This window comes from Inquilinus ginsengisoli (genome assembly GCF_031453975.1).
Lineage (GTDB): Bacteria > Pseudomonadota > Alphaproteobacteria > DSM-16000 > Inquilinaceae > Inquilinus > Inquilinus ginsengisoli_A.
In genome coordinates, this window is record NZ_JAVDPW010000005.1 from 509568 (window position 1) to 567238 (window position 57671).

A 57671-nucleotide genomic window follows, 5' to 3' on the forward strand; every position below is an offset into this window, starting at 1 on the left:
CCGGCCAGCCGGGCCTGCTCTCCGCCATGGTCCGCGTCACGCACGCCGTGGACTGCCCGTCCAACTCGCCACCCTGCGCGCCGCCGGGCTAGCGCGATGACGACGCAGCCAAGCCGGGATGCCAGTTTCACCCTCCTTGAGGTAATGATCGCGCTGGTGCTGACGGGGCTGGTCGTCTCGGCCGGGTTTGGCCTACCGAAGCTGTTCGCCCGGTTCGACCCGCAGTCGCAGAAGGTCGCAGAACTGCGTGTCGGTACGGCAGTGGCCGGCCGGCGACGGCGCGCCGTGGCCGAAGGCGCGGTGCCAGACCTGTCTTCCCCGGAAGAACTGGTGCAGACCAGCGAGACGGATTGACGCCGCTGTCCCTGGGGCCGCCGATCCTGAGTCTCGACCGGCCGGCACCGCTGACCTTGCGGGTGGCGCGGGGCGATGGGCAGGCCGCGTTGCGTCTGGCCTGAACGGACCCTGAGACCCGCTCCGCGCACGAGGAGACGGTGCTGGCAGGCGCTCGCTCGATCCGGCTGAGCTACTTGAATCCCGGCTGTCCAAGTGCTCCCGGAGGCGGTCGGCTCCGATGGGGTTGGCGTTGGGCGCCGGCGGTGGTCCTGCTACGAGCAAAAAAATCAGCAGCGGGCGATGACAACATCTGCGATTTCGCATAGCCTAGGAAGATGCTCAGTCTCGGTGATACTTCATGGGTAGCATCGATCCGGGCGGACCGAGCGATTTTCGGGTGGAACTGCCCCTCGGCCAGCGAAATATCTCGGTTTAGGAGATGTCTTCGTGACCCTACTGCTCACCCGCATTGTTTGACGGCCTGAGAAAATGAATGGCCTTTGGCTGGGCCCGACTGCGGTCGATCTCATTTTCGAACGCATGCAGCTCCGTGGCATGCTGCCGACCAGGGCGGGCTCGGCCCTGTGCTATGGCGGCAATGCCGAGGATCGCCGATTGCAGTTGGCTGGTCTGTTCGACGAGATTGCCGCATCGCTCACGCTGCCCGAGCAACCTGGCGCTTTCGACTTCGTAACCGCGGAGATGGAGTTAGACCTGCCGGTCCTTGAAAAAATGCTGAAGCTGCTCCGACCTGGAGGAGCCTTCGCATTGCACTTCAGCCATCTCAGCCTGCTGCGCCGCCGCCGCTCCAACGACATGAAGAAGGTGGGAGTCATCCTGTGCCGGAATGACATCTGGGAACGCGAGCAGGTCCGGCCTGATCTCTTGATCGGTAAAAAGATGATGCGGAATGTCGAGATCCCGCAGCCTCCACGTCTTCGGTTGGTGGCAAGCCGCTGAGTGATTGCATCGGCTGGGTGCGTTGCTCATTGGTAACGGCACGACAGCCAATACACTATATTGCCCAGAATCGGCGAAGTCCGGCGCAGGCTTCGGCGAGAAGAGCGCGGATCGGTTGGCGCAGCGCAACGGCTACCGCGAGCGCGACCGGGAGTCTCGGGCCGGGACGGTGGAGCTGCGCATCCCGAAGCTGCGGACGGGCAGCTACTTCCCCAGCTTCCTGGAGCCGCGGCGTCTGGCGGAGAAGGCGTGACGGCGGCGATCCCGGCGCAAACGCGAAGCGTGCGTCGCGAGGAGGCCTACGTCCAAGGGATCTCGACCCGCTCCGTGGACGAGCTGGTCCGTGCCATCGGCAGCCCGGGCCGTCGAATAGCCGAGTTAGCCGGCTATGCGAAGAGATCGACGAGAAGGTCCAGACCTTCCTCGCCAGGCCGATTGAGGGCGACTGGCCAAACCTGTGGATAGACGCGACATATGTGGAGGTCCGCCAGGCCGGCGGCGTGGTCTCGGTCGCCGTGACCGTGGCGGTGGGCGGCAACACCGACGGGCGGCGTGAGGTTCTGGGACGAGGCGTGGGCCTCTCGGAAGTCGAGACCTCCTGGACCGAGTTCCTGCGTAGGCTCGCCCGCCACGGTCTCAGAGGCGTTAAGCTGGTGATCTCCGACGCCCACGAGGGACTGAAGACCGCCGACGCCCGGGTACCGGCAGCCACTTAGCAGCGCTGCCGGGTGCACGTCATGAGGAATGTCCTGGCGCATGCCGGCAAGAGCGGCCGTCGGGTGGTCTCGGCCTTCATCGCCACCGCGTTCGCCAAGAGGATGCCGCCGCCGGCGAGGCTCAGCGGCGCCGTGCCGCCGGCCAACTCCGGCCCAAACTGCCCAAGCTGGCCGCCTTCATGGATGCAGCCGAAACCGACGTCCTGGCCTACATAGACGTCCTCAAGGACCACTGGAGCAAGCTCCATTTCACCAACCCGCTGGAGCGGCTGAATGGCGAGAGCAATCGCAGGACCACGTCGTCGGCATCTTGCCCGAAGAGGCCGCCATCCTCCGCCTCGTCGGCGCCCTGCTGCTCGAGCAGAACGACGAATGGGCCGTTCAGCGCTGTCGCTACATGACACTGGAAAGCGTCGCCGCCATCGGCGATGATCCCTCGTCAGCCGGCCTATCATGGCACCCTGACCGACCCGGCCCAGGTCGGAGTCATTACCTCGTCGCTCCTACGCCATTCCCGGGGACACGATCTTTGCATTGCCCCCCAACCGCATGTCACTATGGGCCGCAGATCGAATTTCCATGGCTCATTAGATGATCCCAATAAGCGTCGCCAAACTCCAGGGCGTCCAGATTCTTCGCGGCGTCGCCGCGAGCATGATCGTCGTCCTTCACTGCATCTATGTCGTTTACAGCAGGGCCGCGCCTCCGGATGAAGTGGCGGCGCGGTTCGGCTTGTTCCTTGGTATTGGGGTCGACATCTTCTTCGTCATCAGCGGCTTCATCATGATGATGATCAGCGATCAGCGGAAGACCGGCGCAGGCAAATTCTTTGTCAGCCGGGTCTGCAGGATCGTGCCCAACTATTGGTTTTATACGCTGCTGCTGGCAGGCGTCGGGGTGATGGTTCCGTCGTTGCTGCGGGCCATCGATGTGAACGCGGCGACCCTTCTGAAGTCGCTGTTCTTCATCCCGTTCCTGCGGCCCAACGGCGAGGCGCAGCCAATCCTCGGCGTAGGCTGGACGCTGAACTACGAAATGTTTTTCTACCTGATCTTTGCAGGACTCATCAGCATTGGCGCCTGGCAGCGCACCGTCGCAATGGCCGGCATATTCGCTGTACTCTTCGCGATAGGATTGATGAGTGATGAGGCGTCGCTAATGCGGTGGTTCTTCGGCAACACCATCGTGTTCACGTTCGTCGGTGGAATGGTTCTCTATCTGATCTTCCGCACGTGGGGCAGGCCTGGGCCGATGCTCTCGATGGTTGCCTTCGGCACCGCCATCGTCATCCTTGCTCCTATGGTCGGCGTTTGGAATCCGTCAAGGGAGGCGAGATTCCTGCTATGGGGCATCCCCTCGATGCTCATCGTCTACGCTGCGCTCGGTCTGCCTCTGATGAAGCAAGCTGCGGCCCGTTTCCTTGAGGCGGTCGGCGATGCCTCGTATTCGCTCTATCTGTGCCACTCCCTCGTCATCACCGCGGTGTTTTTTGCTTGGCGCGCGCTGGGTGTTGTCCCGCCATGGGCGTTCATTCCAGCTGCCTTTGTGGCATCCCTCTTAGCCGCGTTCGTCGCTTACCGCTTCGTTGAGATCCCGCTGACTGAAGCGGCCAGATGGATGCTCGAAGGGCGTCGTCGCCGGGCGGCGTGAGCCGCCGACACTCGAGACGTCGAAGCGAGCTCGACGACGATGGCCCACAGGAACCCCAATCGAGTCTCATCCGCAGCCGCCTCCGGGCGGCTTTTTCATGTCTGCGGTTGGCGGATCAATCCACATCGGCGACCGGAACGGTAGATCCGAGTGTTCCCGATCCGGGCCCGTTCGCCTACGCCGCTCGATCAGACGTAGGCCAGTTAACGCATTGATCTTGATGCACGATATTGGCGATTATCGGTCGTTGGGGCGTGGCGCCCCGCCATTTCCCGCGCTAGACTCGTTGCCGGAGGCCGACCATCCGGCCGCAGGGCAGCTGGAAGGGCAGGGGAGGGGGCATGACGGACATCCTGGCGATCGCGGTGGCATCCGCGTCCATGGCGCCTGTGGCCGACGACGCCAGGCCCCAGGCTCTGACCGAGGCGCAGATCGCCGAGATCCGCGCGCTCGCCGAGAAGGCGGACGAGCTGGTGAGCGCCGCATCCTCGGCCAACACCAAGCTCGCCTACGGCAAGGCCTGGCGGGCCTGGAGCGACTGGTGCCTGCGCTTCGGCCTCGACCCTGTTTCCGCCGACAGCCGCTGGCTGGTGCTGCATCTGACCGCCCTGGCCGAGACCCGGTCGTTGTCCACCATCGAGTTGCGGCGCTCCGCGGTGGTGACCATCCGGAAGCGCCTCGGCCACCCCGTCAACCTCGATCTCGCCGGCTTCGACGACTTCATCAAGGGCCTGCGCCGGACCAAGGGCGCCCGGCCGACCCGAAAAGCCGCCCTGCTCGAGGAGAATCTGCGCGCCGCCATGCTGCTGATCCCGGCGGATTCCGGCCCGGATCCCGAACGGGCCCGGCGGCTGCGCGACCGCGCCCTGCTGCTGACCGGCTTCGCCGGCGGCTTCCGCCGCTCCGAACTCGCCGGCTTCGACCTGCGCCATGCCATCCTGTCGGCCGAAGGCCTGGTGCTGTTCGTGGCCGGATCGAAGACCGACCAGGAGCGCGACGGGGCCGAGGTCGGCATCCGCGCCGTTCCCGGCTCGCCGCTCTGCGCCGTGACCGCCCTGCGCGCCTGGCTTGCGGTACGCGGCGATTTGCCCGGGGCGCTGTTCTGCCGGATCGATCGCGGCGGCCACCTGGTGACCGGAAGCGACGGCCGCCACCCCGCCATCGCCGGCCGCACCGTCGCCCTGCTGGTCAAGCGGGTGATCCGCCAGGCTGGGCTGGATGCCGCCGAGTTCTCGGCCCACAGCCTGCGCGCCGGCATGATGACCGCGGCCGACCGCAAGAGCGTGCCCCTGGAGCGCGCGATGGAGCATGGCCGCTGGAAGAGCCTGGCGACCGCGCGGGGCTACCGGCGGCACTCCAGCCTGTGGGTGGGGAATTTCACCGAAGCGCTGTTGCGCGACGAATAGGGCCGCGTGCTCGGCGTGCGGAAAACGTCCCTCCCGCGACTCTGCTGTTGGTGCCGCGTCCGTAGGGGTAGGTCTTCACCGGACCCGACAGCGAACAGGACAGGAAAGGTTGTTGTCTGCAGGGGCAACGATTCCGTCCTTCTGCCGCCCCGCTCCGAGAGGCTCTTGTGCGCGGTTGGGAATTCTGTCGTGCTGGAATGGCGTGCGGTGTCGAGTCGTGACGTGCGGTCCGAGCCCGAATGGGCGGGGCCGGTTGCGGTGGGCCCGTAGACGCGCGATCGGGGGAGAGCGTGACGATGCGGGTCGGAATTCGGCAGCGGGCGGGCGCAGCTATGCGTCCGGCGTGGCGGGTGATGCGTGCAACAGCGGCATCGGCCCTGGTGCTGGCGGCACTGTCGGGAAGCCCTGGAGCCTGGGGCCAGGACGAAGCGCCGCCGCCAACGGATTCATCCGGTCCCGAGATTCTGATCCCGTCGACAGAGCCGAGCGTGATCGAGCCGGGCGTTTCGGCTGAGACACCCCCCGTCGAGCCCTCGACGGAGGTGGAGACGCCGTCCACGGAGGACGTGGCCCAGCCGGAAGGTGAGGCGACACCCGACTCCGCGGCGATGACGGCGGCTGCATCGGCGTCGTCGGACGATCCGGTGACGCAGCAGTTGACCCTGCCGGTGCTGGCAAACGAGCCGCCGGCGGCATCGTTCAACGGCAGCTACACCACCTCGGTGCCGATTGACGTGCCGCCATTCCATGGCATCGAGCCGAAGCTGTCGCTAGTCTACGATTCGAGCCAGGGGCAGAAGGCGGGCGGACTCTATGCCGGCTTCGTCGGCGCCGGCTGGCGCCTGTCGGGCATTCCGGACATCGTGCGGGCGTCGCGCGTCAAGGGCGCGCCTTCCTTCGACGGCAATCTTACGGACACAACGGACGTTTTCCTGCTCGATGGGCAGGAGTTGGTTCCATGCACCGCTTCCGCAGTTGCCGCTGCGTCGGCGAGTTGCCGGGCGGGCGGCACGCACACGACGCGAAGCGAGAGCTACCGCAAGATCGTGTCAGCAGGCGGAGGCTGGCAGGTCTACACGCCGGACGGGACCCGATTGACCTTCGTCGCCGTCGGAAAAAACGAGTGGGCGGCGCCGAACTATCAGGCGTCGTCCAACATGAAGAGCGGGTATCGCTGGTTGCTGTCTCAGGTCCTCGATCCGCACGGCAACGTCGTCACCTATAACTATACCTGCGCGGCACCCACCTGCTATCCGACCTTGATCTCGTATAACGGAGTTGGGGTCTATTTCTGGTGGCCGGCGATTCCGGGCGGCGCGAGCCAGACGCGGGCGACTGGTGAGGGCCTGATGGCGCTCGGGTCCCAGTTGCGGGGCAACCAGATTTATGTAAATGAGCGGCCAAATACCGACCATCTACGGCTGCGAGCCTATGATCTGAAGTATCAGACAAGTCCATCAACCGGACTTCAGCAGCTGGTGTCCGTGCAGCAGTTCGGCAACGACTTCGTCTGGAATGGTACTTCCTACGATGCCCCTACAAAGTTGCCGCCCTGGCGGTTTGGTTACACCAACGCGCCGGTAGGGTTTGAAGCCAAGACCTACAATTTCGCGGACGCGGACGATTCGACGCTGAGCTACGCCGATGTGAACGGCGATGCCCGGCAGGATGTGGTCGTGATGCAGGTGGAGCACAGGGACGTCGACCCGTCACGGGAGACCGAGACGATCGTCGACTACTGCTCGATCAGGGTGTGGCAGTCGGTGCCGGGGAACAACCTTCAAGCATCGGCGGCACCTTTGGACGGGGAAGCGTTCCAATGCGATTCCGGGAAAGAGCATCCGAACTACAGCATGCGGACGGCGGATTTCGACGGCGACGGCCGGGCGGACATCGCCTTGGTGTCGAGCCAGAGGATCGCGGTTTGGCTGTCGCGCGGTAATGGAACATCCTTCCAGGGAGCGCCGTCGATCCAAATGGCGGCCCCCCCGGTCTGTTCCGGCCCGCACGATGATCAGTCGTGCACCTACGACTCCGTCGACGGCGGGGAGATTATCCTGGGCGACTTCGACGGCAACGGCAAAGTCGACATCATCAACAAGCAAAAGGGGCGGGTCTACAGTTGGGCCGCCAACGCCAACGCCTTCGCCAATGCCGATCTCGGCATCGACCTGCCCAATTACGGCACCGTCAATGTGGGTCTCGACCTCAATGGCAATGGCCGCGAGGACCTGATGGTCCGGACCTGCAATCCCAGCGGCAATTTCTGCATCCCGGATGGCCACTACCGGCTGTACGTGGACGACGCGGCGAACGGCTTCAACCTTCAACAGAGGCCCTCGGGCAACTGGCCGGATCAATTTAGCGGATCCGTCACCGGCGATTTCAACGGTGACGGTGCGACGGACTTCGCCGGGCTGAAGGAACCCAGGAATTCGCGGATCAGGATCGCGCTGTCGGGCGGCAATCAGGTCATTGAGCAACAGGGACTGGAACCCGGTGGGGACTGCCCCGAAGGCGGTTGCCACCTGTTCGCCGGCGACTTCGATGGGGATGGTCGCAGCGATCTTCTGATCTCGGGGCTGAGCGAGGCGGACGGTACGGTCCGGTTGATGTACTCGCGTGACAACAACCAGTGGGCGCCGTCCGGGTGGTTCAGTCGCAACGACATCCGTTCCGTCGGAGACTTCAACGGCGACGGCAAGGCCGACATCGTCCTGGACCTGGGGAACGGGTTTCAGATCATGTACTCGCTCGCACCCGATCCCAACAAACCGACAACTGATCTGGTTTCCGACCTGCTGAAACTGGTGATCAATCCGATCGGCGGCACCACGGAAATCCACTACACGCCGTCGTCAGCATGGGGTGCCACCGCCGGTACCAACCTGCCCTTCATTCTCCAGACGGTCACATCGGTGACGCAGAACAGCGGCGCGGGAGCTGTCGGCACCACGGGCTTCACTTACTCCGGCGGGAGATGGGACGCGACTGAGCGTCGGTTCCTCGGTTTCGCCTCAGCCACGGTGACCAAGCCCTGCAGCGACGGCGTGTGTCCGTCGGAAGTCCACGACTTCATGCAAAGCCTGGCCTCGGCCGGCAAGCCCTGGCGGGTCCGGCATTTCGCAGGCCCTTCGGACCAGACATCTCTGCTGCTAGAGGAGCGGGAACACTACGACGAGCAAAACGCGCCGCCCTATTTCTCGAAGAACGACCGAAGCGACCGATTGATTTGGTACGGGGGAACTGCGCATCAGGCCGCCACGGAACGCGATATCGACTACTTCGGCAATGTCCTGAACCTGCGCGAATTCGGCAATGTGAATGGCAGCGGCGAAGACCGTGTCACCACCACCACTTATAATTACAATTTGGGCCTGTATATCGTCAATTTGCCGTCGCAGCAGAAGCTATACGATGGCCCTATCACCGGAACCCAGACGCTCCTACGACACACCGTCAATCTCTATGACGGAGCCACGGGCAGCGGCACTTTGCCGACCGAAGGCGACCTGACCATGGAGCGGCGGCTGATCGGCTCGGGCTGGGCAACCCGCAGCTTTGTCTATGATACCCACGGCAATCGGGTCCTGGAGCTGCAGACTGTCGGATCGCAAACGATCCAGACCCAGACCGAATACGACGAGACCTACCAGCTGTATCCGGTGAGGGTGACGAGGTCACTCTCCACCGGAAATCATATCACATCCGCCACGATTGACCCGGTCTGCCTGAAACCCAAGACCACGACTGACGTCAACGGTCAAGTCTCGACCTGGGGTTATGATGCGCTGTGTCGGCCGACAGCTGTCGTCAAGCCAGGCGGCGACTTTGTGAAGTGGAGATATCTATCCACGGGAGATATCAATCAACAGAGGGTGGATGTCATCAGGCCAGGTCCAAATCCCACCACGGATTTGTGGTCTTCACACCGCTACGACGGTTTCGGGCGAAACTTTTTTACTGCGTCCGCATCGTACGACGGGACTGAGGCGAATGTGATTCGGGTCGAGCGCGAGTATGATGCTCGCGGCAACCTGACGGCTGAGTCGGAGCCAGCCTATGATGGCGAGTTCCATACCTGGGGTACTGCACCTCGGACCGTCTATCGATACGACGCGCTCGACCGTGAGGCGTCGCGGACCTTACCTCACGATCCCAATGAGAGCGGCCAGAGCTATTCGACTTACTATGGCCTCAATGACAACCTGGAGTCCTTCGACTGGGTGGCGACGTTCGACCCGCTGGTTCGCAAGAAGTCGGCGATCCGGCGCGACGCCTTCGGCAACACCGTGGCGACCGAGCAGTACCTCGGCGCCAACCTCCGCGGCGATACGACCTATCGCTGGAACGCAGCCGACCAACTGGTCGGGATCACAGATCCAATCGGGGCGGTCTGGACTTACCAGTACGACACTCTCGGCCGCCGGACGGCGGCGTTCGACCCGGACCTCGGCCGTATTCTGTTCGAATACGACGACGCCAGCCGGCTGGTGAAGCAGACGGATGCGCGGAATTCGATCATCACCTTCGATTACGACACGCTGAGCCGGGTCACCCGCAAGACGGTGACCCGGGGCAGCCAGGCCGATGTCACGGACTACGTCTATGACGAGGCGGTGCCGGGGTATCTCAACAAGGGACAATTGGTCCGCCAGGTGAACAACGTCGGGCGGTTGTGCACCGACTTCGATGTCGCCGGGCGAGTGGCACGGCAGCGCTGGACGCTCTGGCCGCAGGGCACGCCGGCGGATCGAACCGCAACCTGCGCCGGGGATCCGCCGGATCCAGCGCTGACGGTCACCACCTGGACGGCCTATGACACCGGCGGGCGGGTGGTGGGCCGGATGTATTCAAAAGAGGGGGCGTCGAGCCGCGAGTTGATCGGCGGGATCGGCGGGCAGGGCAGCCCCTTCACCTATGATGGGGCAGGTCGGTTGGCCTCAATCCCGGACCTGATCCCGAAGGTCACCTACAATGCGGCAGGGGCTCCGCTGCGGACGGACTATGCCAACGGGGCGAACACGACCAACACCTACGACAAGTACCGGGGCTGGCTGCGAACGCGCTTCACCAGCGTGGGGCCTGGTCCCACCGAAGGTCGCTTCTATGCCGGATACTCCTATGACCCGGTGACGGGCCTGATTTCGGCGGCTGAGATCTCGAATTCGGCGCTGAATGAATACTGGACCTACAGCTACGACCTGATGGACCGCCTGACGAAGGCGAACAACACCCCCGACAGCACCCAGGCCCAGACTTTCGCCTACGACCTGGCGGGCAACCTCACGACGATGCGCTTTGTCGGGGAGTACGACTATCCGGCCCCGGGGACGGCTGGGCAGCCGGCGCATGCGCCGAACTGCATTCGGGGGAACAGCACGGCGTCATGCCAGCCGGCGAATGAGCTGCACTACGACTTCGCGGGCAACATGGTCACCGGCCGCAACCGGACGATCGAATGGGACGGCGAGAACCGGCCGACAAAGGTGACGGTGGGCGCGGGGGTGACCAAGTTCGCCTATGGGCCGGATGGCTCCCGTTGGATGAAGACGATGCCGACGCCAGCGAACGCTGCCTGTCAGGGGGCGCCTCCGAACACTCAAATCTTCTCCTTCGGGCCGGAGATGGAGCGGAAGGTCGAGCCATTGTGCGTGTCCGGGCAATGGACGATACCTGAGACCACGCCGGTGGTGTGGACCAAGTACCCGCATCCGGATGTGAAGCGGGTGAGCGTCGGCACAGGCGGCACGCCGGTGAGTTATTTCATCCATCGCGATGGGTTACAAACCATCCGCCTGGTGACGAACAACGCGGGCGGGTTCGAGGAGTTCTCGACCTACACCCCCTTGGCAGGCGCACCCAGACACCGAACACGGGAGCGACCACGGAAGAGACCAAGGGTTTCATCGGCGAGCGCGAGGACCCGGAGGTGGGTCTGGTCTACCTTAACGCCCGCTACTACGACCCGGCGATCGGACGGTTTATTTCGCCGGATTGGTGGGATCCGACCGAACCCGGCGTTGGGACCAATCGCTACGCGTATTCGTTCAATGATCCGATCAACAAAAGCGATTCAAGTGGGCATTTTTCTGACGAATTGAACCAATTAAGGGATGCATCACTAATTTCGCAGAGGGCCGATTGGTTTTCGAGATTCTTCGGCGCTGGGGCGGGAGTGGCGGCCTCTACACAAATGCAGCCGGGCTTCGCCGGTTCGGCACGGATGTTGGCCGACATTGATGCCTGGACAAAGGCAGGAATACCCAGAAATATAGCAGTAATGCAAGCACTAAACAATACGGCTGCAATTGCTAGTGGTCGCGCCCCTCCTTATCCAAGTCCTCCAACTATTGAATCGCCAACCGAGACGATTTCAGGATTTACTTCTAATGAGCTTGGGAGTATCGCCGAGGCGGCAGTTCGGGAGGTTTACGATATTGGGCCCGTACAAAAGGTGAATTTTATGATCGACGGGCGACTGCGGTATCCTGACGGCATCACCCGGAACGCCGTATCCGAAATTAAGAACGTTGGATATCAAGCACTGGACCAGCAGCTTCGCGATGACATAGATTTTGCGCGGAAAACAGGTCGCCGCTTTGATCTATATACAAGACCGAACGGTGGAACTGTGCTTTCGGGTCCGTTACAACAGGCGATCGATAGCGGCGAAATTAATCGGCACGACATTCCTGGTATCGACAGAAATGGAGCCCCGCTCTCTGGGTCAAATTTGGTATCCGGCGATGGCTCGTCATTCCCGGCAACCGAGCACTGATGATTTACCAAAGACGTGGGAAGGCATAGAATGAAGAATCCAAGCAAATCGACTAGTTCTCCAGAAGAGCTGGCTGCGCGAAAAGCTGTGCGTGACGAAGAATTGCGCAATAGAAATGAATATCTGGACATTGCCGAAAGACCAATAATCGTAGATCTTTCTCGCATGGGATTTAATGTTAATTCTGTTTGGGATTTGAAAGCAAAATACGCCAATTACGATGGAGCTATAAGTATTCTGCTGAAGCACATTGTGTTGGATTATCCGGATATTATCAAGGAAGGTATTGCGCGTGCTCTGGCTGTGCCGGCTGGGAAATCACAATTTGGGTTCTTAATATCTTTATTTGAATCGTCGAAAAAATCAAATCAACCGCAATTTAGAGAAGGGTTAGCTTCTGCGATTTCTGAATTGGCGGGCGATGAGGATATCGATCAGATAATTCGATTGATTACCGATGAAAGTCATGGAGAAGTCAGATTATATTTTGTGGTGCCACTGATGCGCTCAAAGCTTGATAAAGCTCGTGTTTTGGTGGATCATCTGTCGTCGGATCCGACTTTTGCAAAGGAAATTAAAGCTAGGAGAAGACGCCGAAAAGGTTGGACTGGAAGTGAAGGAACCAAACATTGAATCTTCCAAACACTACGAATATCCTTTCATGCTAAATTGAAGTTCGATTGAGAAAGACATGAGCACGCCGCAGCGTTTGCGGATGGAGGTACTCGGTGCGCTGTGCCACATCCCGGTGCGCTCCAACGCCCGGAAATTCCTCCTGTCGTTGCTGATCTCAGAGATCGGTCCATGTTGGCTTTCTATAGTTGTGTGATGGGCAACGCTATCACTTGGTGATCGAGACCTCATGCACCGGATTCGGCCGCTTTATGCGGATACTTGACGGGATCACCACCAGCGGTTTAAATCTCGGCATGCTCGCGTCGGTAGTCTGTTGCAGGGCCACTACATGGCACTATTGGTCGAAAGGGCGACCTACCCTCTCATTGGAGCGTTACGTCGTGCTCAATCCGATTGCCGCACATTTCGTCCGTCCCGGAGGATTGCGCCTGGAGCAGCAGGCGGCGCCGCCGCAGGTCTGATGCGCCTGCTCGGCTGGTTCATGGTTGGGAGGCTGAGAGACGAGTTCGGGCAAGGCGGAGGATATCTGTGAAACCTGTCGGCGCTTCCTCCGAGACGAGGCGGAGCGGCTAGCCGTGACGGGAGGGTGGCGACGGGCGCAACGTGGCAGAGGCTCTGGCGCCTCCTTGGTTCCGACGCCTGCGTTGCAGTTGGCGGTAGCTCCGGTGGCAAACTCACTCTCGCCCGAAGTGCAGCGGCGCCAGCGCGCTCTGGCCCTGCCGATTGCGGCGGATCGCGACACGGGGCGGGCGGGCGATGTAGCGATGGCCGCGGCCTACGAGTCCGACTCCCGTATCAGGCGCCGACCGATCAGCCTTCGAGGTCCAATATCGCACCCTTAGCCACATCTTCGGCGGATCGGCACGATGTCGAACCGGCCGGTTGAGCGCGATCCGGGAGCGGGTCTCTCCCTCGCCCTGCAGAGGCCGGCTGTGACGAGGCGACCTGTGGCGGTCCGCGGTTTCACCCTGATCGAAATGCTGATCGTGCTGGTGATCCTGGGGCTGACGATGGCCGTGGTAGGGTTGGCCGTGCCGGAATGGCGCACCCGCTCGGCGCTGCGTGAGACGGCTGCCGGCCTGGAGCGTCTCCTGACACAAGCCCATGACGCCGCGCTGCGCCAGCAGGCTCCGCTGCTGGTGCACTTCGACCCCGAGGCCCGGCGCATCGGCATCCCGGCGCTCGGCCGCTGGCAGGCGGTGCCCGATGGGTTCGACCTGACCCTGACCGGTGCCGCCATCGGGCGCGACGGTGACGTTCCCGCCTTGTTGTTCCTCGGCGACGGGTCGAGCAGCGGCGGTATCCTGACCCTCGGCCGCGGCGACCGCCGCCTGTCGTTGCGCATCGCCTGGCTGACCGGGACCATCAGCCAGGAGAGCCCGCCATGAGCCGGGCGCGCCGAGAGAGCGGCTTCACCCTGGTCGAGGTGCTGGTGGCGCTGGCCGTGCTCGGCAGCATTGCCTCCGCGGCGCTGGTGCTGCTGGTGTCGAGCCGCGACCGCGATGCACGCGCCACGGCGCAGATGCGTGCCGGCCTGGCCGCCGAGGCCATCCTAGAGCGTGTCGGGCTCGATTTGCCGCTCGCGCCGCGCAGCGTGACGGGCCGCCTGGGCGACGGCAGCGCCTGGTCGCTCGCCATCGCCCCGTATCACGAAGATGCATTGCCTGAGGTCGCGGGCCAGCCGGGCCTGCTCTCCGTCGTGGTCCGCATCACGCCGCGCCGAGGGCCGCCGGTCCAGCTCGCCACCCTTCGCGCAGCCGGGTTGCCGCCGTGACCGTCCGGCCAAGCCGGGACGCCGGTTTCACCCTCCTTGAGGTGCTGGTCGCGTTGGTGCTGACCGGGCTGGTCGTCTCGGCCGGGTTGGGCCTCCCGAAGCTGTTCGCCCGGTTCGACCAGCAGTCGCAGACGGTCGCGGAACTGCGCGACGGTACGGCAGCGGCCGGTCGGCTGCTGCGCGCCCTGGCGGAAGGCGCGGTGCCGGACTTGTCGACCACCGAAGAGCCGGTGCAGGCCAGCGAGACGGCGTTGACGCTGCTGTCGCTGGGGCCGCCGATCCTGAGCCTCGACCGGCCGGCACCGCTGACCTTGCGGGTGGTGCAGGGCGATGGCCACGCCGCCCTGCGCCTGGCCTGGGCCGATCCGGAGACAGGCGCCACACGCGAGGAGACGGTGCTGGCGGGCGCCCGCTCGATCCGCCTGAGCTACTTCAATCCCGGGCGTCCGGGAACTGCCGGAGGCTGGCGACCAGATTGGGGCCGGCGCTGGGCACTTCCAGCCGCGATCCTGCTACGGGTCGACGCACCGGAACTCGGCCCCCCGATCGACCTCATCGCCCACACCCGGGCCCGGTTGCCGGAAGCCTGCCTGCTGCTGCCGCAGGAACCCGCCTGCCGGCCGGGATAGGATCAATCGCAGGCGATCGCCGCCGGTTCCGCTAGGTCGCGCTGCGACAGGATCCGGATGATCGGGGCCCGAGCCGAGAGCAGAATCACGGCTTCCCGTGTGATCCGGGCACCGCGAGGCGTCATCGCCTCGGCCCGCAACCGGTAGATTGGCTCCTCATCCGCCAGGAACCGCTGCAGATGTGCAAGCCGGGGATCGTCAGCCGGGGAGGGGCCGCCATCGTTCCGACTACGCAAGGCCTCCACGTCCGCACTGGTGAGACCGGGGATGCGGCGCAGCTGCTCGTCGGCCATCCCCGCTGCTGAAATCCCCCGGCTGCCGGTCAGGACCGTGAACCGCTCCTCGAACAACCGCGCCACCGGCGTCAGCCGGACGCAGGCGGGCAGCAGAGCGAGCACGCTCGGCAGGCGCGTCGATTCCCGGCGTGCCGCCTCGACCTGCTGCATCGCGCGCTGCCGCAGGCTTGGCGAGACCGCCATCCAGTCAAGCAGGGTTTCGATCAACTCGGCATTGCCGGCGTTGAGATCGGCCTTGCCGCTCTCGCGTAGGAAGGACAACCGGATCTCCGACCCGGCGAACCGCCACGGCACGGGAGTGCCCGAGGCGAGGATGCTCTTGAGCAGCGGGTCGTCCTGGACGCGGAGCGCCTGCACCAGGCGGGCGATCCCGGCATCGGCCAGGGCGCGGGCCTGGGACACCTCGACCGCCGCGGCAGTGCTGCCGGCAGCGGTGCGCGTCCGCTCCAGCAGGATCAGGGCGCTGGTCGCGATCACCCCGGTGATCACCAGCACCAAGAGCAGCACGAAGCCCCGCTGGCGGTGATGGCGGGCGGTCATCTTACCAGCTGACGACATCCTGGTCGTCGCCGGATCCGCCCTCCGCGCCGTCTGCGCCAAGCGAGGACAGGTCGTAGCTGCCGTGCTGGCCGGGCGCCCGATAGAGGTATGGCCGTCTCCAGGGGTCGTCAGGCACGTCGTTGGAGCGCAGGTAGGGACCCTTCCAGCCGCGCATGCCACCGGGATCGGCCGTCAGCGCCTTCAGTCCCTGACTCGTGGTCGGATAGCTGCCGACATCGATGGAGTAGAGATCGAGCGCGGATTTGAGGTTCTCGATCTGCAGCCGCGCCGTGTCGGACCGGGCGCCGCCGAGGTAGTTCAGCACCCGCGGCGCCACCAGGCCGGCGAGCAGGCCGAGGATCACCAGCACGACCAGCAGCTCGATCAGGGTGAAGCCCGCGTCATGGCGTACCCCGCGACGGCTCGCGGCGCAGGACCGGGAAGGGGGCAGGGGGCGGCGCATGCGGGATCAGACGGCCAGGTCGTTGATGCTGAGAATGGCCATCAGAATGGACATGACGATGCCCCCGACGGCAAGGCCCAGGACGATGATCAGTGTCGGCTCGAGCAGGCCGACCAGGCGCTTGATCGCGGTCTCCAGCTGCTGCTCATAGGCATCGGCGACATGGCCGGCGGTAAGATCGATCCGGCCGGTCTCCTCGCCCACCTTGAGCATCTGCACCGCAAAGGGTGGGAACAGCCGGGTCTCGGCCAGAGGGACCGACAGGCCACGCCCTTGCCGGACCCCGGTGACGACAGTGTCGAGAGCTGCCGACACCGCCATGTTCGGCACGACATCGCGCGACAGCAGCAGGGCGTTCGGCAGGTCGACGCCGTTGCCGACCAGTGTCGACAGGGTGCGGCAGAAGCGGGCCGTCACCAGGATCCGCAGCAGGGGCGCCACCAGCGGCAGGCGCAACAGCATGCCGTCCCAGGCCAGGCGCGGCCGGGGCAGGGCCAAAGTCCGCCGCAGGATGAGGACACCGACCAAGGCCGCGAGCAACACCATCCAGCCATAGACCTGCAGGAAGCGGCCGAGCCCGATGACGATGGCGGTCGGGGTCGGCAGCGCGGCGCCGGCGTCGTGGAACACCGTCTCGAATTGCGGGACGACATAGGCGAGCAGGAGATAGATCGAGCCAAGGGCGACCACGACCAGCAGGGTCGGGTACAGCATCGCCGAAGTGACGGTTTCGCGGATCTTGTCCGAACGCTCGCGCAGATCCGCCAGCCGGTCGAGCACCACGGCCAGCATGCCGGAGCTCTCGCCGGCCCGGATCATGTTGATGCAGATCCGCGGGAAGACGGGGCCCTGGGCCTCGACCGCGGCGCTCAGGCTGCTGCCGGACCGGACGGCGTCGAGGATGCGCTGCGCCAGGCGGCCGATCGCGCCGGTTTCCTCCCCGCCCGCCATCGTCATCAGCGCCCGCTCCAGCGGCTGGCCGGCTGTCAGCAGGATGGCGAGCTGGCGGGTGAAGGTGGTGATGTCCTTCGGCCGGATTCGGCCGCGGCCGAAGGACGGGTTCCGGTGTGTCCGGGATGCCGAGCCGCGGACCGGCGCGGCCTCCAACGGAAACTGCCCGAGCTGCTGCAGGTGGCGGATCACCGCCGCCTCGTCGGCCGCCTCGATCTGGCCCTCGACGAGATTGCCAGCGGGGTCCGACGCCTTGAAGGCGAAGAGCGTCATGCCCTACCCCTCCTCGGTGACGCGGCGGACTTCCTCCAGCGTCGTCAGCCCGGCCAGGCATTTGGCGACGCCGTCCTGAAACATCGTGCGCATGCCGGCGGCGCTCGCCGCGCGGGTCAGCTCCGATGTCGAGATCCGCTGGTGCAGCGTCTCGCGGACCTCGTCGGTCAGTTCGAAGAACTCGAAGATGCCGATCCGACTGGTGTAGCCCAGCCCGTCGCAGGCCGGGCAACCGATCGCGCGGTGGAGGGTGACGTCTCGGTCCTCGGCCAGGCCGAGCTGTGCCAGCTCCTCCAGCGTCGCCCGGTACGGGCTGCGGCAGACGGTGCAGAGCTGGCGCACCAGCCGCTGGCCGATGACGCCGCGGATGGTGGAGGTCAGCAGGTAGCCGTCCACCCCCATGTCGAGCAGCCGGTTGATCGACCCGGTGGCGCTGTTGGTGTGCAGCGTCGACAGCACGAGGTGGCCGGTCAGGGCGGCATGCACCGCGATGTTGGCGGTCTCGCCGTCGCGGATCTCGCCGACCATGATCACATCGGGGTCGTGCCGCATGCTCGAGCGCAGCACCCGCGCAAAATCCAGCCCGATCTGCGGCTGGACGTTGGTCTGGTTGATGCCGTTGATCTGGTACTCGATCGGGTCCTCGACGGTCAGGATCTTGCGGCTCGGTTGATTGAGGATGCGCAGCGCGGAATAGAGCGTCGTGGTCTTGCCGCTGCCGGTCGGCCCCGTCACAAGCAGGATCCCGTGCGGGTGGGCCAGATGGCGCCGGATGGCCGCCTCGACCGCGGGGGTGAGGCCGAGCTCGCCCATGTCGAGCGCCATGCCCTTGGTGTCCAGCAGGCGGATGACGACGTTCTCGCCATGCATGGTCGGCATCGTCGCCACCCGCATGTCGATGCGCTGGCCGCCGGCGGTGAACCGCGCCCGGCCGTCTTGCGGCAGGCGGCGCTCGGCGATGTCGAGGCGGGCCAGGATCTTGATCCGGCTGATCAGCGCCGGCGCCAGCTTCGCCGGCGGTGCCTTCATGTCCTTAAGGATGCCGTGGATGCGGTAGCGGAGCTTGAGCTCCTCGCGATAGGATTCGAGGTGGATGTCTGAGGCCTGCAGCCGCACCGCGTCGGCGATCACCTGGTTGACCAGCCGGATGACCGGCGCCTCCTGGGCGAGGTCCTTGAGCTGCTCGACATCTGGGTCGCCGACTATGTCGCTCTCGATTTCGATGCCGTCGGAAATCCGCTCGAGGCTGGAGCGGCCGCTCTCGTACCAGCGGGCAAAGACCTCGGCGAGGTCTTCCTCGGCCGCCACCACCGGCGCCACCGGCTTGCCCATCGCCATTTCGACCGCACGCAGCGCGAAGCCGTCGCCGGGATCGGCCATGGCCAGGGTCACGGCGCCATCGGAGTCCGCGATCGGCAGCATCCGGGAGTCCTTGAGGAACCGCGCCGGCAACCGGTCGGCAACGACCGGCGCCTCTGGAAAGTCGGTGCGGCGCGCCAATGGCAGGCCGTATTGGATCGAAAGGGCCTGGGCGTGGTCCTGGCTGGACACGAGACCCAGCCGTGTCACCAGCACGGCGACCGGCTCCGACGAACTCGCCTCCAGCCGGGACAACCGGGCGATGTCGTCCGGCCCCAGCTTGCCGAGTTCGACCAGGATCTCGACCAAGGACCTGACGTGATCCATCACCGCACCGCCCCCACGACGCTTCCGATTGTCCGGTCTCGCCGATCCGGGCCGGTCGTGCATCATCGACCTGGATGGGCGTCGGGTAAACGCTCGCGTGAAGAGAGGGCGGTCATCTGCTGTGCCGATCACTGATACGGCATGGCCCCGGCCGGACCACCTTGGTCGCCGGCCGGGCGCGGGGCAAACAGCACGTGCTTGGCATCGCCGGCCGGGCTGGTCAGGCGAACCGCGGTCGGCGTGATCGCCTCGACATGCCAGCCGCCGGCGTCGTCACCCTCATGCGCGGTGACGACTGCGCCGCCGGCCCGCGGCTTCAGCATGACGAAGGCCCCCTCCGGCTTCTGGACGATGCCGACCAGCACGAAATCTGTCCGCTCGACGGGCGCCGGTGCCGGGGCTGGCTCCGGAACCATCTCCATGACCGGGGCCGCCGCCTGCTCGGCTACCGGCTCCGGAGGCGCCGGGCGCCGCGTCGCGGCGAAAAGCGGCCGGGTGGTGGTCTCGGTCAGGGCCTCGAACGGGGCCAGCGTTGCGGGCCCGCTCGTCTGCACCGGGGCGGTCGGTGCTGGCGCGTCCGCGGCCAGCGGCGTCTGCGCCAGAGCACTCGGACGCTCGACAGCGCGGACGGGCACTGCGGCATCGTCCGGCAGCAGCAGCAATACGACGATCGCAAGCAAGCCGACGGCCAGCACCACCCAGGTCAGCGGATGCCACGACCTCACGCCGGCCTCCCGGAACCCGGCCGGTAGCCGTAGATGTCGAAGGTGACGGACAACGCCGGGTCGGGCGCTTGCCGGTCCTCCGCACGGATCTGCAGCGCGTCGATGAACAGGCTCGGCTGTCCGGCCTCGAGATCGTACAGGATGTGCTGCAGAGGCCCGATCCGGGTCGACAGCGTTACCCGGAGGCCGATACGCAGATAGGCGCCTTCCTCGCGGGCCGGCAGCACCAGCGTGTTGTCGATTTGCGCGTCGGATCGGGCGACGATGGTGCCGACCAGACGCTGCAGGTCGGCGCCACTGATCGCGGCATTGGTGCCGCCGAGGAACCGGGCGCCCTGCCCCAGCCCGGCCTTCAGCGCGTCGCGCTGGGCCGCCAGTTCAGGTCGTGAGGCCTCGACGCCGGCGAAGCGCGCCGCGTCCTGCGACAACGCGGCATAGCGAGCGTCGGCCCGCCACAGCGCGCCCAGCGCGACGCCGAGCCCGGCGAGCGGCGCGGCAATCAACGCCACCAGCAGGGCCAGGGCGAGCCAGCGCAAGGGCAAGGTAACCGGCTTCACCTTCAGGGTTCCAGCCGCGGTTCGATGCGGGCGCCGACGCTGAAACGGTCACGGCCGCTCTCGCGATCGCGGGCGCTCGGGGCCAGGAAGCGGGTGTCGGCGAAGCGGCCGGATCCCTCAAAAGCGCCGATCAGGGAAGACGCATCGGCGGCATAGCCGCCGGCCCGCAGCGCCGTCTCGGCGATCGACAGGTCGGTCAGCCAGACATCGTCGGGCAGGATGCGGCTGACGGTCTCGATCACGATCGACGCTGCCGGTGTGGAGCGGCGCTTGTTGTCGATGAAGCGCTGGGCGTCGGACAGGTCGGCAATCTCCTGCCGCAGGTGCCGCACCTCCTCCAAAGCCGGCCGCACCGCGGCCAAGCGCGCCTCGACGGCGCCGATGTCACGGCCACGTTGCCAGATCTGCCAACCGATCACGCCGCCAGCGGCGAACACCGCCAGCCCGAACACGGCGGCGGCCGCCAGTGCGGCCCGACGCAGCCCATGTCCGCCGCCGGCGGCTTTGTCCGCGCCCGGCGGCAGAAGGATCAACCTGCCCTCCGGCCCGTCCAGTTCGACCGCCGCGATCGGCACGCCGAAATCGGCGAGGGCCCGACGGGCGGATTCGACCGCAGCCCGGGGCACGATCGTCATTTCGACATCGATCTTGCGGCCGCCTTCGGTCCGGCGCAGCACCCGGGCGGCGAGATAGACATCGTCACCCGACCACGGCATCAGCCGGTCCATTTCACGGCGCAGCAACTGCGGAAGTGAGGCCGCGGCCGCCCCCGGCAGGGTGATCTGGCGCGACAGGCCGGTCTCGGTTGGCAGCCGTACCACCACCGGGCGCCGCCGAGCCTTCGCGGCCCAGGCCGCCACGCTGTGCGCTACTGCCCCATCAGTGATCACGAAACCGCGATCGGTGTCCTCCGCAACCGGCAGGCGGTGGCGAGGCCCGACTGTTCCAGTCAGCCGCTCAGGTAGGAATGTGGCCAGCTCGCTGCCCCACCAAGCAAGAAAGCGGCGGAGGGCCTGGTCAATTATTCGAAGTGGCGGTGATTGCGGCATCGATCGGGCTTCGACAATTTGATTCGGATTTAGTTTGCTCAAATAAGCTCGAGAACTCTAGCGGTGACCGCGGTCGATTGGTAGAGACCAAGCATCGATACGCGAACGTGTTGGGCGACAATCGGCTTGCTTGTAGGGTTTCTTGCAATGGCGGATTTCTTCCAGAATTGGGCGCGTTCAGCGGGAGACCCTATTTTTTGGGGGACGGGGCTCCGAACAGCTGCATCCGAGACCGGAATTCTTCAGCCACGGCCTTCGCATCCACGGCATTTCGGATCACCTTCGGGGTGATCAGGATGACCAGTTCGGTCCGCTGATCGCTATTGTTGACACCGCTGAACAGATTCCCCACCAGCGGTATGTCGCGCAGTACGGGGATGCCGGAATTGCCCCTGCTCTGCCTGTCCGAAATCAGACCACCGAGGATGACGGTCTGGCCGCTGGCCACCGACACCGAGGTCCCGACCTCCCGCTGTGAAATCGTCGGATTGCCGCCGCGGTCCTCCGTACCTTCCACGACATTGCTGACCTCCTGCCGGATGTCGAGATTGACCTGACCGTCGGGGTTGATGCGCGGGGTCACCTGCAGGATGACACCGGTGTCCCGGTACTCGACGTTGTTCACGATCGGCGCGTCGGGATTGTCGGTCGACTGTTGCTGACGAGTGATGACCGGGACCTGATCGCCGACCTTCAGCTGGGCCGTCTGATTGTCGAGCACGGCAAGGGAGGGGGAGGAAACCACCTTGACGTTGGTGACGGCGGCCAGCGCATCGAGGATGACCCGGAAATTCCCGCTGCTAATGATGAAGTTGAACCCGGGAACCTGCGGGTTGACGCCGAAAATGCTGTTCTGGGTGAAAGCCGACGAAAAATTGCCACTCTCGAGCCAATAGTGGACGCCGTAGCGCAGCGTATCGGTCAGCGTCACCTCGGCGATCGTCGCCTCGATCAGGACCTGGTACTGCGGGGTGTCCATTAGGCGGATCGCAGCCTCGATCTTGCGCCAGGCCTCGGGCGTTGCCATCACCATGAGCGAGTTTCGCTCCTTGTTGGCGACGATACGGGCCCCGTCGAACGGGTCGGGCCCACGGCCGATTCCGCCACCGGTGCCCCCACCGGCTCCACCCCCGACCATGTCTGTGAGGTCGTTGGACAGGATGCCGAGCTTGTCGCCGGCGGACATGATGGCTCCGGTGTCCATTGCCGATCCGTCGTTCCGGGAGGGCAGGGCGGTTCCTGTCGATGCCGTCTGGGCCTGCAGTCCTGGCGCAACGGTGCTGCTGTCGCCGCTCGACGACGTGCCGCCTCGGCCTCCGCCCATGAACTGGCTCATTATGGATGCCAGGTTCTCAGCCGTGCCGTTCTCGACCCGGTAGACGTAGAGCTGGGTGCCCTGCTTGTCTCCCTGGTCCAGACGATTGATCCAGGTCTCGGCTTGCCGCAGGCGCGCCGGCTGCCTCGCCACCACCATCACCGCGTTCAGGCGGCGCACCGGTATGAAGTCGATTCCACCCTGCATTGGGGTGCCTTCGGCCCCGAGCTTGAAGACTGATCTCAGCTCGACAATTATCGACGCTGGATCGGAGCGATGAAGTGGGAACAGTCCCGCTGACACCCCGCGCATCGCGTCGACGTCGAACGATGCGATCATCTCCGCGACCGCAGCGCGATCGCTGCTGGGTCCGGACACCACCACGAGATTCCGCGTGGGATCCGTTCGAACCATGTTGCTGTTCGCGATCGGGCTGATCAAGGGGCCGATCGTGGCCGCCTGGACAAATCGCAGAGGGATGATCGAGACACCGTAGCCAGCCGGCAACGGCGTCGGGTCACCACCCAACTGAACCATCACCCGCCCACCAGCGGCTTCGTTGGCGGGCACAATCCGATAGCCGGCCCCCTCGGAGATCATCGCGGCGCCGTTCATCCGCAAAACCGTCTCAACCGTGGCGAGCAAATCCTGCCGGGTGATTGCGGAACTGCTAGAGACCGTAGCCGTGCCTTGGACCTTTGGATCGACCGAATAGGACGATCCGAGCGTGTCGGCCAGCACAGCCTTCAGGAAGTCGCGGATATCCGCGTTCTCAAAATTGATCTGTGCGCCCTGACCGCTGATGACGATGGGCGACGTTGTGGCCGCGGGGGAGGGCACGCCGTCCGTGCCGAAATACAGCTGTGGTGCGCGGAGATCAGTCGGCGAGGACGTTACCGCCACAGACCCGGAGGGTTGGCGAGGGAGTTTCGAGGGAACGTTGAAATTCGCGCCGGCGACCGCATCGACGGTCGACGGCGTCCGGTTTTTCTCGGTTTGCTGGCAACCAACGATGCCAAGCGCGATCACCACCGCCAGGGCGCATCGAGCCCCTGGCAGCCGACATCTGCCTCCCCCCTGGAACATCCGACGGCCCGCCCCCAAAAAATCCGAATTTACGCCTATTTCGGATCGGCATCACCATGCCGGGCGGCTGCTTGCTGTGCAAGCCGTCCCGTGATGATGATCTTATGCTTTCCCTTGGTCGTGGCGCAGATAGGGGTTGAGGAAATAACCCCTCTTGTCCATCGCTGTGACACGCTCGCTTGAACATGACTTCTGTTCTAACTCGTTGATTTTATTGCGCGATAATGGCGCTTATCGGTCGTAGCGAGGTGGCGCCGGGCCGTCCGGCGCGCTAGACTCGCCGCCGCCGCCGCCGGCCGCTGTCGCGGCCGCGACGTGTCTGAATAGGGCAGGGGAGGCGGCATGCCGGATATCCCGACGATCGCAGAGGCATCCGCGCCCGCGGTTTCTGTGGCCGAGGCTGCGGAGCCTATGGCCCTGACCGATATCCAGATCGCCGAGATCCGCGCGCTCGCCGAGAAGGCGGACGTATTGGTGAGCGCCGCATCCTCGGCCAACACCAAGCTCGCCTACGCCAAGGCCTGGCGCGCCTGGAGCGAATGGTGCCTCCGCTTCGGCCTCGACCCGACCGGAGCCGGTCCCGCGGCTGCCGCCGACGGCCACTGGCTGGTGCTGCACCTGACCGCCCTGGCCGAGACCCGGTCTCTGTCCACCATCGAGTTGCGGCGCTCCGCCGTGGTGACCATCCGCAAGCGCCTCGGCCACCCCGTGAACCTCGATCTCCCCGGATTCGACGACTTCATCAAGGGCCTGCGCCGGACCAAGGGCACCCGGCCGACCCGGAAAACCGCCCTGCTCGAGGAGAATCTGCGCGCCGCCATGCTGCTGATCCCGGCGAGCGACGGCCCGGATCCCGAACGGGCGCGGCGGCTGCGCGACCGCGCCCTGCTGCTGACAGGCTTCGCCGGCGGCTTCCGCCGCTCCGAACTCGCCGGCTTCGACCTGCGCCATGCCACCCTGTCGGCCGAAGGCCTGGTGCTGTTCGTGGCCGGGTCCAAGAACGACCAGGAGCGCGCGGGCGCCGAGGTCGGCATCCGCACCGTCCCCGGCTCGCCGCTCTGCGCCGTGACCGCCTTGCGCAGCTGGCTCGGCGCCCGCGGCGATGCGCCCGGGGCGCTGTTCTGCCGGATCGACCGCGGCGGCCACCTGGTGACCGGGAGGGACGGCCGCCACCCGGCGATCGCCGGACGCACCGTCGCCCTGCTGGTCAAGCGGGTGATCCGCCAGGCCGGGCTCGATGCCGCCGAGTTCTCCGCTCACAGCCTGCGCGCCGGCATGATGACCGCGGCCGACCGCAAGGGCGTGCCCTTGGAGCGCGCCATGGAGCATGGCCGCTGGAAGAGCCTGGCGACCGCACGGGGCTACCGGCGGCACTCCAGTCTGTGGGTGGGGAATTTCACCGAAGCGTTGCTGCGCGACGAATAGGCGGATGACCTCCGCGCATTGCGGGGGAACACGCCAAGCACGGGGCGATGCGCGGCCGTGATGTCGAGCCTCATGGGACGGGATTGTCCGACGCCGAACTGCGAACCGGGGCGGACAGGTTCTTGTCGGAGGCAACGAAGATTCTGTCGTTCCGCCGCTCCGCTCCGAGGGGCTCTTGTGCGCGGATGGGAATCCTGTCGTGCTGGAATGGCGTGCGGTGTCGCGTCGTGACGTGCGGTCCGAGCCTGAACGGGCGGGGCCGGTTGCGGTAGACCCGCAGAGGCGCGATCGGGGGAGAGCGTGACGATGCGGGTCGAAGTTCGGCAGCGGGCGGGCGCAGTCGTGCGTCCGGCGTGGCGGGTGGTGCGTGCAGCAGCGGCATCGGCCCTGGTGCTGGCGGCACTGTCGGGAAGCCCCGGAGCCTGGGGCCAGGACGAAGCGCCACCGCCAACGGATTCATCCGGTCCCGAAACTCTGATCCCGTCGGCAGAGCCGACCGTGACCGACCCAGGTGTTTCGGCCGAGACGCCCCCAATCGAGCCATCGACTGAGGCGGAATCGCCACCGACAGAAGACCTGGCCCAGCCGGAAGGTGAGGCGACATCGGACTCCGCGGCGATGGCGGCGGCCGCATCGGCGTCGTCAGACGATCCGGTGACGCAGCAATTGTCGCTGCCGGTGCTCGCAAACGAGCCACCGGCGGCGTCGTTCAATGGCAGCTACACCACCTCGGTACCGATCGAGGTCCCGCCATTCCATGGGATCGAGCCGAAGCTGTCACTGGTCTACGATTCGAGCCAAGGGCAGAAGGCGGGCGGACTCTATGCCGGCTTCGTCGGCACCGGCTGGCGGTTATCGGGGATCCCGGACATCGTGCGGGCGTCCCGGGTCAAGGGTGCGCCTCAGTTCGATCAAAGCATCCCGACCACGACAGACGTGTTCCTGCTCGATGGGCAGGAGTTGATTCGCTGCGACGCCACTACAGCCGGGGCCGCGAGCTGCCGGGCGGGCGGCACGCACACGACGCGAAGCGAGAGTTACCGCAAGATCGTGGCGCGGGACCGGATATGGGAGGTCTTCGACCGCGACGGCACACGGTCGACCTTCTCTCCTGTCGGGTTGGACGCATGGGCGACCCCCAACTATCAAGCCTCGGATACGATGAAGTTCTCGTATCGCTGGCTACTCTCGCAGGTTTTGGATACACACGGAAATACAGTCACTTACAAGTACTCCTGCGCAGCTCCCCTGTGCTACCCGGTATCGATTTCTTACAATGGGGTCCAGGTAAATTTTGGATGGCCCCCAATTCCGAATGGGGCTGCACAGACGCGGGCAACGGGTGGTGGCCTGATATGGCTCGGGTCGCAGTTGCGGCGCATCGAGATATTTGTAGCTGGCGGACCTCAGCGCGCTTATGAGCTTCGGTATTTCCCGAATCCAAGTCCGTCCACCGGACTGCAGCAACTGATGTCCGTGCGCCAGTTCGGCAGCGACTTCGTCTGGAACGGTGACACTTACACTGCGAGCGCCGCCCTCCCGCCCTGGCAGTTTGCCTACACGAACTCGCCGGTCGGCTTCACCAGCCAGACCTATGGCACCGGGACGTCTGGAAAGCGGACACTGACCTATGCGGACTTCACCGGGGACGGGCGGCAGGATGTGCTGCTGGTCCAAGTGGGGCAGAGGAATATCGGCACCAGTCAGGAGCCCGTTTATATCGACCAATGCACGTTGCGGCTGTGGCGGTCCATCCCACTTCCGGACGGCAGCACCGGCATGGCAGGTGTGACCGCTCCAAGCGGGCCGATGGACTGCGATACGGATGCCGAGAAGGAAGGGGGCAACAATTCGTACAGCTTCCGGACGGGCGACTTCAATGGGGACGGCAAGGCAGACATTGCCCATGTGACGAGCCGCGACATCACGGTTTGGCTGTCGGGCTGGGACGGGGCTTCGCCAGCTTGGGATGAGGAGCACTTCCCGATCGCGGATCCGACGCAGCACTGCACCGGCGGCAGGCCCGAGAACCAGACCTGCGATCCGCTGGATCGGGTCCAGGGCTCAGACGTGATGCTGTTGGACATCGACGGCGACGGCCGGGTGGAAATCCTGGTCTCAGCCGAGAACAATCCCGTCTACGACTACGAAAAGCGGCGTGCGTACTACTGGACGGCGAATGGGTTCGGGTCGGCTAGCTATGACGACCAGATCCCGCCGAGCCATCAGGTCGTGGGGTCGCTGGATCTCAACGGCAACGGCCGAGAAGATGTCCTGGCCGGACTGGGATTTGGCCCAGGATCGTCGCCAGCGTTCTCCATCTACGAACATCGGACGGGTGACCGCTTCACGTTGCAGCGGATCGTCAGCGATGCGCCGCCGATCGGTGTCCTCAGGCACTATGCCTTCGGCGATTTCAATGGCGACGGTGCGTCCGACATCGCGGAGATGCGGGACGGTAGCAGCTCCATCTTCAAAGTCTATCTATCGAACGGCAATGGGCTGATGCCGCCGGCGGAGCAGGACGCGGGCGGTTCATGTCCGGATGATGGCTGCCACCTTTATGCCGGCGACTTCGATGGCGATGGACGCAGTGATCTCCTCGTCACGGGGCTTCAGACATCACAAGGCCAAATCGGCGTGCAGCTGATGTTGTCCCGGGACAACAACCAATGGAGCCTGTTTCCCCGTTTCAGCAGAGACAACATTGAGGGCGTTGCCGATTTCAACGGCGACGGCAAGGCCGATATCATCCAGGAGTTTGATAGCACTTTCGTGATTTCGTATTCGGCCGGCGGCGATCCGTCCGGTGGGGTGGCCGACCTTCTGAAGCAGGTGAACAATCCGATCGGAGGCATCACCCAGATCAAATACGCGGCGTCGTCGAAGTGGGGCGACACTCCCGGCACCAACCTCCCCTTCATTCTCCAGACCGTCACATCGGTGACGCAGAACAGCGGCGCGGGAGCCGTTGGCACCACGGGCTTCACCTATTCCGGCGGGAGATGGGACGCGACTGAGCGCCGGTTCCTCGGTTTCGCCTCAGCCACGGTGACCAAGCCCTGCAGCGACGGCGTGTGTCCGTCGGAAGTCCACGACTTCATGCAAAGCCTGGCCTCGGCCGGCAAGCCCTGGCGGGTCCGGCATTTCGCGGGCCCTTCGGACCAGACATCTCTGCTGCTGGAGGAGCGGGAACACTACGACGAGCAAAACGCGCCGCCTTATTTCTCGAAGAACGACCGAAGCGACCGGTTGATTTGGTACGGGGGAACTGCGCATCAGGCCGCCACGGAACGCGATATCGACTACTTCGGCAATGTCTTCAACCTGCGCGAATACGGCAATGTGAACGGCAGCGGCGAGGATCGCGTCACCACGACCACCTATAATTACAATTTATTGATGTATATTGTCGGCCTGCCGTCAAGGCAGAAGCTGTCCGAAGGCATCACGAATCCAGTGCTCCTACGACACACCGTCAATCTCTATGACGGAGCCACGACCAGCGACACGGCGCCGACCGAAGGCGATCTGACCATGGAGCAGCGGTTCATCGGCAGCTCGGGCTGGGCGACCCGCTCCTTCGTCTATGATACCCACGGCAATCGGGCCTTGGAGCGGCAGACGGTCGGATCGCAAACGATCCAGACCCAAACCGAATATGACGAGACCTACCAGCTGTACCCGGTGAGGGTGACGAGGTCACTCGCCACCGGAAATCATATTAGCAGCGCCACGATCGACCCGGTCTGTCTGAAACCGAAGACCACGACCGATGTGAACGGACAAGTCTCGACCTGGTATTATGACAAGCTGTGTCGGCCCATCCTGCTCACCAAGCCGGGCAACGACTATGTGCAATGGCTCTATCTGCTGCTGGGTCAGCCGGCGGCACAAAGGGTGGAATTCCGGATGCCGGGCACCGGCACGTTCGGCTATGTCGGCGGACAGCATCTATTCGATGGCTTTGGGCGCACCTATCAGACCAACCTCACCGCGCCGGATGGGAATAGTGCTAAGATAATCGTGACGGGGAAGGAGTACGACGCTCGCGGCAATCTGACCGCCGAGACGATACCGTATTATAATGAAGAATACTCTGCCCAAAACCCGGCGCCGCGGACCGTTTATCGATACGACGCGCTCGACCGTGAGGCGTCGCGGACCTTACCTCACGATCCCAATGAGAGCGGCCAGAGCTATTCGACTTACTATGGCTTCAACGACAACCTGGAGTCCTTCGACTGGGTGGCGACCTACGACCCGCTGGTCCGCAAGAAGTCGGCGATTCGGCGTGATGCCTTCGGCAACACCGTGGCGACCGAGCAGTATCTCGGGGCCAACCTCCGTGGCGACACGACCTACCGGTGGAACGCGGCCGACCAGCTGATCGGGATCACCGATCCGATCGGTGCCGTCTGGACCTACCAGTACGACACTCTCGGCCGACGGACGGCAGCATTCGACCCGGACCTCGGCCGCATACTGTTCGAATACGACGACGCCAGCCGGCTGGTGAAACAGACGGACGCGCGCAACTCGATCATCACCTTCGGCTATGACACGTTGAGCCGAGTCACCCGGAAGACGGTGACCCGGGGCAGCCAGGCCGATGTCACCGACTACGTGTATGACGAGGCGGTGCCGGGGTATTTCAACAAGGGACAACTGGTCCGCCAGGTGAACAACGTCGGGCGGTTGTGCACCGACTACGATGTCGCCGGACGGGTGGCACGGCAGCGCTGGACGCTCTGGCCGCAGGGCACGCAGGCGGATCGGACCGCAACCTGCGCGGGGGACCCGCCGGATCCAGTGCCGACTTTCGCAGTTGTGACAGCATACGATGCCGGTGGGCGGGTGGTGGGCCGGAAATACCCTGACCTCGATCAAATCGGGCAGATCGGAAGCACCGGTCCGGACTGGCGCTGGAAATACGACGGTGCCGGGCGGCTGCAGGAAATCCCCGGCCTGGTGGCGCTGACCTACACCGCGGCTGGACAGCCACTGCAGACGTGGTATGCCAGTGGTGCCAGCACGGCCAACACCTACGACAAGTACCGGGGTTGGCTGCGAACGCGCTTCACCAGCGTGGGGCCTGGTCCCACCGAAGGTCGCTTCTATGCCGGATACTCCTATGACCCGGTGACGGGCCTGATCTCGGCCGCTGACATCTCGAATTCGGCGGTGAACGAACACTGGAACTACAGTTACGACCTGATGGACCGCCTGACCACGGCGGATAGTACTCTCGACAACCCCCTGACCCACAGGTTCGCTTACGATCTTGCAGGCAACATCACGATGATGCGGTTTGTCGGCGACTACGACTACCCGGCTCCGGGGGCAATCGGCCAGCCGCCGCACGCGCCGAGCTGCATTCGGGGAGATAGCACGGCTTCGTGCCAGCCGGCGAATGAGCTGCACTACGACCAAGTCGGAAACATGCTCACCGGCCTTAACCGGACGATCGCCTGGGACGGCGAGAACCGACCGACCACGGTGACGGTCGGTAGTGGCGTGAGCGCTCGGACGACCACATTCGCCTATGGCCCGGATGGATCTCGCTGGAGGAAGACGATGCCGACACCGGCGAATGCGGCTTGTCAGGGAACACCCGCGGCCACTCAGATCTTCTCGTTCGGGCCGGAGATGGAGCGGAAGGTCGAGCCGTTGTGCGTGTCCGGGCAATGGACGACACCGGAGACCACGCCGGTGGTGTGGACGAAATACCCGCATCCGGATGTGAAGCGGGTGAGCGTCGGCACCGGCGGCACGTCGATGAGTTATTTCATCCACCGCGACGGCCTGCAGACGATCCGGCTGGTCACGAACAACACGGGCGGGTTCGAAGAGTTCTCGAACTACACCCCCTACGGCAAGCGTACCCAGACGCCAAATATGGGAGCGACCACGGAGGAGACCAAGGGTTTCATCGGCGAGCGCGAGGACCCGGAGGTGGGGCTGGTCTACCTCAACGCCCGCTACTACGACCCGGCGATCGGACGGTTTATTTCGCCGGACTGGTGGGATCCGACCCAGTCTGGAGTGGGGACCAATCGGTACGCATATTCCTTCAACAACCCCATCAACAAGAGCGATCCTTCGGGACATGATGCTGATTGGGACCGTGGCCGGCGCTGGGGTAATGCCTTCACCGCGCCCGGTGCATATGCCGGCGCTATTGTTGGAGGAGGAGTTGCGACGGCGGGAACCGTTGCGCTTGCGAGTGGCACGGGGGGAGCTGGAGCTCTTGCTGGACCCGAGGCGGTGGCGCTTGGAGTCGGAGGTGGAGCGGTTGTCGGTGGTATTGCCGGCAATGTCGTCGGCAATGTAGCAGGCTATGCTGTTAGCGTTGGGGAATGGGGCTATGATGGGTTATTCGGGAGCGAACAACATGTTGATCTGCATCGCCCGGAGATTAGAGCTGGGGTGCGCGCTGAGGTGTGGGGGCGGGCGCCGAAGACTGCCGACGGACGCCCGATTGATCCAAACACCGGTCAGCCAATTGACGGAACGCCGGACCTCGGCCATGTATATGGGCGAGAGTTTTGGAGGGAAAAGAAAAAGGCTCAAGAGGAAGGGTTAACGCAAGAAGAATTTAACGATCGAATGAACAATCCTGACCTATATCAGCTGGAAGATCCCAAGGCGAATCGGAGTCATCAATACGAAAAGCCGAAGGATAGTCCTGAAGAATCCCCCGATAATCCTGGCGAAAACCTTCCTCCGACCGAGTGAATTCGACGTCGAAATATGTGCGAGGTTCCTATGGGAATACAAGAGGCTGTCCTGAGAGGTGACGTAAATGCGGTTAAAGCTTCCCTGGATGCGGGAGATTTAATTGATCAAACGGATCGCCTGGGCCGAACCCCACTTATGAACGCTGCAATCGATAAGAAGATCGAGGTAGCAAGACTTTTGCTGGAGAGAAACGCGGATCCGAACCTGTCTGATGAGCGAGGTTGGACTGCGTTACACTTTTCGTCACAAGCGCAAGCGTCGGAACTGATTGTACTTCTCTTGCAATTCGGAGCAGACGTAGATCCGACTGACGATAACGGGAACACGCCACTCTTTAGGGCTGTATTTTCCTACAAAGGAGATGGAAGAGCTATAGAAGCTTTGCTATTAAAATCTGCGGATCGAGAAAAGACGAACAAGCATGGGGTGAGTCCAAAATCGCTGGCGTTCAGCATTTCTAATTACGATGCACGCAAGTATTTCGTGTAATTGATGGGCTGATCGAGATTGCAATTCTCCAACTCCTGACATAGAACACTCCTGGCGCCAATCTTCGGCTGGGTGTGCACGAGTTTGCAGCCGTACAAACCACGTCGCCCGCGGATCGACAGGATGCTGGCCCGCAAGATTGGGGGAGATGCCACACCGGATGGTGCCCCTCTCCTTGGGAACGAGCAGTGACTAGGCACCCCGACGCAGCAACCGGCTTCACCCTGATCGAAATGCTGGTCGTGCTGGTGATCCTGGGCCTGACGATGGCCGTGGTCGGGTTGGCCGTGCCGGAATGGCGCACCCGCTCTGCCCTGCGCGAGACAGCCGCGGGGCTGGAGCGCCTCCTGACACAGGCCCATGACGCCGCGCTACGCCAACAGGCTCCGGTGCTGGTGCGCTTCGACCCGGAAGCCCGGCGCATCGGCATCCCGGCGCTCAGCCGCTGGCAGGCGGTGCCCGATGGGTTCGACCTGACCCTGACCGGCGCCGCCATAGGACGCGACGGTGACGTCCCCGCCCTGTTGTTCCTCGGCGACGGGTCGAGCAGCGGCGGTATCCTGACGCTCGGCCGTGGCGACCGTCACCTGTCGTTGCGGATCGCCTGGCTGACCGGGACCATCAGCCAGGAGAGCCCACCATGAGCCGGGCGAGCCGAGAGGACGGCTTCACCCTGGTCGAGGTGCTGCCCGCGGCGGTATTGCGAGGCCCTGTTCTGCCGGCTCGACCGTGGCGGCAACCCGGTGGCCGACGCCAGTGGCTGCCTGGCCCCCGATCGACCCGGCCACGATCGCTAGGCTGGTCAAACGAGTACTGGCCCGCACCGGGGTCGAAGCGGGGGAGTTCTCGGTGCACAGCCTGCGCGCCGGGTTGATGATCCCGGCCGATCTGATCGGCATCCCGCTCGTGAAAGCAGGGAGCATGGCCGCGGGAAGAGCTATGCCTCGGACCGGATGTGCCGGCGGCACGAGAGCCTGCGGACGAGGAATATTGTTGGGAAGCTGCCCGCCGACAGACAGACGATCGAGCGCCATCGGCCGATACCCATCCATGCCCGCGCAACTCTCAAAGCGAATGAGGAGTTACGGGCGTTTCCGGCCACGGTTGACCGATGAGGGCAATCAAACTGACATCGGTCTCGCGGCCCAGAAAATAATACCAACTGGACGCCGGCACCTGGAACGAGCGCCGCGCAAGATCTATGGAAGTCGGCCACTCCGAAAGGGAGGCGTAGCGGCGCCGCCGAGGTCGGCATTGGTCGTGTAGATGCCCGTCGCGGACAGAGCAACGGCAGAGTCATTTATGCCTTAACTCACATTCCGCGACTCTCCGCAACACTAGCGTTCAATCACGCGAGCAGTAACTGGAATTTCTATCGTATAGAGATATAATAAGGATCATTCCAAAGACCAAATTCATTGGTGACCGCCACACGTATGCCCGGGTCGCCATTTTGATAAGCCTCACCAGGGATGATGAATGTCACCTGCGACGTTGTGCATGTGATACCGGCCGGATCCGGCAGTCGCGTCCAATCATACCTATAGAGGCCAACTTGGCAGTTAGGCCCAAAGTTGTATCCGATTAGCCACGCGCATTTAGAATCCGAGCAACCGAGTCCACCAGATGAGATGCGAGGCTTAGGTTTGTAGACATATGTCTCTGGATAATCGGAACTGTAATGTGCATGGCCCAGAGGGGTGGTGGTCGCATCGTTGTGAGTCTTGGAAAGTGGCCACTGCATTACCGTCCGAACTTTTATGCCAGATGCGGCCGCAGACTCGAATAGTCCTGAGACAAAGTCCAGAGATTCGGAAAAGGTTTCCTGCAAAAGAATGCTTCTTGACATGCCCGCGTTGGCCACCAAATCGTTCAGCGCATATCTAAAATCTGTGTTGCTGTAGACATCAAGCGCCCATTGCGATGGGCGCACGCCTACCAAGTCATAGATACGCATCATCTTCCACATTCGATTGGGCGCCGTTGCGATGGAGAAACCATAAGTGTCGGATACTCCAAATGTGCTATAGTATTGTTGCCACAGGGTGCGTAAATAGCGCTCTGTGGAGACGGACCCGCTGCAGCCGCTGCACAAAAAAGCAGGGTCGTCGCCATAGACGCCGCCGAGCTCGGCCCCCAAGTCATAATATCGAACGAGCGATGATCGCGCATTGCGCTCAACAATGGATCTGGTAGAAAGCATCAGATTCCAGTTCTCGGCGTATTGCGCTTCATTCCAGGCCGACCACCCAATAGGGTTCGCTGCGTTCTTGGGTGCAAATCGGAATTGTAACTCGTCGAAGCAAGGAGCGCCCGTGTCGCGCCGCAAGTCGGATATTATCTTCACCACGGCAGCCAAATTGGAACTGACAGGTTCCCGTAAGGCGCCGCCAGCCGAATTAGATATGTTTCCAAAGTATGGAAGATTCACGTCCCATACTTGATTAAATGGACGAAACCAAAGCATAAGCCCAATTTTTCTCTGTCCATTTGCACACATTGTTGTCATTTGCTGCCGAACTATCGTTGGATTTTCATTATATCTATTGATTACATCAAAGAACGTATCTGGATTATTTGCAGTCCCGTCAGAAACTGGTTCCCCAGGATTGTGGGGGCTATTTGCATAATCACCAATACGATAGGCGATATAATTTGATCCACCGACAGTATAGTTGTGAGTTGTCATATTTACCGAGATTTGTGCATTTGCGCTCGACATGAGAATTATCATTAGAGTGACGGCAATTGTTATCGATCTTATTATTGAAATTACGATATCCAATGTTTTAAAATAATAGAACATTGAGTGATTCATAGTATTCTGTCATCTCCGTGTCTAAAAAATCAATTGGGTTCGCGGAGCAAGATTACACGACGGTGGTCGTTCACCACAACAGCAAAGCAGGCGTGCGGCCAAGGGCACCTTTCGCGCGCGCTGAGGGCTGACCGGCCGTTCTTACGAGACCGTTGGTGCGGCACCTACCGGGTTTTGGCGGATCGGCCGAGAGCCGGCGGTTGGTCATGTTGGGTACTGAGGTCAGATCCCGCGCCTCCAAATGGTTAAGGTCGCCTTCCGGCGACGTTTGCCAACTGCGAGCGTTCCATCCCGATCCGTCATCACGGGCTAGAATATTCGATACGCAAAGCTGTATGCCGAGGTGACGACCCGAATAAGTTCATGTCGGCCTGAGGCGACCGAATCATATCATATTATGTGAGCCCGTTGACTATGCCTTTGGCGGTAGCAGCGACGCAACAGTCACTGTTCACGGCGCGATCGAGGCGCTCACGGTGGCTTCCAACTCCGCAGTGATGGCATAACATATTGATAGTATTAAGCGATAATGACAGTTATCGCGCATTGGACATCTTGTTGCGCGGCGCGGATGCGCTAGAATCGGGTCACGGGCGATGCGAAAGTGGCCGGGCGACGTCCGAGCGACAGGAGGATGACGATGCAAAGGGACGGCCGCACGCCGCCGGCGGACGGCACCGCGATCCTTCAGCTCGGCATCGTCCATCCGGACGCCCGGGTCGAACGCGAGGATGGCCGCACCGCGCGCGGCAGGCTGCAGCGCCAGGCGGTGAAGGCGGGGCACCTGGCACCGCGGCCCGGCATTCGCGATCAACTCGTGGTCACCGCGCTCGGCCGCGCGATGATCGAGCAGGCCGCGGCGATGGGCCAGCAGTACCGGGACCAGCTTGATCGCTTCCTGCGGGATCATGCCGACGATGACGGCCTCCGCCAGGGCTTGGCCGACGGCTCGCCGGGGGCGATCGCCGCCGCCATCACCCGGATCCGACGGGAAGAGGCGGCCGCGCTGGCGCGCCTGCGCGCGACGCTCCAGGCATGACCGGCCCGGTCGACGGCACCGACACCTCGGCGACGCTGCCGGCGAACCCGCAGGGAGACGCCGCGGCGGGGCCGGCGACCCTCAGCGAAGCGAAGATCGCCGAGGTCCAGGCGCTGGCGGCGAAGGCCGACCAGCTGGTCGAGGCTTCACTTTCAGCAAACACGCGGCTGGCCTACGGCAAGGCCTGGCGCGCCTGGAGCGACTGGTGCCTCGGCTTCGGCCTCGACCCCACAGGCGCGGACTCGGCGACGGCGGCGGACGAGCGGTGGCTGGTCATGCACCTGACCGCCCTCTCGGAAACGAGATCGCTGTCGACCATCCTGCTGCGCCGGGCAGCGGTCGTGGCGATCCGCAAGCGGCTGAAGCGGCCGCTCGCGCTCGACGATTCCGAGTTCGAGGCCTTCCTCAAAGGCTTGCGCCGGACCAAGGGCGCCCGGCCGGTGCGCAAGGCAGCGCTGCTCGAGCCGAACCTGCGCGCCGCATCCCTGGTGCTGACCCCGGATGCCCATCCGGATCTGGCCGGCGCCGAGCTCGCCGGCGGGGAAGGGGAGAGGCGCCGGGCGCTGCGCGACATGGCGCTGCTGCTGATCGGCTTCGCCGGCGGCTTCCGCCGCTCCGAGCTCGCCGCCTTCGATCTCCGGGACGCAACTTTCTCGGCCGAGGGCCTGGTGCTGTTCGTCGGCCGCTCCAAGGCCGACCAGGAGCGCCATGGCGCCGAGATCGGCATCGAATCGGTGCCCGGCTCGGCGCTGTGCGCCGTGACCGCGCTGCGCCGCTGGCTCGAGGTCCGCGGCGAAACCGCGGGGGCCCTGTTCAGCCGGCTCGACCGCGGCGGCAACCTGGTGGCCGGCGCCGACGGCCGTCTGTTGCCGGTCAACCCGGCGACGATCGCCCGGCTGGTCAAGCGCGTGGTCGTCCGCACGGGCACCGGCGCGGCGGACTTCTCGGCGCACAGCCTCCGGGCCGGGATGATGACCGCGGCGGACCTCCTCGGCATTCCCCTGGAGAAGGCGATGGAGCATGGCCGGTGGAAGAGCTACAGCTCGGCCCGGATCTACCGGCGGCACGAGAGTCTATGGGTGGGGAATTTCACAGGGCGGCTGCTCGCGGGGAAATAGGCCGGAGGAGAGCGCGTCAATGGCCGGAGCGTCCCCTTTGCTGACATTCCCGGGGCTTCCGGACTCCCCAAATCAGACATTCCTCGTTGCCCTAGCGGGCTTTGAATCCGGCCCCTTGGCGAAAGAGCAGGTCAGCTCCCTCTCCGGGTAGTTGGACGTCTGCCTGGCTCTCCGGACCGGGTACATGCTTGGGGTACATCATAGGAAAATCGGTTTACATTATTTCGTCATCGGTTGACATTTTTGGATGCATCTGCCACACGTTTGGGATGATAATTGACAAATCTCTCGTAGTCGCCCTGATCGAATCCGCCTTATCGGCGGACTACACAGGAGTTCGCCGAATTGGCGGTCAGATCGCCAAGGGACTGGCTGAGCAGAACGACATCGACGGGGCAAAGGCTCTGCAAAGCCTTCTGCGCAAGCGTGGCGTCCCGTTACAAGCCTCGGGTTACGCAGAGTCCCTGCCACGTGATGCTGCGTCGCGGTTGCCTCTAATTGAGGAAGGCCAATGGCCGACCACACCGGTCATGCTCAATGGCGAATCGGGCGGTACAATATCGCAGTTCATTGAGGATGCGGAACACATTGAGCTGCTCGCAGAGAAGGGGGTTTCCTCCCGCTTGGGACTACTCCTTTATGGACCGCCTGGCACGGGCAAGACCCTTCTTGCGGGTCACATTGCGGCCTCTCTCAAGCGCCCCTTCTACATTGCAAGGCTGGACTCGCTTATCTCCTCACGACTTGGCGAAACCGCCAAGAATATCAGGGGAATCTTCGAGTTTGTGCCAGCCAGAAATGCCGTTTTATTTCTCGACGAGATGGACGCGATAGCTAAGCTCCGAGACGATCGACACGAATTAGGCGAGCTGAAGCGCGTCGTGAACACGGTCCTGCAGGGCCTCGACTCCCTGACCGACGACGTGGTGACGATCGGTGCCACAAATCACCCACATCTGCTCGATCCGGCAATCTGGCGACGCTTCCCCTACAAGGTCAATCTGGGCCTTCCTGATGAGAATGTACGCGCCAGCCTTTGGTTGCACTTCCTCTTCCAGGGCGACATGTCGCGGAAGGAAGATACCCAGTTGCTCGCGCGTGCGTCGGAAGGCCTGAACGGCGCCGATGTTGAGAACATTGCCCTGGCCGCTCGCCGACGTTCAGTCCTCGGCAACCAGGAACCGAGCCTCGCCCAAATCTTGCTCGCGGCGCAGGGCTCCCGCGCCGGCAACCCGCGTCTCCTTGACAACCGCGAACTCGACACGGCCGACAAAAAGGCTCTGACAATCTTCCTCCATGAGAAGGGAGGCGCTCGCCAAGCGGAGATCGCCAGAATCGTTGGCGTCAGCCGGCAGATGGTTCACCGCTACCTAAGGAAGGTGAGCGATGGCTGATACTCCGCGTAATCCCCTGCTGAATCCCGTACTGCGTTTTACCAAAGAGCCTAAACCGGAAGGGGTTAGTGGCGGCGGTAAGAGCGCCAAGGGCATCAAGACCGAGCGGTTGGCGGGACAACGCCGTGTGCTTGCGGCGCAATTTGTCGCTCTCGCGGCAGAGGCGGCGCAGCGGCCCCGGTTCGACGGCCGTGTCGTTCTCTACGCGGCCATGTTCGACGATTCGCTCGCGCCGACCTGGACCCCTTCTGATCTTTTCCAACCAACGCGGGATGCCCGGCTTGTAGCGCCCTACCGCCTCGGCTACCTCGTCGAGGTTGCGGCGAACCGACTGGCCGCCTTCGCGTATCTAGTTCAGCGGTCTGGTCTGGCCAAGGATCAAGTCGATATTTCCCGCATCGAATCCGTCAGGTTCTTCGCGGATGACGACACGGCCGGCGCTTCATCTTTGGACGCGATCTGGCAGGCGGCGCCGGAGACAGAAACGGGTCGTGCCTTCGTTGTCTGGCTCATGCCGCTCCGCGGCCGGGACGCAGCCGAGCAGTTGATCCAGGTCTTCGCGGCTCTGCGTGATAACACGATTGCACCACCTGCGCCGCTTCTCGGCGCTATCGCCGCCGAACTCGACGCCAATGTCCCGGCGGTGATGCGGCGTAGTTTGCGCGCGGCGGCCGCGGGCGGCGATCGCTTCAACGTCGCAGTGCGCGAATACCGGCTCCGGCGGCGTGCTCGCACGACCGTTATCGTGCCGACGCCGGCCGCGCTTCAGCAGCTTGTCGCCTCGGGCACAGTCTTCCGTATTGAGCCGGTGCAGCCGATCAGTTCAACATCGCCGGGAGAGGGCCGAGAACCCGACCGTCCTCTGCCGGCCGACATGGCGTCGCTCCCGATTGTAGGGGTCGTCGACGGCGGGATGTCAGCCACCTCTTACCGTCATGCCGAGGCTTGGCGCGCGCCGCCTCTCATCCGCGACCGTGCCGCCGACAGGCTGCATGGCAACCGCGTCACATCGCTCGTCGTCCAAGGCCATGATTGGAACAACAACCTGACGTTGCCGCCACTTTACTGCCAGGTCGGTACAGTGCAGGCGGTCGCACGCCAGGATGCGCGAGCCTTTGTCGATCCCCAGGATTTCATCGTCTATCTCGATAGCGTGATGGCGGCCAATCCCGATACCCGAGTCTGGAACTTCTCGCTGAACCAGCGGCAACCGTGCCAGCTCGATTCCGTCAGCCCGCTCGGGCACGACATCGCAGTTTTGGCACGCAAACACAGCGTGCTCCCCGTCATCTCGATCGGCAACAAACCAGGCAGCCTTCTGCAGCCGCCCGCCGACTGCGAAGCGGCCGTGACAGTTGGTGGACGCCTACACGGGGACAACGGCGCGCCGGCCGGCGAATGCCCGGTCAGCCTGTGCGGACCGGGGCCCGCGAGTATGCTGAAGCCGGATCTGTCGCATTTCTCCCATGTGCGCGCCCTCGGCGGAGCGCTTATCGCAGGATCGAGCTTTTCGACCGCACTGACCTCGCCGCTCGCGGCGCATACCATGCAACGCCTACGGGAGGGCTCGCCGGATTTGGTGAAAGCCCTGCTGCTACACAATGCCGATGGGCAGGGGTTCGACCCCTCGCTCGGTTTCGGCACGCCGGCGGTTACGTCGCTCCCATGGGAATGCCGGTCGGGCTTCGTAACGCTGCAATGGAAGGCCGCGCTGCGGCCGGGCGCCGCCTTCTATTGGGATCTGCCGATTCCGCCGTCACTACGTCATTCGGGCAAATTGCGTGGAATGGGGTGCCTGACCGCCATTCTCAATCCGCACCCGATGGTGACCGACTATGCCGGCCCCAACTACTTCAGCGTCCGTCTTGCCACGGCGCTGCAGTATCAGCGCGGCAGGACTCCGAAGGGAGCATCGAAATTTCATAATCTTCTCGGGTCTCTCGACACGGAGAAGATCACGGAGCAAGAAGCCCGGACGATCGACCACAAGTGGAGCCCGGTTCGGCACCACCGGAGCGACTTCCAGAGTGTCAGCTTCGACGCCGAGACGCTGCGAGTCTATGCGCGCGTCTATGCCCGCGACCTCTATCTCTACGGATACACCGGAGCGGATGAGGTTCCTGAGATGGAGGCGGTGTTCGTTCTTTCCCTCGGCTCGGGTGAGGAAGACGACGATGTCTACAACGAATTGCGAGTTCAGCTCGGAGCCTTCGTCGAAACGGCAGTCATTGATAGCGATATCGTCATCGACAACCAAGGAGATTGAGAATGAGCAAGGATAATGATCGAACCGTCTATCGCCGCTCTTCTGACAACCAATGGGTAGACAAACGCGATAATGCGGAGCGCGGATTCAATTTCAAAACGCAGGCCGAAGCGATTGCCTCGGGGCGGGAGAAGCTGTTGAATGCGGGCGGTGGGGAGCTGACAGTGAAGGGCCGCGACGGTAAAATCCGAAGTAAGGATACGCTCGGTGGCGGCAATGACCCAGTACCTCCGCGTGATCGGGAACACTAACAGTTCCAGGTCTGTGCCTGCGGCCTCGACGCCATAGTTCGTCGCCGACTTCGGAGTAGTCTAAAGGCGGCCCCTTTCGGCGCAGCCAGTTTGTCTGCATCACTCTCGCTGCGGCGACTCCGGTGGACGTCCGGTCTTGAGCGGCTGGGGCAATGTGTCCGGTTTGCGGCGCCCTTCAGCCGGCCGGGTGGTCGGCACGTCGCAAATGACGGAAGGCGTATATCGGGCGGATCACACGAGCATGAGCGTACCGGCGTTGGCATAGTGCCCCCGCCAAGCGGCCATTGTGCGCCACATCTACTTTGCAAATCCGTCCGAGCCAAAAAGAACAAAACCGTTCTGAAGACCGTGCTTCCGACGATGCTCACCTGCAGGCTTCCCGCTCATGAGGCCAACTACCAAGTCATCAACCATCTCGCGGTCGATTGCGACAAACGCTGGCCCCCCTGAATAGCCGTCCATGGCACTGCCGTCGACAAGATAGCTGCTGTACCCGTTGCCCTGCCTAACTTCCAGGAGTTTGCCCGCGGCGCAATGAACGGGAGGGGTTAGAGACGGATGGTAGCCTCCCGGGAAGCCAAAGGCGATGATGGACGAGGGAAGCTGTATTGGAGTCATTGAAGTGCGAAAGGCACGTCCAGGTGGAGCTTTCGTTGGCGCGGTATGGGTGAAATCAATAATACAATAGTCGGCACGGTAGGAAGTTGGATGCGAGGAGACTAGCGCTCTGCCACTATTCCGACCTTTTGCGGCAACCCAGCTTATATCGAATTCGTGAGTTACGCCGGGAAATTGAAGCTGACCTGGAGAATCTTCTGGAGGCGGCCACGGGATATGACTAGCCGATAGCAAAAGCATATCTCCGTTAACATTCGCCCAAAAAGCCGTTCCGGAGCCAACGAACTTCCCATTATTGTTCGGATCGCGACATTCGAACGCGATGAGCTCCGTCATTACCGAACGCATCGACTGCGGCATCATGGGCTCCGTGAAGTCAATCGGAGTGTGAACATGGCGCCCGGCCGGGTTCAAGCTTTCTCTTGAATTTGGCCGATGCGTTCGGCCGTTGCCGTGACAGGCCGGCCCAAAGGACCTAAATGCGGCAGCCTGTCGAATGTCGACGACGGCGATCAAGCTCGCAGTTTCTGGGGTTGCAGGGAAGCAACCTTCGCCTGCGGAGAGCGTCCGGCGTGCGCCTAACTCCTCTCCAACTAGAATGGTGTACTCGCAAAATGCGACTGTCGGACTGATCCTATCCGGCACACGCGGGATTCAGGTGCACCGTGATTTTCCTACGTCCAGGATTCGCGCTTGGCCAGGGGCGATCCCGGTGATCAGGGGATGTCCGCTTCCGGACGACGGAAGCAACGTCCGCTTGTGGCGCGGTTCAGTCGGTCCCAATCGGCACGAGGAGCGAAACCTGCGGTGCGGTGCGGCCTACCGAAATGACTCCAGTGGCCCAACAGCGCACATCCACACGGTCGTTCACGACGGGCCGGCGCCGGCGATCGGTCGCTTTTCAAAACCGCGGAAGCTCTTGCGCGCCAGCGGCAGCAGCGTCGCCGCCAGATAGGCCGTCCCGGTCAGCAGCAGCGCGGCGGGCAGGCCGACGCCGCTGACCAAGGCGCCGCCGAAGATCCCGCCGAACGGGATCAGAATCCAGCAGAGTGCGGCGCTCATCGACGTGACGCGGCCGATCAAGGGCTTGGGAATCCGCTCGAACATCACGGCCGACAGGATCGGATTGAGAAAGCCTGAGGCAAACCCGCCGACCGCCAGGGTGGCGAGGGCCAGGGAGAGCGGCACGTCCACCGCCAGGACGAGGAAGCGCGGAAACCCGGTCAGGAGGAACGCGGCCGTATAGACGATAAGGCGCGGCATCCGCTCGCCGATGGACGCGGCGATGGCCGCGCCCACCATGGAGCTGCCGGAGAACACCGCCAGCATCGCCCCCAGCAGTTCGGGGCCGTGGCCTGCATCCAATGTCCAGACCGGCAGCAGCACGACATGAAAGGCCTGGTCCAGGAGATTGGTGGCCGCCACCATGACAACTATGCCCATCAGCACCGTATCCCGGCGCAGAAAGATCCAGCCTTCCAGCAGCTCCTGGCCATAGGACGCCGTTGCTGCGACCGGGATGTAGCGCAGCACGGGAATGCCCACCCCGACGATCAGGGTGGCGACGGCGAAGGTGACGGCGTTGAAGACGAGGGCCTGGGCCGGACCGGTCAGGGCGATCAGCGCGCCGGCGCCGGCCGCCCCGACCGTCGATGCCAGCCTTTCGATGGTGCCGACGACGCCGGTCACCCGTTCCAGCGGCACCGCCGCCAGCTCGGCAATGTCCGGAACCATCGCTTGCTTGGCCGCGTCGGACGGGCCGCGCAGCACGCCGATGACAAAGACGATCGGAAGCAGGATCGGGATGGTGAGCATGCCCAGCAGATGCAGCAGGGGCACCAGCCCGACCACGACCACCGAGGCCGCGTCGCAGACGATGGCGATCCGCTTCGGGCCGACGCGGTCGATCAGCGGGCCGCCCAGCGCCTTGGCGACGACATAGGGCAGCATCTCCGTCATCGCCACCAGCCCGGTCGACACCGGGCTGTTCGTCGTGCTCAGCACCAGCCAGGGGATGGCGATCGTCGACAGCCTCGTGCCGGAAATCGAGAAGGCCTCGGCGACGGCCAGGGCGAGAAAGGGGGCGCCCGTGCTCACGTCTCGCCATCCTCCTCGCGGTGCGGGATGCGGCCGGGATAGGGAAAGGCGCGCAGCATGATCGTGAAGGGCGCCATGTCCGGGGGCATCGGTTCCCCCAAAGGCGGGGCGTCCCGCATCGCCTCTAGCATGATGTCGGTCAGCCGCCGGGTCAGGGCCTCGGCCTGCTGCGCCGTCAGCGGGACGGTGATGTCGCTGGCCGTGCTGGCCTTGCGCCATCGGGCCGGCAGCTCGGCATATTCCTCGACGGCCCGCTGCATCTGGCCGACCTGCAGGGACAGCGACGCCTGGGTGAAGGCGACGCCCGCATCCAGCTCTGCGCCCTCAGCGTCGGTCTCGAGCACGGATGTCAATTCGTGGCTGGCCTGCCACCAGCGATCGCGGCGCGACGGCCCCGGCTTGTCCTCGATGAAGCCATACTGGGCCAGCTGGCGGAGGTGATAGCTCGTGGCGCCGCTGTTGAGGCCCAGCCGCGCCGCCAGCTGCGTGGCGGTGGCGGGGCCGTCGACCCTGAGCAGGCCCAGTATCCGCAATCGAACCGGATGCGCCAGCGCCTTGAGGGCTGTCGGATCAGGAACGATCCGGCGGACGTGGCGGGGCGCGGTCGCGTGGGCAGGTGGCTGGGGCAGGAAAGGGCTCATCCTCCAAACTTAATTCTACAAAGATATATTTGCAAATGTTTGTTGGCATCTTGGATCTGAGCGCGCTGCGAGACCGAGGCTGACTGAGGCCGGCCAGGCCCCCCGGGTTATGGCTATGGCCCGGTGGCGCCGGCAAGGAAGGGTCGAATCCGGCCATGTCCGCTTTGGGGGCTTGATAGCGACGGCCGCATATGGCGCAACCCGGCCAGGTCGAGCCGACTGCTCTGGGCGGAAGGCGGTCATTCAGCTCTAATCGGCTCGATGATGGAGATGCGCCATCACCAGCACCACGGCTATACCAGGGAGATCATTGTCAGATCCTCATGTACAATCGATGAGCGATTCTGCTGATCTGGGAAGTTCGTGAGCAATCAACTTCGACTACACGCCTACATAGATGATTCCGCCAGCGACACTGCCGATCGCCGACTTTTCCTCGCGGGATATGTCAATTTCGAGCACATCTGGTCAGAATTCTCGGCGGCATGGGCCGAGGAGTTGAAACGGCCACCAAGCATTGCCTATTTCAAGATGGCTGAAGCTCAAAATTTGAGCGGTCAATTCCGGGGTTGGCCAAGTGGAGATCGTGACTCAAAGCTGCTCGGCTTGGCTCGTCTGCCGGCCGCCTTCGGTTGCTGGTCGTCCCATGTTTCGATCAGCCGCAAGGACCATGCAGAGATACTCGCGCCAGTCTCCCCTGCGTCACTCAAGCCTCCCTATTTTGCCTGTTGGTGGGCGTTGATCGATACCATGGCGCGTTATCACTCCAACCTGGGGGGTACATTGGCTCCCCCAGTTGATTTCATTTTCGATGAGCAAGGCGGGGCAGGCGCGGACGCAGCTCTTTGGTTCCCTTGGTTGAAGGCGTCACAACTAGATGTGGCGCCGTGGCTTGGGTCAACTCCCATATTTCGTGATGACAAGACAACTGCACCGCTACAGGCGGCAGATACGCTGGCGTGGCACCTTCGACGACGTCATGAGCGGGGACCGACAGAGCCGCTACCCGCTTTCGGTCTGCTCGTAGGGGACGGAGTACATGCCTACCGCGATCTAGATCGCGGCACCCTCGAGGGCCTCGCCAAGGGCTTCCGGAAAATTCTCGGAGTCGAATTCGTTCAAACTAAAGCGGAATGGCACAAGACGCGGGATGTGGTTCGCGCCGCTGTGGCGGCTGGTTTGCCGCCACCGAACATAGATCCGCTCAGGCTCCGCATGCTGTATCTTCGCGCAAGGATGCGAAGGCTTTGGACGAGATGGCGACATCCCGGCGTCCGCAAGCGGAGCAACAGGACAAAATCGTGAGGGTTCGAACGCGCCCCGCGGGACTATCGGAGGGCTCCGGACGTCAGCAATGGGGACCGAGCGACCCCACCGGCTTTCAGGTTCGAACTTTGGCTTTGGGTTGCGCGCGGCATGGCCGGTTCGGGACTCGACTGCGATGGCCGGCTTCGAGCGCCCGGGTCCAGCCCGATCGGTCGATAGCGTAGGAATCCCGCGGGTTCGGTCAAAGTCCGCTGTCGGGGCGCCTGATCGATGACCGCAATTGGCGCTCCCGGGTCGCGCCAAGCTGGATGGAATGGCGGTGACCGTTGTAGTCGGACGGTCCGGACATGCTACGCTCCGCTATGTCCTCTTCGACCTTCTCGGTTCTTCTCGACCTCGACGGCACTCTGATCGACTCGCAGCCTGGCATCTTAATGAGCTGCCGGACTGCGCTGCGGGCCCTGGGGCACGTGCCGGAACCATCACTGGACCTGTCCGCCATCATTGGCCCCCCGATTGAAGATGTTATGCGGTTGCTGCTGAAGCCTTTTGGCGATGATCGGGTCGTTGAAGCGGTGGCGGCCTATCGGGCAGACTATGGCCGGAACGGCTTGTACAACAGTCTTCCCTATTCCGGCATCGCCCAGGCATTGGCCGAGATTCGGAAGGCAGGCGCACGGCTGTACCTCGCAACATCCAAGCGCGCGACGTTCGCTCTGCGTATCCTCGAACATCTCGATCTCGCCCCCCTCTTCGACGGCATCTACGGCTCCGAGGATGGCGGCGCCTTGGACCACAAACCGGAACTCATCGCCCACGTCATCGAGCGGCATGCGCTGGCGCCGAGCAACTGCGTCATGGTGGGCGATCGTCGTTATGACATCGTGGGGGCCCACGCGAACAAGATGCGCGCGCTGGGTGTCCTTTGGGGATACGGCACCCGCGACGAGCTAGAGGCCGCGGGCGCGGATGGTCTCGTAGCGGAACCGGCGCGCCTACCGGCTGCTACCTTGGCAATTGCCACGGCTGATCTGGACTGACAGAAAAGCTCGAAGCCGGCGAGGTCCGCTTCGGATCCGGACCCAATGGCCGGTTTCGAGCGCCTTGGCCGGCTCGTGCTTGGGCGAATGACCCGGACGGGGCCGATTGGACGGACGTCCGCAATCGGGGCGCCGATGCCGCGTCTCCTTATGGCGCAATCCGGCAAACCCCGAGCCATTTCAGAGGGCAAATTTCTAAGAGTGCCAAGGCTGACGCGACTCGCGTCACGCGGCCGCCGGAACCTGCATCCCTTCTACGAGGAACTGCAGAAGAGGTTGTACCAGCGACTTCTCAGCATTGTCATCCCCGAGCACAATGATTTCGGTCATCGGCAGGGGCGGCCAATAGTCCGGCACCTTCACCACCTGCATGCCATCCTGAATGAAGGAGCGGCCGAGCAGTGTAATCCCGAGCCCCCCTGCGACGGCGGCCTGCACGCCCATCAAGCTGCTAACGGTGCAGGCCGTGACCCAGTCCTGCCGCGCCGTGTCGAGCGTGGTGAACATCAGCTCCCTGTAGCTGCAGGGGGGCCTGAGCATGACCAGAGGCAACGGCCGTTTCAGATCAAAGCGGAAGTCGGACGCAGCAAACCAGACCATGGGCTCGCGCCAGATGACACGTCCTCGATCGGAGGACTGCCTCGTCGCGATGACAAGGTCGAGGTTGCCTTCGTCGAACTCCTGCAGCAGATCGTGGGTGAGGCTCGTGTTGACGTCCAGATGGACGGCCGGATGCAGCCGCAGGAACCGGGCCAGCAGCCGTGAGAGCTGCAGCGGGACGAAGTCCTCGCAGATGCCCACGCGCAGCCGGCCGGCGGTCCGAGGCGCCTGCAGCGACCGAACGACGTCGTCGTTGAGGTCCAGCAGGCGTCGCGCCCCAACAAGAAGCTGCCCGCCCGCACCGGTCAGGGACAGGGAGCGACTCGTTCGATCGAAGACAGGATATCCGATTAGGTCTTCGAGCCGCCGGATCTTCTGGCTCACGGCGGATTGAGATCGGCCCACCACATCGGCGGCGCCGGTGAAGCTCCCGGCGTCCGCCACCGCGACGAAAGCCCGTAACAGGTCGATGTCGAGATCGGGCATGGGAGATCTAGAAGGCTTGCTACTGGGTCCATTCAAACTATGCGTTTTTCTTCATTTGGCCAAGCATCGATAGTTCCGCCGACCCGATGGATCGGTGTCGCCTGCTCTGGCCAGGCACACGGATCCTCAGGGAGACACGTCATCAGTCGGAATCGAACGCCATGCAGCTCCATCTTTGGAAGGGAGTATCAGTCCATCTCCTGGATCGCGGCAGCTCGATGACTGGGTTCTTGACCTCCACGTCAAATGCCGAAGGACGCCCCGTCGTCTGACGGCTGCGCCAGGCTTCGCATCGGACCGGCAACGGCCACCTCGAACCGACATTCCCATGATCGGCGTCCTGCCGACCAGACCACTCGCGTCGACGCCGTTTCGGCGGAAGGAGCGTTCATGTCGTCAACCAACGTCCCGTTGAAGCTGAAGGCCGTACGAAGCCGCGCCGTCCTCGTTCCGCTGCGACGGCCGGTCATCGCCGGCATCGGCCGATTCGATTTCTGGCCTCTCGTCCTCGTCGATGTGGAAACAGTCGGGGGCGTCGTCGGCAGCAGTTATGTCGCGCCATATCGCGCTGCCGCCGTTCCATCCGTCATCGCCGAGATCCGGGACCTCGCCACCGCGCTGAAGAGCACGGCGACCGCTCCGTTCGATGCCTTCGAAACGGCCATGAAGGGCCTCAACGTCATCGGCGTCTCCGGCGTGTCGACCATCGCCACCTCCGCCATCGACATGGCGCTGTGGGACGCGCTGGCAAAATCCGCCGGACTGCCCCTGGCGGTGTATCTGGGCGGCTCGCTCGGGCCGATCCGCGCCTACAACAGCAACGGCCTCTGGCGGCACGCGGTCTCGACACTCGCGTCGGAGGCTAGGGAACTCCGGGCGGAAGGTGGCTTCTCAGCGATGAAGCTGCGCTTGGGCAACACCCATCTCGCCGACGATCTCGCCGCCATCCGGGCGGTTCGCGAAGGGGTCGGAGAGAGCGTCGATCTGATGGTGGATTTCAACCAGGCGCTCGGGTTGGGAGATGCCATCCGTCGCTGCCATGAACTGGATGATCAAGGCCTATATTGGTTCGAGGAGCCCATCGCCTACGACAACGTCCGTGGCTACGCGCAACTGGCGCACCAGGTCCGCACCCCGCTCCAGATGGGCGAGAACTACTACGGCGCGCGGGACCTGTTCACGTTCCTCGCCGCCGGCGCCGTGCACTACGCCATGGCCGACCTGATGCGGATCGGCGGCGTCACCGGCTGGCTGCGGGCGGCGAGCCTGGCCGGGGCCGCGGGCGTTCAGCTCAGCAATCACCTCTATCCCGAAATCTGCGCGCACCTGATGCGGGTGACGCCGACCGCGCATTGGCTGGAATGGGTCGATTGGGCCAGCCCGATCCTGGCGGAGCCGATGCAGCCGGTGGACGGGCATCTGACGGCGCCGGACCGACCCGGCACCGGCATCGCGTGGGACGAGACGGCCGTCAGCAAATACGCGGTCGCGACGTAGCGCCGGTCGCGCCGGCTGCAGCGAGGCGGTGGAGCTGACTCAGGCCCGGCCGCCAGATCCGAGAACACGGAGACCGAGATGGCGTACCAGACAATCAGTCCGGCCACGGGAGAGGTGGTCCGCACCTTTCCCGACATTTCCGATGCCGAGCTTGAGGCAGCGGTCGGGCAGGCCCAGGCCACCTATGAGACCGATTGGCGGCACCGCGCCGTCGTCGACCGGGCGCGCATCGTTGCCGCAGCCGCAGCGACGCTCCGCGAGCATGCGGAGGAATATGCCGGCTACCTGACGCTCGAGATGGGCAAGCTGATCGCCGAGGCTCGTGCTGAGGTCTCGCTATCCGCGGATATCCTCGACTATTACGCCGAGAGGGCGGAGCGGTACCTGACGCCGCAGCCGATTGCGGAAGCCCCCGGCAGCATCGTGGAAACCCTCCCGCTCGGGCTCATTCTCGGTGTGGAGCCCTGGAACTTCCCATACTACCAGCTCGCGCGGGTCGCCGGCCCACAGCTGATGGTCGGCAATGTCGTGATGATCAAGCACGCCGGGAACGTGCCGCAATCTGCCCTTGCCTTCGCTCGCCTGTTTGAGACGGTTGGTGCGCCTGCCGGCGCCTACACGAACGTCTTCGCCAGCATCGACCAGGTCGCGCGCCTGATCGACGACCCGCGCGTCCGAGGCGTGACTGTCACGGGCAGCGAGCGGGCGGGTGCCGCCGTCGCCGAGCGGGCCGGGCGCAACCTGAAGAAGTCCGTCATGGAACTAGGGGGGAGCGACCCGTTCATCGTGCTCGAGGACGCGCCGCTCGAACCGACTCTCGACAATGCGCTGTGGGGTCGGATGAACAACACCGGCCAGAGCTGCGTCGCGGCCAAGCGCTTCATCGTCATCGGGAAGGAGCGCGGAGCGGTCTTCCTGAAGGGCCTGTCGGAGCGGATGAGTGCCCTCAGGACCGGCGATCCCGGCGATCCGGCCACGACCCTGGGACCGGTCTCCTCGGAGAGCGCCATGAACGGGCTGCTGCGGCAGATCTTGGCCGCGAAGGCGGCCGGGGCGCGGGTCGTGATCGGCGGAGGCCGCGTCGACCGCCCCGGCTTCTATGTCGACGCGACGATCCTGGCCGACATTTCCAGCAACAACCCTGTCTACACCCAAGAGCTGTTCGGCCCGGTCGCGAGCTTCTACGTCGTCGACACCGAGGATGAGGCGGTGGCCCTGGCGAACGCGACCCCGTTCGGGCTCGGCGGCTCGGTCTTCACAGGGGACCTCGACCGGGGCCGCAGGGTCGCGGCCCGGATCGACAGCGGCATGGTCTTCGTCAACCATCCCACCTGGACCGCCCCCGCTCTACCCTTTGGCGGCATCAAGAATTCCGGATATGGCCGCGAACTCTCGGACCTCGGGTTCGGCGAATTCGTCAACCGACGCCTGCTGAGCGTTTCGCCCGTCGGCGCGCCGCCCCCCAGCGTCGATCAGGCCGGCTGACCCACATCCACCTGGAGACCCCCATGAAGACGGTTCAGGATGCCTTCTTCGACGTCGCTCGGCGTCTGAAGTTGACCACGATCTTTGGCAATCCCGGTTCGACCGAGGAGACGCTGCTCAAAAACTTTCCCAAGGATTTCCGCTACGTGCTCGCGCTGCAGGAAGCGCCGGCGGTGGCGATGGCCGATGGTTATGCCCAGGCGACCGGTGAAGCGGTGCTGGTGAACCTGCACACCGCCGCGGGCATGGGCAACGCCTTGGGCAACATCGAGAGCGCTTGGTACAACCGCGCGCCCCTGATCATCACGGCCGGGCAGCAGACGCGCGAGATGCTGCTGATCGAGCCCTACCTGACGAACACGCAGCCGCTGGAGATCCCGAAGCCCTTCGTGAAGTGGGCGTATGAGCCGGCTCGTGCGGAGGACGTCCCCGGCGCGCTCATGCGGGCTTATGCGATGGCGGTCCAGCCGCCGGCCGGCCCTGTCTTCCTCTCAATCCCCATGGACGACGTTGATAAGCCTTGCCCGGCTCTACCGGAGATTCGGACGATCGGCCGCCGGCTGGGTGCCGACCCGCTCTATCTCGCACCAGTGATCAGCGCTCTCGCCGCCGCGAGATCGCCCGTCCTTGTCATTGGTGGTGCTGTCGATCAGAGCGGGGGCTGGGACGATGCTGTCCGGCTGGCCGAGCGGCTGCGCTGCAAGGTCTGGGCGGCCCCGGCCGAGGGACGGCCAGGCTTTCCCGAGACACACCCCCTTTACCAGGGCATGTTGACGAGTGCCATCGGCCCGCTCTGCAACGAGTTGGAGGGGCACGACGTGATCGTCGTCATCGGAGCGCCGGTCTTCCGTTACTATCCTTATGTCGCCGGTAGCTACCTCCCGGCAGGCTCACGCCTGTTCCACATCACCGACGACCCCAACGAGGCCGGGCGCGCGCCGGTGGGGGAAAGCGTGCTGGCCGATCCCGGCAGGGCCTGCGCGGTGCTCGCGGAGCATGTCCCGACCTCCGATCGCTCGGTGCCGCCCATCCGGGCGAAGCTCAGCCCGCCTGCGGCCGGGCCCATCATCACGGCGGAGCACCTCTACCATGCCATCGACGAATTGCGTCCTGCGGACAGCGTGATCGTCCAGGAGTCGCTGTCGACCCTCAAGTGGCTGCGGCAACGGCTGCCGACCAGCCGGTCGCGGTCCTTCTTCTCGATGTCGAGCGGGGTGCTGGGCTACGGGCTGCCGGCTGCTGTCGGCGTTGCCCTGGCGGAGCGCGACCGCGGCACCAACCGCAAGGTGATCGACATCGTCGGCGACGGTGCGGCCAACTATGTGATCCAGGCACTGTGGACGGCAGTCCAGCACAAGCTGCCCATCCTCTTCATCATTCCGCGCAACGGTGCCTACAACATCCTGAAGGCGTTTGCCCGCCAGCTCGACACACCGAATGTGCCGGGCCTGGATCTGCCCGGGCTGGACTTCGTGTCGCTGGCGGCTGGTTACGGCCTCACGGCCGAACGCGTGTCGGCCGCGGCCGACCTTCCAGCTGCACTTCGGCGCGGAATTGCCTCCAACGTTCCACACCTGGTTGAGGTCGAGATCGACCCGACCGTTCCGCCGCTGATCTGAGTCCTCGACAATGGCCTCCGCAGCACGATGCCGGACGGCCAGCCGAGAGCCGCCCGCGCGTATTGGAGAAAGTCCGATGTCCAAGAGACAAAAGTTCCAATCCCGCGGCCCGGCACTGCGCCGGGCCACAAGGGTCCATTGCCGGGGCCTGGCCCGTCTCTGCCTCCCCGTTGCACTCGCCCTGCTGGCGTCATCCGCCGGCGCTGCGGACGCCGTCGCGCCCGCACTCTCGGGGCCGCCGGCGGTTCTCGACGCCCCAGGGCGGGGAATCCAGGGCAGCGCCAGCGGGCATTCAGCTATCCTGCCGACGCTCTACCAACTCGATGCCCAGCCGATCGAACAGATCTCCCCGCTGGTTCAGCGGCAGATGCTGCATGGCACGCAATCCACGCTCGTCCGCTGGATCGTGAAGAAGGGTGGTGTCTTCCCGCTGCACCATCATTCGAACGAACAGATCACCTGGATCACCCAGGGCCGGTGCGAGGTCTATTCGCAGGGCAAAGAGTTCGTGATGACGGTGGGGACCGTCCTGGTCATCCCGCCGAACACGCCGCACGAATTCGTCTGCACCGAAGACACCGTCGACATCGATTTCTTCTCGCCGCAGCGTCAGGACTGGATCGACGGGGCGCCTTCGGTGGCGGCTGCTTCCAAATGACGGGTCGGGAGCGGGCTGACAGCCATCCACCGGAGACAGCCGAATGACCAGACTTCGCGTGGGGCACATCGACCTCTCGTTCCATGATGCCAGCGCCCTCGAGGTCGAGGCGGTCCTTCAACGACACGGCCATGCCATCGAACGCTCCGCGGCGCCCCACGAAGAGACGTTCCGGCGGATGGGACGCGGTGAGATCGACGTTCTCGTCTCCGCTTGGCTTCCGGCCAGCCATGGCCGCTATCTCGCGCCATTCCGTAGCGAGGTGCGCGAGATCACGGTTCTCTATGAGCCGTACTGCATCTGGGGTGTACCCGACTACGTGCCAGCGTCGATTGCAGGCGTGGCGGACCTGCTGATGCCGCCTGCACTCGACCGAATGGAGAGGCTGATCCAAGGAATCAACCCCGGGGCGGGCATCAGCCGCTTCTCCGAAGCCATGATCGTGGAGTACGGCCTGGCAGCCGCCGGATACCATTTCCGGACCGGCACGGAGCAGGATTGCTTCGGCCGGTTCGGGGACGCGGTCGCCGCATCGCGCTGGGTGGTCATCCCTCTCTGGCATCCGCAGGCGCTGCATCACCGTCATCGGATCCGGGCGCTGGAAGAACCGAAAGGGCTCCTCGGCGGCGTGGACAAGGCCACGCTGATTGTTCGGCGGGACGCCGAAGCCAATATAGGCCAAGCCGCGCTCGCGGAGCTGGCGATGCTTCATCTCGGCAATGATCGTCTGAGTGCGCTGGACGATGCCCTCCGCAGTGCGTACGGCCTCGACGCGCAACCGCCGGCGCCAGGCCGGCCGGCCGACACCGCCACAGACCTCTAGCCCATCACGCACGGGGACCAGATATGTCCACACCCTCCCTTATTCGGAACAGCCGGCAGCTGACCTACGCTGCCGCCGCCATCGCTATCGAAGCCGCGGTTGCGAAATCCCGGGAGCTGGCAGCTCCCGAATGCATCGCCATGGTCGATGCCGGCGGCAATCTCTTGGCATTCGCGCGGGTGGATGGCGCGGCCGTCCTGGCCCGAGATCCCGCGATCGCCAAGGCCGCCACCAGCGCATCCCTGGGCGCGCCCACCGGCGGAATCCCGTTCGAGTTCGGGGCCAATCTCGGCCTTGCCAGCCATGGCGGCATCGTCAACCTCGGCGGTGGGCTGCCGATCGTCTTCCAGGGCGCTGTCCTCGGGGCGATCGGCGTCGGTTCCGGAAGCACCGAGCAAGACGTCGCGGTGGCCGAGGCAGGGCGCGACGCCGTCCTAGCGGCGCTCGGCGCCTCGTCAGCATGACGCCCCGGATCGCCGGCAGGCGCCGGTCCGCCCGCTTTGCCCGGACAGTGGCCTGGAGCAGAATAGTCATCATCATTGCCACAGCCGCCGCCTTCGAGCCGGCAGCGGCCGTCGCGCAGAAACAGGGAGAGCCGCAATTGCCGTCCACCACATCATCGGCATCCGGCGCGACCGAGCGCCTCGCCAGCGACCGCCCGATCGGCCGGATCGAGCCGGTCTTCGAGTTCCACGAGGCGATGCCGACCGGCGTCACGGTCGCCGCCGGTGGCCGCATCTTCGTCAATTTTCCCCGTTGGGGCGACGAGGTTCCCTTTACGGTCGGCGAGATCCGAGCCGGCCGCGTGGTCCCGTATCCGGACGCGGCCATCAACCGGTTTGATCCGGGCAGGCCTGGCGAAACCCTCGGCAGCGTGCAAAGCGTGGTGGTCGACCCGGCCAACCGGCTCTGGATCCTCGACACGGCGGCACCCGGCTTCTCGGCGCCGGTCGCCGGCGGCGCGAAGCTGGTGGCGGTCGACCTCGCGACCGACAAGGTGGTGAAGACCATCGTCCTGTCCGCCTCGACCGTCCTGTCGACGACCTACATCAACGACGTGCGCTTCGACCTCCGCCAGGGCAAGGCGGGCGTCGCCTACATCACCGATTCCTCGGTCAGTGGCCCGGGCGGCATCATTGTGGTCGATCTCGACAGTGGCGAGAGCTGGCGGAAGCTCACCGGACACCCGTCGACCTCCCCGGACCCGGCATTCATCCCGGTCGTGGAAGGCGAACGGCTTGCGGTCCGGCAAACGGGCAAGCCACCGGCGCCGTTCAACGTCGCCTCCGACGGGATTGCCATCTCGGCGGACGGTGCGACCCTCTACTACTGCCCGTTGTCGAGCCGGCACCTGTATTCCATTCCGACCGCCCTGTTGCTGGATCGCTCGGCCCCCGAAGCCACGGTCGCTGCGGCCGTTGTCGACCTGGGCGAGAAGGGCGCATCGGACGGCCTGGAAGCGGACGACAAGGGCCGGATCTACGCCGGCGACTATGAGCGCAACAGCGTTCGCCGGCGCGAGGCCGACGGCGAGTGGACGACCATAGCCCATGACCCGAGGATCCTGTGGCCCGACACGCTGTCGGTGGCGTCCGACGGCTACATGTACTTCACGGCCAACCAGCTGCACCGGCAGGCCCAGTTCCACGAGGGCCGCGATCTGCGCGAGAAGCCCTACACGCTGTTCCGGGTGAAGATCGACGCCGGCCCTGTGCTCCTCAAGTGACCCAAGGCTTCACGTTCCACCAATCCTTCCGGAGGTTTTCGATGCAGTCTTGGTTCGGGCGTCCGATTGCACTGTCTTTCGCCGCGATGCTTGCCCTCGCGGCACCGCTTGCCGTCGCTGCCGACGGCACCGTGGTTCTGGTGCATGGCGCCTTCGCCGACGGCTCCAGCTGGAGCAAGGTCATCCCGCTGCTCGAGGCGAAGGGCCTGCGGGTGATCGCCGTCCAGCTGCCGATGACGTCGCTGGCCGACGATGTTGCCGTGACGACGCGCGCCATCGATCGCGCCTCGGGGCCGGTGACGCTGGTCGGGCACAGTTGGGGCGGCACCGTCATCACCGAAGCCGGCACCGCCGAGAAGGTCAGGTCGCTGGTCTATGTGGCCGCCTTCGCCAATGATTCGGGCGAAAGCGACCAGGATCTTCTCAAGGGGTATCCGGACGCGCCGGGCGGGGCCGCCATCCAGGTCGACCCGTCGGGCTTCGCCCATCTCTCAGATGACGGCGTGACAAAGGATTTCGCGCCGGATCTTCCTGCCAGCGAGCGGCGGCTCATTGCCGCCACGCAGGGACCTATCCGGGCCGCGAATTTCGGCGAGAAGACGACCGCTGCGGCCTGGGCCACCAAGCCGAGCTGGTTTGTCGTCGCCGCCGACGACCGCATGATCCCGCCGGCGCTCGAGGAGGCGATGGCCCGGAAGATCAAGGCCAGTATGACGACGCTGAAGAGCAGCCACGTGGCGATGCTGGCCCAGCCGGAGGCGGTGGCCAAGGTGATCGAAGCCGCCGCTGGCTTTCGGTAGGCCGGCATGCCATGTCCACCACGCTCGATGTTCCTCGTTCTCCTGCTTGCGGCGTGGCCCGCAATGGCGGACCAAGTGCCTGACCTGATGCCGGAATTCGAATCGGACACGCTGATCGTCAACGGCGTCGCGACGACAGCCGACGGACGGCGCTTTGCGGTCGTCCAGCCGCAACAGGCCGGTCAGCCCGAGGTCGTCGAAATCACCACGGGCTCGGCCAGGCCCTATCCAGACTCGCGTTGGAATGGTTGGCGGGACGGCCAGGACGGGCATGCCGCCTTCGTCGGCGTGAACTCGTTGCGGGTCGGCCCCGACGGCGGGTTATGGGCCGTTGATCGCGGTAAGCCCGGCATCGAAGGGACGCTGGTTGCGGGCGGCCCTAAGCTGGTCCGCATCGATCCTGCCACCGACCAGGTGACCCGCATCTACGATCTCTCCTCGGTCGCCCAGGGTGAGAGCTTCGTCGACGACGTTCGGTTCAACGGCGGCCATGCCTACTTCACCGACGCCGGCCGTCCGGGCCTGATCGTGCTGGACTTGGCGACGGGCCGGGCCCGCCGGGTCCTGGACGGCCATCCTTCGACGGTGGCGGCCCGGCCACTGGTGGCGGAGGGCCGGGCGCTCGTGGACGCCGCGGGAAAGGCAATCGTCATCCATGCTGATCAGCTGGAAGTTTCGAATGACGGGCGCTGGCTCTACTACCAGCCCTGTTCCGGTCCAATGTCGCGGATCGAGACGCGCTATCTCGATGACCCGTCACTCGTCGAAGCGGCGCTGGTCAGTCATGTCGAACCTTTCGCAGACACGCCTTCGACCGGCGGCACCGCAATCGATGCCGCCGGGACGATCTATGTCAGCGATACGGATCGGTCTCGGATCCTGGCCATTTCGCCGGATGGCCGGATTTCGATCTTACTCGCCGATCCTCGACTTGCCTGGGTGGAT

Annotated in this window: 42 protein-coding genes and 3 pseudogenes (1 of these 45 only partly in view); 32 read left to right on the forward strand and 13 right to left on the reverse strand. The window is 64.1% G+C overall.

Annotated elements, in window-relative coordinates:
* The first annotated feature begins 96 nt into the window (after positions 1-96).
* The 12 genes and pseudogenes from E9232_RS16820 (at position 97) to E9232_RS16870 (ending at position 14888) form a co-directional block, all read left to right on the forward strand.
* A complete protein-coding gene (locus tag E9232_RS16820) occupies positions 97-354 on the forward strand; it encodes a prepilin-type N-terminal cleavage/methylation domain-containing protein (protein WP_309795621.1) in 258 nt (85 codons plus the stop codon).
* A 471-nt stretch (positions 355-825) separates the two neighbouring features.
* A complete protein-coding gene (locus E9232_RS16825) occupies positions 826-1296 on the forward strand; it encodes a hypothetical protein (RefSeq protein WP_309795623.1) in 471 nt (156 codons plus the stop codon).
* Positions 1297-1369: 73 nt separating this feature from the next.
* Positions 1370-2448, forward strand: a pseudogene (locus tag E9232_RS16830) (IS256 family transposase); the annotation flags it as partial.
* A gap of 155 nt (positions 2449-2603) precedes the next feature.
* On the forward strand, positions 2604-3662 hold the full coding sequence (locus E9232_RS16835; RefSeq protein WP_309795624.1) for an acyltransferase family protein: 1059 nt from the start codon (positions 2604-2606) through the stop codon (positions 3660-3662).
* A gap of 341 nt (positions 3663-4003) precedes the next feature.
* Entirely contained in the window at positions 4004-5068 is a 1065-nt protein-coding gene (locus E9232_RS16840) for a tyrosine-type recombinase/integrase (RefSeq protein WP_309795625.1), read from the forward strand.
* Between the two features lie 608 nt (positions 5069-5676).
* A pseudogene (locus E9232_RS35910) lies at positions 5677-8094 on the forward strand (FG-GAP-like repeat-containing protein); the annotation flags it as partial.
* Positions 8095-11000: 2906 nt separating this feature from the next.
* A pseudogene (locus E9232_RS35855) lies at positions 11001-11096 on the forward strand (RHS repeat-associated core domain-containing protein); the annotation flags it as partial.
* A 168-nt stretch (positions 11097-11264) separates the two neighbouring features.
* Positions 11265-11849, forward strand: coding sequence for a putative toxin (locus tag E9232_RS16850; RefSeq protein ID WP_309795626.1), 585 nt, complete (start codon positions 11265-11267; stop codon positions 11847-11849).
* Between the two features lie 30 nt (positions 11850-11879).
* Positions 11880-12482, forward strand: a complete 603-nt coding sequence (locus E9232_RS16855) for a hypothetical protein (RefSeq protein WP_309795628.1) — start codon at positions 11880-11882, stop codon at positions 12480-12482.
* A gap of 950 nt (positions 12483-13432) precedes the next feature.
* Positions 13433-13873 carry a prepilin-type N-terminal cleavage/methylation domain-containing protein gene (locus tag E9232_RS16860; protein ID WP_309795630.1) on the forward strand — a complete coding sequence of 147 codons (441 nt, stop codon included), beginning with the start codon at positions 13433-13435 and terminating at the stop codon, positions 13871-13873.
* Positions 13870-14259 (forward strand): type II secretion system protein, encoded by a 390-nt coding sequence (locus E9232_RS16865; protein ID WP_309795631.1) that lies wholly within the window; start codon positions 13870-13872, stop codon positions 14257-14259. The genes E9232_RS16860 and E9232_RS16865 overlap by 4 nt, the downstream gene beginning before the upstream one ends.
* A complete protein-coding gene (locus E9232_RS16870) occupies positions 14256-14888 on the forward strand; it encodes a prepilin-type N-terminal cleavage/methylation domain-containing protein (protein WP_309795632.1) in 633 nt (210 codons plus the stop codon). The genes E9232_RS16865 and E9232_RS16870 overlap by 4 nt, the downstream gene beginning before the upstream one ends.
* A gap of 2 nt (positions 14889-14890) precedes the next feature.
* Here E9232_RS16870 and E9232_RS16875 read toward each other — a convergent pair whose 3' ends face one another.
* The 8 genes from E9232_RS16875 to gspD form a co-directional block, all read right to left on the reverse strand.
* Positions 14891-15724, reverse strand: a complete 834-nt coding sequence (locus E9232_RS16875) for a hypothetical protein (protein ID WP_309795634.1) — start codon at positions 15722-15724, stop codon at positions 14891-14893.
* A 1-nt stretch (position 15725) separates the two neighbouring features.
* Positions 15726-16187: a type II secretion system major pseudopilin GspG gene (gspG, locus tag E9232_RS16880; RefSeq protein WP_309795636.1), complete on the reverse strand. Its 462-nt coding sequence runs from the start codon at positions 16185-16187 to the stop codon at positions 15726-15728.
* Between the two features lie 6 nt (positions 16188-16193).
* Complete coding sequence (locus E9232_RS16885; RefSeq protein ID WP_309795637.1) at positions 16194-17411, reverse strand: type II secretion system F family protein; 1218 nt, start codon at positions 17409-17411, stop codon at positions 16194-16196.
* Positions 17412-17414: 3 nt separating this feature from the next.
* A complete protein-coding gene (locus E9232_RS16890) occupies positions 17415-19097 on the reverse strand; it encodes a GspE/PulE family protein (RefSeq protein WP_309795639.1) in 1683 nt (560 codons plus the stop codon).
* A gap of 128 nt (positions 19098-19225) precedes the next feature.
* Positions 19226-19822 (reverse strand): hypothetical protein, encoded by a 597-nt coding sequence (locus E9232_RS16895; RefSeq protein ID WP_309795642.1) that lies wholly within the window; start codon positions 19820-19822, stop codon positions 19226-19228.
* Complete coding sequence (gspM, locus tag E9232_RS16900; RefSeq protein WP_309795645.1) at positions 19819-20379, reverse strand: type II secretion system protein GspM; 561 nt, start codon at positions 20377-20379, stop codon at positions 19819-19821. The genes E9232_RS16895 and gspM overlap by 4 nt, the downstream gene beginning before the upstream one ends.
* 2 nt (positions 20380-20381) lie before the next feature.
* Complete coding sequence (locus tag E9232_RS16905; RefSeq protein ID WP_309795647.1) at positions 20382-21470, reverse strand: PilN domain-containing protein; 1089 nt, start codon at positions 21468-21470, stop codon at positions 20382-20384.
* Positions 21471-21618: 148 nt separating this feature from the next.
* Positions 21619-23775 (reverse strand): type II secretion system secretin GspD, encoded by a 2157-nt coding sequence (gspD, locus tag E9232_RS16910; protein ID WP_309795649.1) that lies wholly within the window; start codon positions 23773-23775, stop codon positions 21619-21621.
* A gap of 465 nt (positions 23776-24240) precedes the next feature.
* Here gspD and E9232_RS16915 point away from each other — a divergent pair, with 465 nt between their 5' ends.
* The 4 genes from E9232_RS16915 (at position 24241) to E9232_RS16930 (ending at position 33128) form a co-directional block, all read left to right on the forward strand.
* Complete coding sequence (locus E9232_RS16915; RefSeq protein WP_309795651.1) at positions 24241-25254, forward strand: tyrosine-type recombinase/integrase; 1014 nt, start codon at positions 24241-24243, stop codon at positions 25252-25254.
* A 306-nt stretch (positions 25255-25560) separates the two neighbouring features.
* Positions 25561-31992 carry an FG-GAP-like repeat-containing protein gene (locus tag E9232_RS16920; protein ID WP_309795653.1) on the forward strand — a complete coding sequence of 2144 codons (6432 nt, stop codon included), beginning with the start codon at positions 25561-25563 and terminating at the stop codon, positions 31990-31992.
* A 30-nt stretch (positions 31993-32022) separates the two neighbouring features.
* Positions 32023-32484 carry an ankyrin repeat domain-containing protein gene (locus E9232_RS16925; RefSeq protein ID WP_309795655.1) on the forward strand — a complete coding sequence of 154 codons (462 nt, stop codon included), beginning with the start codon at positions 32023-32025 and terminating at the stop codon, positions 32482-32484.
* 188 nt (positions 32485-32672) lie between these two features.
* A complete protein-coding gene (locus E9232_RS16930; protein WP_309795657.1) occupies positions 32673-33128 on the forward strand; it encodes a prepilin-type N-terminal cleavage/methylation domain-containing protein in 456 nt (151 codons plus the stop codon).
* Positions 33129-33856: 728 nt separating this feature from the next.
* Here the strand turns inward: E9232_RS16930 and E9232_RS16935 are convergent.
* Entirely contained in the window at positions 33857-35206 is a 1350-nt protein-coding gene (locus E9232_RS16935; protein ID WP_309795659.1) for a hypothetical protein, read from the reverse strand.
* 730 nt (positions 35207-35936) lie between these two features.
* Here E9232_RS16935 and E9232_RS16940 point away from each other — a divergent pair.
* From E9232_RS16940 to E9232_RS16960, 5 genes are all read left to right on the forward strand, one after another.
* Positions 35937-36341: a hypothetical protein gene (locus E9232_RS16940; RefSeq protein WP_309795661.1), complete on the forward strand. Its 405-nt coding sequence runs from the start codon at positions 35937-35939 to the stop codon at positions 36339-36341.
* A complete protein-coding gene (locus E9232_RS16945) occupies positions 36338-37459 on the forward strand; it encodes a tyrosine-type recombinase/integrase (protein ID WP_309795663.1) in 1122 nt (373 codons plus the stop codon). Before E9232_RS16940 ends, E9232_RS16945 begins: the two co-directional genes overlap by 4 nt.
* Positions 37460-37647: 188 nt before the next feature.
* Positions 37648-38853, forward strand: coding sequence for an AAA family ATPase (locus E9232_RS16950; protein WP_309795664.1), 1206 nt, complete (start codon positions 37648-37650; stop codon positions 38851-38853).
* Positions 38846-41119, forward strand: coding sequence for a S8 family serine peptidase (locus E9232_RS16955; RefSeq protein ID WP_309795666.1), 2274 nt, complete (start codon positions 38846-38848; stop codon positions 41117-41119). Before E9232_RS16950 ends, E9232_RS16955 begins: the two co-directional genes overlap by 8 nt.
* A 2-nt stretch (positions 41120-41121) precedes the next feature.
* Complete coding sequence (locus E9232_RS16960; protein WP_309795668.1) at positions 41122-41370, forward strand: DUF2188 domain-containing protein; 249 nt, start codon at positions 41122-41124, stop codon at positions 41368-41370.
* Positions 41371-41667: 297 nt separating this feature from the next.
* Here E9232_RS16960 and E9232_RS16965 read toward each other — a convergent pair whose 3' ends face one another.
* From E9232_RS16965 to E9232_RS16975, 3 genes are all read right to left on the reverse strand, one after another.
* Entirely contained in the window at positions 41668-42348 is a 681-nt protein-coding gene (locus E9232_RS16965) for a hypothetical protein (protein ID WP_309795670.1), read from the reverse strand.
* Positions 42349-42855: 507 nt separating this feature from the next.
* Positions 42856-44085, reverse strand: coding sequence for an MFS transporter (locus tag E9232_RS16970; protein WP_309795671.1), 1230 nt, complete (start codon positions 44083-44085; stop codon positions 42856-42858).
* Entirely contained in the window at positions 44082-44726 is a 645-nt protein-coding gene (locus tag E9232_RS16975; protein WP_309795673.1) for an ArsR/SmtB family transcription factor, read from the reverse strand. Before E9232_RS16975 ends, E9232_RS16970 begins: the two co-directional genes overlap by 4 nt.
* 363 nt (positions 44727-45089) lie before the next feature.
* Here E9232_RS16975 and E9232_RS16980 point away from each other — a divergent pair, with 363 nt between their 5' ends.
* Positions 45090-46031, forward strand: coding sequence for a DUF3800 domain-containing protein (locus E9232_RS16980; protein WP_309795675.1), 942 nt, complete (start codon positions 45090-45092; stop codon positions 46029-46031).
* 323 nt (positions 46032-46354) lie between these two features.
* Positions 46355-47032, forward strand: coding sequence for an HAD hydrolase-like protein (locus E9232_RS16985; RefSeq protein ID WP_309795677.1), 678 nt, complete (start codon positions 46355-46357; stop codon positions 47030-47032).
* A gap of 225 nt (positions 47033-47257) precedes the next feature.
* Here the strand turns inward: E9232_RS16985 and E9232_RS16990 are convergent, their stop codons facing one another.
* Complete coding sequence (locus E9232_RS16990) at positions 47258-48118, reverse strand: LysR substrate-binding domain-containing protein (protein WP_309795678.1); 861 nt, start codon at positions 48116-48118, stop codon at positions 47258-47260.
* Between the two features lie 390 nt (positions 48119-48508).
* Here E9232_RS16990 and E9232_RS16995 point away from each other — a divergent pair, with 390 nt between their 5' ends.
* The 9 genes from E9232_RS16995 to E9232_RS17035 form a co-directional block, all read left to right on the forward strand.
* Positions 48509-49615, forward strand: coding sequence for an enolase C-terminal domain-like protein (locus E9232_RS16995; RefSeq protein ID WP_309795680.1), 1107 nt, complete (start codon positions 48509-48511; stop codon positions 49613-49615).
* Positions 49616-49693: 78 nt separating this feature from the next.
* The gene (locus tag E9232_RS17000; RefSeq protein WP_309795682.1) at positions 49694-51100 is read left to right on the forward strand and encodes an NAD-dependent succinate-semialdehyde dehydrogenase; all 1407 of its coding nucleotides are present in this window, start codon (positions 49694-49696) and stop codon (positions 51098-51100) included.
* A gap of 23 nt (positions 51101-51123) precedes the next feature.
* Positions 51124-52719, forward strand: coding sequence for a benzoylformate decarboxylase (mdlC, locus tag E9232_RS17005; RefSeq protein ID WP_309795684.1), 1596 nt, complete (start codon positions 51124-51126; stop codon positions 52717-52719).
* Between the two features lie 76 nt (positions 52720-52795).
* The gene (locus E9232_RS17010; RefSeq protein ID WP_309795686.1) at positions 52796-53377 is read left to right on the forward strand and encodes a cupin domain-containing protein; all 582 of its coding nucleotides are present in this window, start codon (positions 52796-52798) and stop codon (positions 53375-53377) included.
* Positions 53378-53420: 43 nt separating this feature from the next.
* Positions 53421-54200 carry a glycine betaine ABC transporter substrate-binding protein gene (locus E9232_RS17015; protein WP_309795688.1) on the forward strand — a complete coding sequence of 260 codons (780 nt, stop codon included), beginning with the start codon at positions 53421-53423 and terminating at the stop codon, positions 54198-54200.
* 23 nt (positions 54201-54223) lie between these two features.
* A complete protein-coding gene (locus tag E9232_RS17020; RefSeq protein WP_309795690.1) occupies positions 54224-54664 on the forward strand; it encodes a GlcG/HbpS family heme-binding protein in 441 nt (146 codons plus the stop codon).
* Entirely contained in the window at positions 54661-55926 is a 1266-nt protein-coding gene (locus tag E9232_RS17025; RefSeq protein WP_309795692.1) for an L-dopachrome tautomerase-related protein, read from the forward strand. The genes E9232_RS17020 and E9232_RS17025 overlap by 4 nt, the downstream gene beginning before the upstream one ends.
* Before the next feature lie 41 nt (positions 55927-55967).
* On the forward strand, positions 55968-56726 hold the full coding sequence (locus E9232_RS17030) for an alpha/beta fold hydrolase (protein WP_309795694.1): 759 nt from the start codon (positions 55968-55970) through the stop codon (positions 56724-56726).
* Between the two features lie 75 nt (positions 56727-56801).
* Positions 56802-57671: the 5' portion of an SMP-30/gluconolactonase/LRE family protein gene (locus E9232_RS17035; protein WP_309795696.1), read on the forward strand. The gene runs 147 nt beyond the window's last position; the window shows 870 of its 1017 coding nt (coding positions 1-870); it begins with the start codon at positions 56802-56804; its stop codon lies off the right edge, out of view.

Coding starts and splice junctions, on each gene's coding strand:
- E9232_RS16820 (WP_309795621.1), top strand. CDS start 97: ATGACGACGCAGCCAAGCCGGGATGCCAGTTTCACCCTCCTTGAGGTA.
- E9232_RS16825 (WP_309795623.1), top strand. CDS start 826: ATGAATGGCCTTTGGCTGGGCCCGACTGCGGTCGATCTCATTTTCGAA.
- E9232_RS16835 (WP_309795624.1), top strand. CDS start 2,604: ATGATCCCAATAAGCGTCGCCAAACTCCAGGGCGTCCAGATTCTTCGC.
- E9232_RS16840 (WP_309795625.1), top strand. CDS start 4,004: ATGACGGACATCCTGGCGATCGCGGTGGCATCCGCGTCCATGGCGCCT.
- E9232_RS16850 (WP_309795626.1), top strand. CDS start 11,265: ATGCAGCCGGGCTTCGCCGGTTCGGCACGGATGTTGGCCGACATTGAT.
- E9232_RS16855 (WP_309795628.1), top strand. CDS start 11,880: ATGAAGAATCCAAGCAAATCGACTAGTTCTCCAGAAGAGCTGGCTGCG.
- E9232_RS16865 (WP_309795631.1), top strand. CDS start 13,870: ATGAGCCGGGCGCGCCGAGAGAGCGGCTTCACCCTGGTCGAGGTGCTG.
- E9232_RS16875 (WP_309795634.1), bottom strand. CDS start 15,724: ATGACCGCCCGCCATCACCGCCAGCGGGGCTTCGTGCTGCTCTTGGTG.
- gspG (WP_309795636.1), bottom strand. CDS start 16,187: ATGCGCCGCCCCCTGCCCCCTTCCCGGTCCTGCGCCGCGAGCCGTCGC.
- E9232_RS16885 (WP_309795637.1), bottom strand. CDS start 17,411: ATGACGCTCTTCGCCTTCAAGGCGTCGGACCCCGCTGGCAATCTCGTC.
- E9232_RS16890 (WP_309795639.1), bottom strand. CDS start 19,097: ATGGATCACGTCAGGTCCTTGGTCGAGATCCTGGTCGAACTCGGCAAG.
- E9232_RS16915 (WP_309795651.1), top strand. CDS start 24,241: ATGGCCCTGACCGATATCCAGATCGCCGAGATCCGCGCGCTCGCCGAG.
- E9232_RS16920 (WP_309795653.1), top strand. CDS start 25,561: ATGCGGGTCGAAGTTCGGCAGCGGGCGGGCGCAGTCGTGCGTCCGGCG.
- E9232_RS16925 (WP_309795655.1), top strand. CDS start 32,023: ATGGGAATACAAGAGGCTGTCCTGAGAGGTGACGTAAATGCGGTTAAA.
- E9232_RS16935 (WP_309795659.1), bottom strand. CDS start 35,206: ATGTCGAGCGCAAATGCACAAATCTCGGTAAATATGACAACTCACAAC.
- E9232_RS16940 (WP_309795661.1), top strand. CDS start 35,937: ATGACGATGCAAAGGGACGGCCGCACGCCGCCGGCGGACGGCACCGCG.
- E9232_RS16945 (WP_309795663.1), top strand. CDS start 36,338: ATGACCGGCCCGGTCGACGGCACCGACACCTCGGCGACGCTGCCGGCG.
- E9232_RS16955 (WP_309795666.1), top strand. CDS start 38,846: ATGGCTGATACTCCGCGTAATCCCCTGCTGAATCCCGTACTGCGTTTT.
- E9232_RS16960 (WP_309795668.1), top strand. CDS start 41,122: ATGAGCAAGGATAATGATCGAACCGTCTATCGCCGCTCTTCTGACAAC.
- E9232_RS16965 (WP_309795670.1), bottom strand. CDS start 42,348: ATGCCGCAGTCGATGCGTTCGGTAATGACGGAGCTCATCGCGTTCGAA.
- E9232_RS16975 (WP_309795673.1), bottom strand. CDS start 44,726: ATGAGCCCTTTCCTGCCCCAGCCACCTGCCCACGCGACCGCGCCCCGC.
- E9232_RS16985 (WP_309795677.1), top strand. CDS start 46,355: ATGTCCTCTTCGACCTTCTCGGTTCTTCTCGACCTCGACGGCACTCTG.
- E9232_RS16990 (WP_309795678.1), bottom strand. CDS start 48,118: ATGCCCGATCTCGACATCGACCTGTTACGGGCTTTCGTCGCGGTGGCG.
- E9232_RS16995 (WP_309795680.1), top strand. CDS start 48,509: ATGTCGTCAACCAACGTCCCGTTGAAGCTGAAGGCCGTACGAAGCCGC.
- E9232_RS17000 (WP_309795682.1), top strand. CDS start 49,694: ATGGCGTACCAGACAATCAGTCCGGCCACGGGAGAGGTGGTCCGCACC.
- mdlC (WP_309795684.1), top strand. CDS start 51,124: ATGAAGACGGTTCAGGATGCCTTCTTCGACGTCGCTCGGCGTCTGAAG.
- E9232_RS17010 (WP_309795686.1), top strand. CDS start 52,796: ATGTCCAAGAGACAAAAGTTCCAATCCCGCGGCCCGGCACTGCGCCGG.
- E9232_RS17015 (WP_309795688.1), top strand. CDS start 53,421: ATGACCAGACTTCGCGTGGGGCACATCGACCTCTCGTTCCATGATGCC.
- E9232_RS17020 (WP_309795690.1), top strand. CDS start 54,224: ATGTCCACACCCTCCCTTATTCGGAACAGCCGGCAGCTGACCTACGCT.
- E9232_RS17025 (WP_309795692.1), top strand. CDS start 54,661: ATGACGCCCCGGATCGCCGGCAGGCGCCGGTCCGCCCGCTTTGCCCGG.
- E9232_RS17030 (WP_309795694.1), top strand. CDS start 55,968: ATGCAGTCTTGGTTCGGGCGTCCGATTGCACTGTCTTTCGCCGCGATG.